Genomic DNA, 57,671 nt, shown 5'->3' on the forward strand with positions numbered 1-57,671 from the left:
GATATGGATATAAAGCGAGAGACTGACTTTGGACACTGAATCGTATAAGCTAATGCCAAGTCTGCTCCCCATGAATGGCCGATAACATTCCATTCATTAAAACCATATGCTTTCCTAATGATTTCAATTTCTTCAATGGCATTTTTCATATGATAGTTTTCTCTTCCAATTGAAGAACGTCCGCACCCTCTTGGCTCGAATGTAATGGCCTCACAAAAATCACTGACCATCTCCATTAAAGGATCCAAATAATGACAGCAGCCTGGCCCTCCGTTAATAAACAAAACTGGCTGACCCTCTCCGATCCGTTTCGTCCAAATTTCCGTACCACCGACATTGACCATTCTCTCGCTCAAAACGATCACCTCTGTGTCATATTTGTTCACTTTTATATTTTTCTGGAAGTAATTCCATTACAGCACATTTCACGACTTCACTACGATACGGAAGAATCACCTTCGCATTCTGACTATAATCACTTATTAATTCACGACACATTCCACATGGAGCTACAACCCAGCAATGTTCTTCTTTTTCATGAGGATGCGGGTGTGCTACTGCAACGATCGTATGAAAATCATGTTCTCCTTCAGAGATCGCTTTACCAATTGCCATCGCTTCAGCACAGACAGTCATGCGACCGACATTGGCTTCAACATGTACCGCAGCATAAATGCTGCCTGAATTCGTTCGTACAGCAGCACCAATGTGATGCTTTCCATACTTATAATTTTTCTTAATTACTGTTTCTGCTGCAGTAACTAGTTCTTGATCTGAATGATTAAGTTCAACAACATTTAACATGGCTTCCTCCTACGAATAACTTATAGAATCTACCTTTCAAAACAACTCGACCTACTATACTATTTCTATCCTATTTAGGGGAAATTTCCTAAATAATCGGGTTGAACGAGTTCCTCGGTTACGACTCCTTCACTATTAACTGAAACATAGTATGCTTTCGCATTCGGACGCGAGCTTACAACCTTTCGAATTCGTTGATCAACATAATGTAGAGCAACGCCGTCATCAGCTGCAACACCTGCTCCAATCTTCTTCATTTGGATAAGTTTATGATATGACGGTCTTCGCTCTTTTTCGCTATCATAATGCGGACAATTGCTTCCTTTTATATAACCGAGACAATGAATAGGTTTGAGATGATCACCAAAAGAATCCGTCAATCCTTGTTCAAACCAGCATATCGACCCTGCACTTAAGCCTGCTAAGATCGTCCCTTGTTCCCAAGCTTTATTTAATATGTTGTCTAACTGCCAGTCCTTCCATAAGGCTAGTAAATTTTTCGTATTTCCTCCTCCAACATAAATAATATCTTTTTCGAGAACAAAATCCTCTATGTCTCGTGTCGATGGTTTAAATAATGATAGATGTGAAGGTTCACATTCAAAGTGCTTAAATGAGGAATAAAACCTTGAAATATAGTTTTCTGAATCTCCACTTGCAGTTGGAAGAAAACATACTTTTGGATTCTCTTTTGGTGATTGTTGCAGCATATAATTATCTAGTAATAAATTATTTGGTTCCATCGAAAAACCGCCGCCACCTAATGCAATGATTTGCCGCAATTTCCATTCCTTCTTTCAAGAGATTGTGAAAATATCGTACTCTTTTTCATTCGCCATACTTTTACAAAATCCTGTAAATATGTGTGTTACCTGAATCCGTGATAACCGTGTTGATATGCCATACATCTACTCGCTTTCCGCGGGCAAGGGCTTCAGCTTCCTCGGGCAAATCGTCCTGCGGGATCTTCTGCTCCTGCGGTTACTCGTCGCACAAGAGAAAGCTCTTGCTTTTCCCGCAGGAGTCTCGTAGATTCCTGTCATATCCAACGATACTCTTCTGTATTACTGTTTTTAAGCTTACTAAATAAGCCTCACAATAAAATGCTTTTTGTAAGCTGCAAAAATGAGATGATCACAAAGAAGGGTTAGGTTGAAAAAGCTGAATATATTCGCTTAAATGTTAGAAACCACGGACTATGATTACCAAATTTCAAATATAGTCTGCGAGCGTGTGATACCATCTTCGATGTTAGAGTTATTAAATTCACTTCATTCCTAAACAAGTTCCAATGTACTGTTCAGAGGCTTGCTTCTATTAAATATTATTTACACTGTTTCAGCTTCCGGAGTAAAGCTTCATTTTACCTACTCTTCTCATCGTCGCGTTTTGTTTGTAGGATCATATCATCTTTATACAAAAGTGAAACCATTAATTGTTTTTCAAAGAATCAAGCTTCCTATTCATCTCTTTTATTTCATTTAACATTTCTTGTTGCAGCCTTAATTGTTCTATTCTTAATTTAGCCGCCTCCTCAACTATTTGTTCATTTTTTTCTAAATTCGATGAAGATTTTCTAATTGCAAAGATAACGACAACGATAAAAACAATCATTAATATTCCGTAATAAATAATGTCCACTTCGATCACCTCATGTAACTTTTATTTTAATGAGCGTTCCAATCAGTAATAAAAATACCTGTCCATATGATCTCATCACTACTATTTGCAGCTTCAATAACTATTTCTTCCTGAATTGGGACTTCGCTTAATGTTTTATACCAAATTCGTTCATCTTTACCGATGTTCATAATTTCCCCTTCGTACTCTTGGGAATCAATCAATAGCATCATTACTTCAATCTCATCATCAGTGATAGCACCACCGATAATAAAACCATTATCACTCGTTCTAGGCGGCGCGATGTTCACCTCATTCCTTAATGTTGACTCACTTAGTGGAAGTATTAAAACAGGTCCATTTCCTTCAGGTTTAATCATAAGCAAAGTAATCGAGTCCGTTTCATAGAGCAGGAGTAGATCATCATCGTGATGACCTTTAAATTGAACATCTTCAGATTCTTGGTTGAAAAATACATCAAAAATGAGTTCGTTTTGAAAGATTTCTATATACGTTTCAGTTCTAGAATGTTCATTAGAATGCTTCACTTCCATGACTTCTCGGTCTTTTTCGATTTCTAATCTCGACAACTCTATTTGTAATTCAAGATTCTCTTTTTCAAGCTGTTCAATCTTTTCTTTATATTCTATATCATTATCTTCCTTCACTTCTTGATTTTCAGGTTCTCTAAAAAAGAAAAATACAGCTCCTATAACAACAACAATTGCGATAAAACTTAAGTATTCTTTTTTCATTTTCACTCCCCCCTCCTTGATTACCAACTCCTCCATAGCAAATCTAGAAACCGTAGTTCCTTTCTATTATATTTCACCTCGTAACCTGCTTTGAGATCTCATCGATCATCGAGTTTGCAAATTCAGTCAACTCATTATTATTAAAACTGATTGAATCAATTTTTTGTCCTTTGTATACATATAAAAAATGGTTTACAAGCTTCCTATATTGTCCAGGAAGATTAGCAACAGCCCATTCTCCCGCTTCAGCCTTTGACGAGACAGCTCCTTCTTTTAAATAATACAAAACCCTGCATAAATTCAAGGTGAAATATACAGGATTGTCTCCAATCTTGGCCGGCGCATCTTTTATATCATTTACGATTGAATCAATATAATATTTTTGCTCAATCGGTTTAAATATTTTCTTTATTTCTTCTCCATACAAAGTCATGCCACGTTCATATGTAACAACGATATGGCCTGCTAAATCAGGGTCATCAAAACCATCTCCACCGCAAACATAATTTTTGTCAGTCAAATATTGAGAATGAAAGTAATGAAGTTCAAACGGGGTCGGGTGGACAAAATGGTGTAAATAGTCCTCCAAAATGATACTCATCTCTAACTGATTTTTCCTGCCCCGAGTTACATTTAGGAATTCGTTCACAATACATTTCTTCTTTTCATATGGTATTTTATTTTTTATGATAACTAGAAGGTCGACATCACTTTTATCAGGATTAAAACAGCCCATCGCTAATGATCCATGTAAATACACACCGACTAAGTTTTCGTCTAACCTTTCTCTAAAAACATGAACAATTTTATTTAAATAGGCTTGTATGTCCAAATACGATCAACTCACTTATAACAATACATTTAGATTACATATTGCAATACAAAAGTCCGTTAGCATGAACACGAATTTATTTCTGTCACATAAATAAGACCTTTAATTCTTTTTCACAACATATGTAATCGCATTTGTTTTTAACAAAATAGTGGTTCCATTTCTTGTGATCTGAAATTTCAGTGGTTTTACTAGAGACGTCAGCACTTTCCACTCTTGATCTTGATATACTTGATTTAACTTCTCCATCATGGTAGGTGTCGAAAAATTCAATTCCATCATCGGTTCCATATGTTCATTTGTCTCAACATTGATTTCCTCGACCTCTGAGTTCACAATAATGCAATTTATGCCATGAGATTTAGTCCCATGAGACATTTGCTGAAGAACTTCGTCTAGTTGATGTTCTGATGCTAAATGTTCAAGCGAGGATACGGCTACAATAAAATCGTATTCTTGATTGCTAATCTCAAATGTTGCAATATCGCTCTTCTCAGCTTGAATAACCTGTTCGACACCAAACTGTTCGCTATATTTTTTTAAGTTCGTAATTGCAGAATCTAAAAAATCGACACAAACAACATGACTTGACGAGTTTCTTAACGCTTGCGCGATCGGAATACTGTTTCTTCCAACACCACAGCCTAAATCAAGAACTTTGACTTCTTTTTTTCCGGTAAAACGAGGCAGCAAATCGACCACGGTTTTTACTGGTTTATGAAGCCAAGTTCCTTTTTTAAACAATTCATGCTCTGTATAGCACACATCGTGATAAGTCTTTTCTTCAAGACGAATGCGTTCCAATCGATCCATCACTTTACCCCACTTCATATTTACTTGAGCAGCTTTACTGAAATTGCTAATGTTCCCCACATCTGTTCTTGTTCTTTCGAATAAATGTCATACGTGCGCATGACCATTTCATCGATCGTTCGCTCTTCAGCAGCGAATTTTCCAGCAGGTATTGCTTCATACATCTCTCTAAACGTTCCATATCGGTCTAAAGCTATAATCTCCACATTTAAAGATTCATCTCCTTCAGGAAGCTTACTAAATTGAATCTGATCACCAACCTCTACATTTCTTCTCTTTTCATCATTTAATCGCACTTCAACTGTTTTTTTGCCAGACTTCATTGCTTGAAAAGGTTCGTCAAATAGGCGCATTTTATGAATCACGTGAACTTCTCCTCTATTCATGTAATTTATTAATATCCGCGTAAAAACGGACAGTTTACCATATCCGGATTATATCATATTTACCTATATTTTCTAATGATTCAGAATTCTATTCGACAATAAAGAGCTTCAATTTTATAGTAATTTTTACACAATTCGGTTATTTGGACACTTACTCAAACAAAGTCACCAACCTCCATTTGCAAAGGCACTGAACAAGAAAAGCGCAAGCGACCTCGAGCGAGTCGGCGCTGGAGCTAGACAATTATCCAAGAGAAAAATTATATCCTTTCTTATTTTTCAACAAAAACCACCTCTCCTGTCACAACATGTGACAAGATGAGGTGGCTTCTCTAACTAAAAATCCTTATTTATCCTTTTTCCGGTTATTCCTGTCTTTATTTAATACGTCCTCTAATAAATCTAACAATTCATCTCTAGAGACCTTGTTGTTATCTTCATCTACTTGATCAGGAGATTGTTCTTCGTATTCATACTCAATGTGATCTTCTTGATCGTCATATTCAATGACATCAGATTTTTCACTGTAATCTTGCTCAGATATCTCGTGGTACGTGTCGTAACGATCCGTTCCTTCATCAAGATATTGCTCTTCATCGTTCTCAGGTAGAGCTCTTCGGTTTGCATCTTCTTCCTTTGAATACTTTTCATCAATTAAATACGCTGGAATGAGCTCTCCATCCGGTGTGACATATTTACGATTTAAGTTTCTCGTTTCACGATCGAAGAAACTGTAGATAACCGGTATAAAGACTAGTGTTAAGAAAGTTGAACTAATGAGCCCGCCGATTACTGTAATCGCCATCGGTTGTTGAATTTCTGAACCTTCTCCCATTCCTAGTGCTAATGGAACTAACCCTAAAATTGTTGTTAATGAAGTCATTAAGATTGGTCGCGCACGGTGCTTAACACCTTCGACAATAGCGTCATAACTGCGCATGCCTGATTCTTTCAATTTGTTAATGTAATCAACTAATACGATCGCATTATTAACAACAATACCGGCTAAGACAATTAATCCAATAAACGCCATCACACTTAATGGTGTTAACGTGAATGTTAATCCTAACGCAACCCCAATAACGACTAATGGAACACTGAACATAATCACAAATGGATATTTAAATGACTCAAATTGTGCAGCTAGTACTAAATATATAAAGACGAGTGCAAGCAATAGTGCTAGCGTTAAATCACTCATCGCATCTTCCATTAATTCTTGATCTCCAGTATAGGTGACTGATGTTTCACTTGGGAGATCTAAATCATCAATTGTCGTTTGCACGAGCTGAGACATTTCCCCTAAGTTATACTCATTACCATATTGGAGTGTAAATTGGACAGCAGATTCTTGGTTAATACGATTGATCGTTACAGGACCTTCTCCTTCAACGACTTCTACAACTTCATTAAGTTCAACGTATTCCCCATTTTGATTGCGGAGCAACAATTCCTCCACATCATCTATATGATTTGTAAACTCTTCATCATAACGGACATGAACTTCATAAATGTCATTTTGTTCCGTTACAATTTGTGTTGCTAGTGCTCCGTTCATTTTTTCATTAACCATTTGGGCAATTTGTGCAGGAGCAAAACCATTTTCCCTTGCTGCTTCATCGTCAACAATAAACTGTATTTCTGTTACTGTCTCCGTTAAATCGTTTGTCACTTCATTGAATTCACTCATGTCTTCAAATTCATCTGTAATGTCAAAAACAACTTCCTCAAGTCTTGTCGGATCGGTGTCAGTTACGTTAAAAGTAATCGTATTTGGTGCACCGCCCATCATCGCTTGTTGCTGGACCGTTACTTCTGCATCTGGAGCTGCACGTTCGACATCACGGCGAATGGAATCACCAAAATCAAGTGTTGAAATGTTTCGCTCATTTAACGGAACCATCGTAATAAAAATTGAGGCTTCATGAGAACCAGATCCGCCAAAAATTGCACCTTCAGCACCACTTGAACCGACCGTACTCATATAATATAAAATGTCGCTTTCGTCATCGAGGACTTCTTCAATACTTTCCACTTCAGCTAGAGTATCCTCAAGTGGTGTTCCGCGTTCTGTTTCAACATCAATTTGGAAGAAGCCTTCATCCGTATCTGGGATAAACTCAACCCCCACTTGTGAAACGCCGACTGCACCTCCAACTAATAACAAGAAAGTGATGAATAATACACCAAAACGGTGCTTCAATGACCATTTAATTGTACTATTTACAACTTGAATAAATTTACTTTGCTGACGCTTTTCTTCAATATTTTCTTTCGGTGTTTTTAGAATACGGCTTGCAATCATCGGAACGACAGTTAATGCAACGGCTAGTGATGCTAATAAACTAAAAGATACACTTAGCGCAAATTCCATAAAGATATCGCCGACAATACCGGAAATAAACACGACTGGTAAGAAAACAGAAATCGTCGTTAACGTAGATGCGGTAATCGCTCCGCCAACTTCTTTCGTTCCATCAAAGGCTGCTTGCTTCGGTTCCTTTCTCATCGAAAGATGTCTATATATGTTCTCAATCACGACAATCGAGTTATCGACTAACATCCCGATACCTAATGCTAAACCACCCAGTGTCATGATATTTAATGAAAGATTCGTAAAGTAAATTAGCACAAAGGTAACAATGACGGAAAAAGGAATTGCAATACCGATAATTAGTGGTGTTTTCACGTTTCTTAAAAACCCGAATAATACAAGGATCGCAAAAATCCCACCGACAACTAAGGCTACAGATACACTCGAAATCGCCTCTTCAACATATTCACCTTGGTCAAAAAGCATTGCAATATCTAAGTCACTATATTTATCGTCATCTAATAGCTCATTAAAACGGTCATTAAACACCGTTGACACTTGAGCTAAGTTCGCATCTGATTGCTGCTGCACACTCATCATGATAGCATCTTCTTGATTTGTCCGCGTAATCGCTTCTGTGTTTTCTGCCAACAGTTCAACAGATGCTACATCGGAAACCGTAATTTCATCTCCAGTTTCCGGATCGACAGTTAAAACGATACTATCAATATCTTCAATACTATTTAATTCAAATAAAACACGTGTCGTATATTCTAAATCGCCACTCTCTACCATACCACCTGGTGAAGTCACATTATGAGCTTGAATCGTCGAAACAACGTCTGTTTGATCAAGTCCATGCTCTTCCAATTCTTCTTGGTCTAACTGAACGACAATCTCGTCAACTGTTTCACCAGTAATATCAATGGACGCTACACCTTCAAGTTTTGAAAGTTCCATTGATAAATCTTCTGCTAATTCACTCAAATTATCGTCATCAGTAGATGAAAGTGACATTTGAATTATTGGCATTTGGGAAGGGTCGAACTTTAAAAAAGATGGTGATCCAGCACCATCTGGTAATTGTGCTTGGTTCATACTGCTAATAATATCATTCTCTACATCATCGATCGATGTATCCCAAGAGAACTCCAGAATAGTCATAGAAGCACCTTCCATCGAAATCGAGCTAATATTATTTAACCCTTCGATCGTTGATAAGCTGCTCTCCATTGGCTGGGATACATTGTCAAGCACCTCTTCCGGACCGGCATTTTGATAACTCGTCACGACCGCCCCAATTGGCGGGTCAATATCCGGCATAAGCTTCAACGGGATATTCGTTAACGAGATCACCCCTAATAGTAAGAATAAAACCATCGTTACAATTGTAAACACTGGTCTTTTTATTGAAAAATTAGTAACTTTCATTATTTCTTATCCTCCTGATTTTCTGCAATAATTCGAAGAAATTTTTCAAAACTATGTTTAAAAATGAGCAAATCTTCTTTTTCCATTTTTGATAAGAACGTATGGAAAATCGTTGATTTAATTTTATTCATTTCACTTAGTAACTCTCTACCTTTTGGCCCAAGTTCAATTAATGTACTTCGACGGTTATTCTTATCTACCGTTCGATACAGGATGTCCATACTTTCGAGCTTCGCTACGATTTGACTGACTGCACTAGTAGATATATTTAAATATTGAGAGATATCCTTCACATGATTTAGACCTTTTTGGTCAACTAAAAATAATACCATTTGCTGATTTGTAGATAGACTAATAAATTTCTTTTTAAATTCATTAGTAAACTCATTTCCAAATTCATGCCGTAAAAACAAATTAATATCTAATATGACATCTTCTAGCTCCTTTATTATGACTTCCTTTTCCATAAACACCCCGCCTTGCTGTTAAGATCATTAATAATTTAATTTCTTAACTAACTTAACATGTGAATATGAACACAAGATGAACAAAGAGGTAGACTTCTAAAATGATTAGAAGTCTACAATCGATTCTGTTTATTTATAAGGAGATTGCTATAAAAATCAATTTTAATTATTCTTTCTTTTCATGATCAATTGGTAAAGTGAATGTGACTGTCGTACCTTTATTTAATTCACTATGAACAGATATAGACGTTTCATGGAGGTCGATAATTTGTTTTACAATTGAAAGTCCAATACCTGTACCGCCTTTATTGGACCGAGCTTTTTCTTTTTTATAAAACCTTTCCCATATGTGATTCAAATCTTCTTCACACATGCCTACACCATAATCACGTATGTGAACGGTTACCTCTTCCACCCCTTTATCGATCTTGACGTCAACTTTACTTTTCTTATTGGAAAACTGAACGGCATTTTGAAGGAGGTTCACTAATACTTGATCAATACGATTCGGATCGGCTACGACAAACACATCTTCTTCCGCCATTAGTTCGATTTCTATTTGCTGCTGTGTAATCGTAGGCTCCATCCTGGCAATCGTTAGGCGTAATTGCTCTGTTAAATTATACGAAACAGGATTTATTTTCGTTTGACCTGCTTCTAACCTAGCCATATCTAATAAATCATTAACGAGTTTCATCAAGCGTTCTGTTTCGTTTTTCATTATCGAGAAATATTTATATTGCTGATCACTAGGTATCGTTCCGTCCATTAATGCACCTAAAAACCCTTTAATTGAGGTTAATGGTGAACGTAAATCATGGGAAACATTTGCAACAAAGTCTTTTCTCATTTGATCAATACTTCCAAGCTCTTTTGCCATATAATTAAAGGTCTCTCCTAGCTGACCAATTTCATCCTTCGTTTTAATTTTTACTCGGTGCGAGAAGTTTCCTTTTGCAAATTGTAAGGCACTATCATTCATTTCTCTAAGTGGAGAAGTCATTTTTCTAGAAGTTAAAAATATGATCAATCCAGCGATCACGATCCCAATCAAAAGGGTCATCGTAAGAATCGATTGAACTTGCTTTGATTCCCTGTCAAATTCATGAAAGATCATCACCATTGTATGAGCTTCTGATAAAACTTCTATTGGAGAAGAAATTAAGTAGACAAAGTTATTATTATCGTGAACACGTTCAGCTGTATAATCATTGTTTAAAACGAGTTCATCCATATCCATTTCCATATCAAACTGTTCGTACAGGTTCTTGTTGTAACGAATCTTTCCATTCGAATCAAATAAAAAAATCATCCGATCTTCCTGATTCATACTTAACTCGAGAGACGATTCGATTACATCCTCATCCCACACTTCCAAGTCTGCTAATTCAAAAAAGGAAACCATCTGCTCTTTCTGATGATCAAATGTATTATGATACCGGTTAATAATTTCATTTTGAACAAATGTATTTACAGCTAATCCGATAAAAATAAATGATAAAAACAAAATAATTAAGTAGGTGAAGAATAACTTTACAAACATACCCCTTCGTTTAAACACCAAGATTCACCTCAAATTTGTATCCAACACCTCGAATCGTTTTTAATGACCAATAGGGAAGCTCATCTCCAAGCTTTTCCCTAATTCTTTTAATGTGCACATCGATTGTCCGAACATCTCCCTCATAATCAAATCCCCATATTTTCTCCAGAAGCTGTTGGCGTGTAAATACTTGGTTAGGCTGTGACGCTAAAAAATAGAGGAGTTCTAACTCTTTAGGTGGTAAATTAATATCTTTAGACTTTCGGAATACTTTAAACTCTTTCATGTTTATTAATAATTGCGGGAAATCGATATTCTCATGTGAATTCAGGTGTGGGTTTGTCCTTCTTAAAATCGCCTTCATTCTCGCGATTATTTCTTTCGGATCAAAAGGCTTTACGACATAGTCATCCGCTCCGAGCTCTAAACCTTTTACTTTATCATAGCTTTCTCCTTTGCCCGTCAGCATTAAAAGGGGAATATCTCGGTCATCCCGTATTTCTTGACACACTTCCCACCCGTCAACTTTTGGCAGCATAATATCAAGAATGACAAAATCAGGATTTTCCTCATAATATTTAGCTAGTCCTTCTTCGCCATCAAAAGATTGGATGACGTTGTAGCCTTCTTTTTCAAGGTACAATTGTAGTAAGTCACAAATATTTGGGTCATCCTCTACTATGAGCACTTTCATTCCATCACTCACTCTTCTCCCCCCTTTTTAGTTGACTCGTTCTTTTACAAGTTTCTGCTTTTACCCCTAACTTTTGCAATTTATTCACAATTTGTTCGATCGAATTTTTTTTATTCAATAACTCTAAAGCCATTTATACCATCCCCTTCTAAACAACTGAACATTCAGCTGTCTCATATTGGGTTAATCAACAATGACAAAATAACACACAAAAATGAACATAAGATGAACATACTTTAAAGGCTCTATAATTTGTTGTTATATTAATAACCCTTTCAATTTTTCAATATGTTGAGCAATTTGTGGAGCATCTTCTAAATTCGATAACATCCCTTGCAAAACAGGTTTTCTCGTTTTTTCTCGTAATAATTCCTCTTCAAGAACATCGAGTGAAACAATGTATTCGTCATTATCACTAAGGTTGTTTAGCTCTTCTCTCACAATATATAGAACTTCGTTCAATTCTGCTTGCTTGTCCGTAATAGACTCACCTAATAAATGATGAATCTGCCCTACTTTCTTTTCAGACAATATTGGCTTTTCCTCGCTTCTTTGAAGACCTTCCACAATATCGTCCATTCTGTTCATAATATACGTTGATAACTGATCGATTTCTAATTTCTTTTCATCAATGAGAAACAGTCGTATATACGAATAAAACATGCCTTCCATCATAATCGATAAATCCCATAAGTAATCAGTAATTTTATCACCGTACAAGGAAAGAAGACCTTCACGATAATAAGTTCTCATCTTATTCCGCTTTTGCAGAATCACTTTTTTCACAGATTCACCTAATGGAATCGTTTGCTCGTGCATTATGAGAAATTCTTTATACTCTACTACTCCTTCAAAAAAACAAGTTAACTGTTGAATAAATTTTGTTCTCGGATCTAAATCTTGCTTTTCAACTGATTCGACCCTCTTTTGAAGGTTGTTGAAACAATAGGAAAGCGTTTCAAAAAGCAATGTATTCTTTGACTTAAAATAAGAATAAAAGGATCCTTTTGATATTCCACATTCACTGACAATGTCATTGATAGATGTCGCATCATAACCTTTCGTTGAAAACAACTTTATCGCTGCTTCCATAATCAATTTATCTTTCGTTAACATCTTTTCCGCTCCTTTTTCCGCACGTTATGCTAAATTACATAGTTGTGAACTGATTAGTAAACCTAACTACTTTTCATGATTAAATATATCAATATTTGACTGACCGGTCAAAACAATTATGTTAAATAGGAAAAAAGCCAATTAACACTATATATCTGCATTAATAATGTTGACCTGACAATGATCAATCGGTTAATATAACATTGAACGAACGGTCAGTCGAAACGATATGAAAATTTTGAACGATATAAAAAGGAGATTGAAACGTATGTTTTTTCATCCGATGGATTTTTTAATCATTATTGCATTTGTGCTTGCGATGTGGGCTCAATCGAAAGTGAAAACGAACTTTGAGAGATGGTCTAACGTAAGAGCATCCTCTGGGATGAACGGGGCTGCGGTTGCACGGAACATCCTAAATCAAGAAGGACTTCATAACGTTCGCATTGAGCTTTCAAAAAATGGTGCGTTATCTGATCATTACGACCCAAGCTCTAAAACAGTTAGACTGTCAGAACCTGTTTATCACGGCAACTCCATTGCAGCATTGTCCGTTGCCGCTCACGAGGTTGGTCATGCGATCCAACATCATACAAAATATCCGATGCTCGTATTGCGTCACCGTTTATTTCCTCTCGCAAACCTTGGTTCACAGCTAGCACCTATGCTCTTAATAGGCGGTTTTCTTTTAAACATCATGAACTTAGTTGGACTAGGAATTGCATTTTTTGCTGGTGCTGTGTTATTTCAAGTTGTCACACTCCCAGTCGAGTTCAATGCATCAAGCAGAGCGAAGGACAAATTAATCGAGATGGGATTAATATCGAGTAATGAAGAAAAAGGAGTTGGCAACGTATTAAATGCTGCAGCACTTACTTATGTAGCCAGTACATTAATCGCTCTTTTACAATTAATTAAGTTCATTATGATTTTCAGAGGAAGACGTTAGTATCGCTAACTAAAAATAACGATTATTGAAAGGGAGATTTACATGGTACACCCTACTACATCGATTGATTTAAAAAAATTGAAGGCATTGAAAACCGAACTAACTCGGTTTATGATGTCCTATAAATTTGCATTAGATGAAATGACAACAAAAATTGATATTTTAAAACAAGAATTCCACTATGTTCACGACTACAATCCAATTGAACATGTGAAATCGCGAGTAAAATCACCAGAAAGCATTGTTAAAAAGGTTCATAGGAAAGGCTATGAACTTTCGTTGCCATCTATAAAAGAGAATATTCGTGACATCGCTGCTGTTCGAATTACTTGTTCATTTATTTCAGATATTTATGAATTAAGCGAGATGATTCAACAACAAAAAGATATTAATGTGATTGAATGTAAAGATTATATTGAAAATCCAAAACCGAATGGTTACCAAAGTCTGCACTTAATTTTACAAATCCCAATTTTTATGTCAGATAGAGAAGATCTCGTCTATGTAGAAGTACAAATCAGGACGATCGCCATGGACTTTTGGGCGAGCTTAGAACATAAAATTCATTATAAATATCAAGGGGCTATTCCTGATCGATTAAGTAATGAATTAAAAGAAGCAGCTACATCTGCAGCAGCTCTCGATAAAAAGATGGAGAACATCCACAGAGAAATAAATGATCTAAAGGAAGCAATCGAACCAGAGGACGAACTAAAGCAATTGAATATTAACAATGAACGCTTCCAGCTCCCATATGATTTTCTTACAACATACTTAAATTCGGGAGAATAATAATAAAAAGAGGACAAAAATTATTTAGCGTCTGATCGCATATAATATACAAGCGCTAGTCTGGAGATAAATATCGAAGACGTTATGACAATATATTCATGGTACAGGGATCAAAAATGACACTTTGCAGGTCTTTTTTCTTACCTTTTAGAACAGGCTCTATTTATGAGAGGATCTTTGTTATAATGGGTTACGTAGTAGTTTAGAAAGCTCATAGGGGGTTGGCTCATCTCCTTGAAAGGAGGTGATGCCTATGATGACGGTTTCGGAATCGCTGACATTAATGATCTCATTTGGGATTTTGATTGTTGCTATTCTGTCTTTTCATCAAAAAAGATAAGCCCCCGAATATGAGTTAACGGCTAAACGGGGTGTCTTATCTCATTCCTAACGCCAATCCCCTTTGAAGGGAACTGAACTATTACAGACCGTTAGTGTTGGAGCACTAGCGGTCATTTTCATTTTATGACTTCTTGTTTTTATTATACCCTCATTATGGCGATGTAATCAACTCTAAAGGTTATTAACTTCTTGAAAAAATGAATAGCACGATTTTGACAAAAATGAACGTATTAAACTCTATAGGTTTTCACTTAATAATCAAATAAACAGGTTCGTTTATCGCCTTCAGATGAACCGCCTCATTTATAGCTGTTTCAATAATAACCATTCCACTGCTTTCTCCAAATTATCTGCAATGAAATTAGGCTCTGCCTCATTCCACAAGCTGTCATACTCATGATTATAATATTTCCGCAATGCCTCTTTTCCCGCTCCCGTTTTAACTAAGATTGCGATGCAACCAGCTCGATGTGCTGCAACCATATCCGTCCAACGATCACCAATAACAACACAGTTGCTTAAGTTAATACCTTTTTCTCTTGCTGCTTGCTCTAGCATTCCAATATTGGGCTTGCGGCAATGACAGTCGTCACCTTGCCGATGTGGGCATAAATAGACATGATCAAACCCAAATGAATACAATTCATTTTCAAACTGCTCTTTTTTAGCTTTTCCGTTTGCGATCCCTGGCTGATTCGTAAAAGAAATAATATTAATGTTCTCGCGCTTCAATTTTTGAATTGAACGTAAGGAATAAGAATAAAGCGAAAAATCTCCAGGGTATTCGATTTTGTCGTTCCCTCCTATTGTTCCATCTCTGTCGATAAAAACTGCTTCAATCATCTATTTCCTCCATTTATTTTATAACCGAATAGATAAACGTCGGTCTCCCGTAAATTAACGTTTCTTTTTCAAAGGCCATGCCAATTCGTTTTGCGACCCGAATTGATGGCTTGTTTTCTATGTATATCATCGAGATTAGCCGTGACTGGTTCAATTCATTCTGTCCATACTCCTTTGACGCGTTAGCCGCCTCCGTTGCATAACCTTTCCCCCAATATTTTCGAGCAAATAAATAACCGATCTCCATTTCATTTTGTCCGTCAACCGTTTGTGGGACGATTCCACACTGACCGACAAACGTACCGTCATCCTTTAACTCACATATCCAAAGACCAACACCAGACTTCTCATAGTTGTCTAGATTCCAGTGAATCCATTTTCTTGCCTCATCGTTCGTTTTTGTTGAACGATAGTACTGCATGGCAACGGGATCCGAAAAAATTTCCATTAAATGTTCCTCATCACCAAGTGTCATTTTTCTTAAAGTCAACCTCTCCGTTTCAATCACCTTCATGGTATACTCTCCTTTCGAAATGGTTTCGTCTCCAATTTATATTCCGATATACTCCTCGTATATTCGATCACGGTTATACATACTATTTAATTTTAACATAATATACCACCTACTGAAGCAATCATATCTATGAATCACACTTAAGCGAACCTTTTTTTAAAAACTTTTGATAATTAATGGAAAATTAAGAACATTTATTCTCATATATGTTAGGTTCTGTCGATATAATAGTATAAAACAACTTTCGGAGTGGAGAGAGACAATGAAATCCAATCCAAAACGTTTACTCAAAAATCTGTCAAACGAGCTTAATGAGCTATTAAACGTTCTCTATGAAGAATCGAAACGGTATGAAAAGGTTTCCGAAAAGCTCATTATGAAAAATGCGATGATTTTGATGATCCGGAAGCTGAAAGGTCTTCTCAGATTTCGAGGAATTTTAGGAATATTTATCGTCTTGATTCCAAGTTGGATTTTGTCAGAAACAACAAATGCATTCCAAAGAATACTCCACTTGCCATTCAGTTCAAAACTTTTATTATCATTCATCCTCATCATCCTATTAGTAAGTATCTTAAGAATGATCACATTAAACGCGATGAGTACAATTGACAGCGATTTATTCCATTTAGGCGTGTATGAAAAACGAAGAAAAAAAGAATATCGGTCACTCATTTCATTAGCAAAGGAAAAAGATTATATTTATACAATTCGAGAAGAAGTGGAGAAAAGGTTAGAAAGCGATACCGACAACGAACAACACGTAAAGCAGCAAATTGCTGAATATGAGGAGGAGCTTCAACGATGTGAGGAGGTCATAAAAGAAAAAGATGAAGCGATTCAAGAATTGTTACAAGTATTAAAAGATACGGAAAGCTCCGCCGATTTGTTTAAAGAAAAGTATGAAATGTTAATGGAATTCCTTTACGAACTAAAATCAAAATTAAATTTATTAGTGAACGATCAATTCACATTAGATAATATTAATTTCGGATCAAATTATTCATTATATCGTGTAGAAAAAACAGGATTAACATTTATCGATGCATATGGCATAAATAAAGCTGAAATGGACAAATTCATTCCTTTCAATCAATCAGATAATAAATATATTCAATCATTAAATAAAACACAACATGACCCACTAATTATGAAAGACTTTATTTCTTGGAAACGAACGTTACAGGATGGCAGTGATTGGATCTTATCGTTACACTTAAATGTATCCAACAGAGAAAAATTTAATTTATCGGAGGAAGCTGGAAAAATAAATGTAACGATAACTCAAGAACTTTTATGGATTTGTTGTGAGCTGTTAAATAAGTACACTCGAAAAAAGAAAAAAGGTAAAACGTTTCGTAACTGAAAGAAAATGAGGTGTGCCATCGCCACCTCATTTTCTTTCGTTTTATCTACTTATCATATTGTAGAATATTATTTGCTTAATGCTTTTTTCGCCTTTTCTCTTGCTCGATCATTTTCTTTTTTTTGATCGCTCAACATTTTCTCCATCATTTTCGACGAATCTGACTTGTTCACAAGAAAATCCTCCTCTTTACTATCTTATTTCATACATGCTCTCCAAGTTCCATATTTGTTATACGCATAATGGACGAGCATTATTCATTTGTTTGAAAAAAATTCAGAAGCCCGCATTTGTATTTTTTGCTGAACGCACTTTTTTTAAAGTAATAGCAAGCGTCAGAACATATAAACAACCTGCTAAAGCTGCCATAAGTGCCAATATGAAGAAAATATTACTATATTTCACAATCATTTCATTTGTTAAAAAAGGGTTTAGACTAAATCCAGAAACACCGATGTCTAGTAATTTACCAAGAACTGTTGTTGCCACAGCACCAGCAATAAAATTGAACATCGTAAAGAAACCCATTCCAATCCCTGTTTGTTTTGCAGGTAGTGTCTTGGAGATCGTATTTGACATCCCTACTCTAATAAATGTGGCACCAACATTTCCGAACATTAAAATTAGCATGATAAGAACTGGAGGGATGCCGGTAAAAGCAAACAGAAAGCTGTAACAGAGGAAAATCAGTACTACAGCTAACATAACCAAGTATAAATCACCTTTTTCATCTGCCAACCTCCCACCTCTTTTGCCGAGCACAGCTGCAGCAATTGCTGGTGGAAACATCAATGCACCGATCATAAATGGTGACAGATTGTTAACATCAGCGAATAGTAAGGGCGGCATAAACGAAATCGCAAAAATTAGGAATGCTACTAAAAATGTTACACCTAAACCTATTGTATATCGTTTGTTTTGAAAAAGTTCAGGCTTTACAAATGGATTCTCTGCAAAGAAAATCCATTTTAAAAACATAATTGCGGAAAAAGCTCCAGCAGAAAGGAGAACGAAATTTTCCTGAGTGAGCGCTAAAAGAGATAAAACTACTGTTGACGTAAGCAATATCCCCCCCTATTAAATCAACCTTTCCTCTCTCCCCTCGTTCATCATCTAGATATTTTCGAAAGAGCGGAACAGTAATTAAAGTCAAAAATGGTATACAAAAGAGATATCGCCAGTTCACAACTTCTGAGACAAATCCGGATAGAACAGGTCCAAGCGCTGTGCCAATTGCCATTCCAACTGCCATTGTTCCGAGCGCTCTTCCTCTTTTTTCTTCCGGGAAGTAACGAACCGGTATAATCATTGCAATTGTCGGAATGACTGCTGCACCGGCAGCCTGTAAAACTCGTGCTGCAATAACCATTCCGTAATTTACTGACGTAACACCAATAAGAGAACCAAAGGCAAATACAAGTAACCCAAACGTCAATAAATCCTTCAAGCGGTACTGATCCGCAAGCTTTCCGTAAAAAACCGTGCCAGTCGCGTATACGATCATATAACTCGACATCATCCAGCTTACTTGAGAGGACGTCAATACAAACTCATTCCGAATAACAGGTAGGACAACGTTAAATAAAAAAACATTCATAACTGAAAAAATCAAAGTGAAAACTAAAATGTTTAATAATATTTCTTCTTTTCGGTGACCTTTTACTTTCATTTTTTTTCAGAGCCCCTTTCGATAATCTTATTTAATAAAATTACCAATGAACGCAAGTGCTTACTTACATATTTTTTAAAAAAGAACTAGGGAGTTAATGCCCTAGTAAATAAGTGAACACTTTCGTTTATATAATCATCCATTAACACACCAGGAAAAGATGATCCCTTCGAATTCAATTGACTAATAAAAGCACCGTAATTCATCCACATAAATGATAGCGCCTGAAGTTCGGGGTTGGAACAGACAATTTTCCCTCGGTCAGTCATCTCAGTAAAATAATGTGTCAGTAATGACTTTAATTGTAACGGATGTGAATTAGCTTTCACTTTAAATTCCGAAAGCACAGCATTTTCCTTCAAAGTGATCTGGATCATCTTTCGGTTTCGAGACATAATCGCATGGTACTTCCTGCTAATAAGCAACAAATCCGTTTCTAACTCCCAAACTAATTTTTCCTGAAACAGCTTTGTCATTTCTTCACCGTAATGATAGCGGTGAAAAGCAGACTCGAAAAGGTTTAGTTTACTTCCGAATTGACGAAACAGTGTAACTTCATTCACGTTTGCCTCAGCTGCTATTTCTTTTGTGGAAACACCGTTGTATCCTCTCTCAGCTATAAGATCAATCGCTGCCATCATTAGTTTCTCCCTGTTATCCACGCTCTTCTGATTGTTAGACATCATCTATTCCTCCAATGAATGTAAGTAATTACTTGCACACATTATATTCTGCTACATACTATCATGTCAAATGTTTTCAAACGTTTGTAAAAAGTCAGGCTTTATGTCTACAAATTATCCGCACATAGAGACTATTCCAAGTTCCTTGACGGTGGGAAAAGCAGAAAAAGGACCGCCAAGAGAAAATTCCAATTTCCTTGACGGTAGGAAAACCAGTTCTATTCGTGTTTTTAAAGAATTTAACCAAGAAGTCTCCTACTTCAAGCGCAGCTAACTAGTGAATCGTTCACACTAGGTCAATTCTTTTTACTTGAATATCTTCAAGGTCTAGCCACGTTTTGGCAACGAGTTCAAAGGTCGTTCCTGGACCTGTCGTATAAAACGAATGATTAGGCTCTTTCTCACTCTGTGCAAGAAGCTTTTCATGGTATAACAGTGCACTAACTTCTCGTGCTGATTCATCGCCAGAACTAATTACTTCTACATCTTTTCCGGCTATTTCATGAATAACAGGAGCAAGAAGCGGATAATGAGTACAGCCGAGAATAAGACTGTCAATCGTCGTTTGCAAAATAGGCTGTAACGTTTCTTCTACAGCTTGACGAGCTTCTTTTCCATTTAAAATGCCTTTCTCTACTAACGGAACGAATTTTGGGCATGCTAAGCTCTCTACTTTCACTCGTGGATTAATGTTCGTCAGTTCCCGCTCATATGCACCACTATGAATCGTCCCTTCAGTCCCAATTACACCGACATGATCATTTTTTGTAGATTTGATTGCAGCGATCGCTCCTGGATGAATAACCCCGATCACCGGAATCGTTAATCGATCTCGCGCTTCTTCCAAGACAACAGCTGTTGCTGTATTACAAGCAATGACAAGCATCTTAATTTCATGAAAAAGAAGATAGTCAATCATTTCCCACGTGTACTGCCTTACTTCGTTAACAGGTCTTGGACCGTAAGGACAACGAGCAGTATCACCAATATAGATGATTTCTTCTTTTGGTAGCTGACGGATTAATTCAGAAACAACGGTCAAGCCGCCGACCCCTGAATCAATCACTCCTATTGGTTTATCCAAGGTAAAGTCCTTCTCTCTTTTCTTCATTTCATTTATGCACTATGGCATATTCTTGTTCGTTTACACTTCATATTTCGTTTTTACAGACATATAAATGTCGGTCATTTCACAATATGACCGACAGATTCATTCATTGCATTCAATTAAAAGGATTTCCACGTTTTTGCGTCGCGTTTCATCTCATCTTTTAAGAAACTTAAGCTTTTCTCTAAAAAGTCAATATCATCTTTAGAAAAATTCTCCAACACACCTTGTAAGTATCCTTGTCTACGATTTATCACTTCACGAATAATCGTAGCACCTTTTTCTAATAAATGAATACGTACGACACGGCGGTCATTTGAATCTTTTACACGCTCAACTAGATCATTTTTTTCCATACGGTCAACAAGGTCTGTCGTCGTACTGCAAGCTAAATACATTTTGTTAGATAGTTCTCCGATTGTCATATCACCATATTCATGGAGCCACTGCAATGCGACAAACTGTGGAGGGGTAATCGGAAATTCATTCAGAATTTCTCTCCCTTTTTGTTTGACAATGTCGGCAATCATGCGAAGAGATTTTTCAATATGTGCGACTTGCTGTCGGTCTATCGTAATGTCTTTTTGCTGCTCAGGCATTGTCTTCCCTCCTTTCGAGTATCGAAACATCAGTTTATAGATGTTGTAGAAAAACCTTGTTTTGGCATATAGCGAAAACGATGGTCTTTTCTTCGTCTATACTTTGTGAGCTCTCACTGTATTGGATTCCTAAAATACGTGTGAACTGATTATGACCACAATACGTGTATTCTTCGGCAAAATTCTCCACATTTTTAAACTCACAATATTACTTTTATTTTCCTAGTTTTTTTATCGAATTTCAAGTCTTTCTGTAATATTTGTTTTATTTGGGCAAAAACTCATTTCCACTTTGAGTTAAAAAAGTGTCTGAAGAGCAACATTTCGCTTCTCCAGACACTCATATTTATTTTATGAACATTTCTTCAACATATTGCTTGACTTCTTCTGCCGTATTCATAGTTAACGCTTTTTCCGCTGCAGCTTTTGTTTCTTCTTTCGTTAATTTTGAAATTTGACTGCGCGCAGGTAAAACAGAAGTTGCACTCATGGAGAACTCGTCTAAACCGAGACCGAGTAACAATGGAATCGCGATTTCATCGCCTGCCATTTCTCCGCACATCCCTGTCCATTTTCCTTCTGCGTGTGAAGCATCAATAACCATTTTTACTAGATTTAAGATCGCTGGATTGTACGGTTGATACAAGTAAGACACTTGTTCATTCATACGATCTGCTGCCATTGTATATTGAATCAAATCGTTCGTACCGATGCTGAAAAAGTCAACTTCTTTTGCAAATTGTTTTGCCATAACTGCGGTTGATGGTATTTCAACCATGATTCCTACTTCGATGTCATCACTTACTTTAACCTCTTGAGCAACAAGCTTTTCTTTTTCTTCTTCAAGAATTGCTTTTGCTTGTCGGAATTCATCGAGAGTCGCAATCATCGGGAACATAATTTTTAAATTCCCATATGAACTCGCTCTTAGTAAAGCACGAAGCTGTGTACGGAACATGTCATCCTTCTCTAAGCAAAGGCGAATCGCTCGGAACCCTAAAAATGGATTCATCTCTTCCGGTAAATCTAAGTAAGGCAGTTCTTTATCTCCACCAATATCGAGCGTTCTTATGACGACAGGCTTTCCGTCCATTTCTTCTATTACTTTTTTATAAGCTTCGTACTGCTCATCTTCTGTCGGGAAGTCATCACGTCCCATATAAAGAAATTCAGTTCGATATAGACCGACGCCTTCAGCACCATTATTTTTCATACCATCAAGGTCATTTGGTGTACCAATATTAGCAACGAGCTCGACATGTTCGCCATCTTTCGTTTTCGTAGGTTCATGAACAAGCTTTGCCCATTCCTTCTTTTGCTCTTCATATTGATTTTGTTTCTCACGGTAAGCTGCTAATTCATCTTCAGATGGATCGATCAATACAGCCCCTTCAAGGCCATCTACAATGACGATCACATCTTTAATGATATCATCCGTTACTGTTTTCGTCCCAACTACTGCTGGAATTTCCATTGAACGTGCCATAATTGCTGAGTGAGACGTACGTCCCCCGATGTTTGTCACGAACCCTTTCACAAACTGCTTGTTTAATTGTGCAGTGTCTGATGGTGTTAAGTCGTCTGCGATGATTACAACCTCTTCATCAATCTCTGTTAAAGTTGGAATCGGTTTCCCAAGCACGTGAGCTAATACACGAGTCGAAACGTCGCGAATATCTGCCGCGCGTTCTTTCATGTAATCATTGTCCATTGATTCGAACATCGTTACAAATTGATCAGCTACTTCTTTCAATGCAAAAGATGCATTGATGTTCTCATCCTTTACTTTGTTACGAATCGTATCAACAAATTCCGGATCACTTAGAACGAGTAAATGTGCTGAGAAAATTTCTGCATGCTCGTCTCCCAAATCTCGCTTTGTTTTTTCTTTGATTTTCTCCAGCTCGCTTTTTGACGTTTCAAGCGCGTCATCAAAAGCTTGAATTTCTTGATCGGTATTTACATTCGACTGTTTTTCTACCGTTAAGTCTGGCATCTCCAAAGAGAATGCTTTTCCGATCGCAATTCCTGCTGAAGCTGCAATCCCAGTTAACGTTTGTGACATTACTCAGATAAACCTTCTTTCATGACTTCTTCAATTCCTTGCAATGCATCATTTTCATCTGGACCTTCAGCTTTTACTGTTACGTCCGCACCTTTACCAACACCTAAAGACATAACCCCCATGATTGACTTTAAGTTTACTGATTTTCCGTTATACTCAAGTGTGATTTCTGATTCATATTGTCCCGCCTTGTTTACTAGCTGTGTAGCTGGTCGTGCGTGGATTCCTGTTTCTGCTGTGATTGTAAATGTTTTTTCTGCCATGTGTAAACACTCCTTCATATAATATCTTTTTTTCATTTGCGAGTGATCGTTTTTTAAACACTAAACCTATTACGTATTATTACCCACTTTTTATGTTTTTCACGCGAATAGACTTGTTTTATATAAACAAAAAAGACATGAGTAAAAGTTGTATATGAACGTAAATATCATTTCCAAAAAACATTCATACACACCCTTCTACTCATGCCTGATCTCGTCAGTAACACGTAAAAATGAGTGCTAATCTTCTATTAATCGATGTAAATAAATCGTGATGTTCATCGTTTCAATTTGTGAAATCGACTGATGTGTTGCTTTTTCGATCATTCGCATTATGTTTCGAGCAACATTATAGCACACATCTGTCTCTTCCTTCAACAATTGAATCAATTTTTTTTCATATTTTAAGTCACTGGATAAACTGCGGTCGATCACTTCTTTTAAATAATGAATGAGCCGCTGGAAATGAACACTCTCTTTATTAAAGGACTGACCTAATTTTTCTTCGGCATATAAAATGGCACGCGAAATTAATTCAGATTTTTTATTAAAAGGCGAATATGGCTGTTCACCAATAGCACTTTGTACGTGAAGCGTAATAAAGCCTACTTCGGCTTCTGGCAGCAAAACGCCTGTTTTCTTGTGTATAAACTCGACAACTTCTTTAGCGATGTTGTACGTGTCGAAATAAAGCCACTTTGTTTCAGTAAGGAATGGATTTTGAATTTCAGTTCCATCATTCGTTCGCTGTATCGCTAAAATAAGGTGCTGTGTTAGCGCATAATGGATTCGTTCGTGAAGTTCCACGCCAGTCCATTCGTGAATCTTCTCAATCGCTTCATGAATAATTAAAATGATATCTCCGCCTTCATTTGAAAGGAGCCTTTTGTATTTTTCCTGCTCTTCTTCATCAGCAAGAACGAAGATTTTGTCATAACCTGTTTCTTGAAGCTCATCACCAAACTTTTTGCCAAAACCGATCCCTTTTCCAATTAAAATGACTTCAGAATTGTTGGCATCCCTTGCAATGACGACATTATTGTTTAACGCTTTATGAACTGTATAGGGTGCATTCATAGGTCAGTTCCCTTCCTCAAGTAATCACTCATATTCATCATAGCGATTCGACAATATTCTCGTCAAGGAAGTAGCCTAAATATACTGGACAAAAACCGGCTTCAGTTAAGAAGCCGGCCAACATCAGATTTTCAGTTCACCTAATCGAACCAATTCGATTACAGCCTGTGAGCGCCCCTTTACCCCAAGCTTTTGCATCGTATTGGAAATATGATTACGAACAGTCTTTTCACTGATGAAAAGTTGTGCTGCAATTTCTTTTGTTGTCTTGTCCTGCACAAGTAACTCAAACACTTCCCGTTCTCGCTTCGTTAAAAGCGGCTTTGGTCGGAACTCGTGTTCTTTCAATAGTTTCACCCTTTCTTGCATGGGCCTGGAACGTCCGAAGATGCATGTAGTCAGCTAGTATTTAGTCATCATTATCTTATGTAGTATAACGAAACTGCGTGACATTTCCGGACTAGACATTCGATGTTTTTTTCTATCTTATCCCCTTCATATTCAACGTCTGTTTTGTGTTAAAATAAAAATAACTGAATTTATAAATAACAATTTGGAGGGGAAAATTATGATGGATAACGGAGGCAATCAACATTGACAAGTCGAAAGAAGAGATCCTGACTTTGAAAATGTAAAGTTGCGGCAAGACAAGCAGAATATGAAGAAATCATTAAGACATTCTGCTTTCATCTCCTTATTATGTATAATTGTCATTATCACTTTTTTATGGATGTTTATTTTAAGATAAGACATCGGAGATAATGATTAATCCTATATTAACACTTTCCATCGTATGCATTTAAATAGCGGTGCTAAAAAAAGAATGATCAATACCCATATCAAATTTTTGTTTCGAAAACTTCATTTTTTCCTCTGAATCTAATATTCTCAATCTTTCCTATGCACACTACTACCTTTTTTCTACGATCAGCAATAAAAATGTTGCAACTGGACCTAAAACTAACGATAATAAAAACCAGTTTAACCCTGTTCTGTTTTTTCCTTGAGCGATCCCTGCATTAATGAGTGCTAGCGTTCCCCAACCGACAAAATATGGTCCTTCCATCATTGATCACCTCTGAAATTAAAATTAGAACGTACCAACACAAATATTAACATATATTTCCTCAAAACAGTTCGAAAATTTAAAACAAAAAAAGCATAGGAATCTCCCATGCCCTTAGATTACAACTTCATTTTGCATTTTCTAAAAATTGTTTTTCTCTCGTACTCCATGGAGATGGCTTACCAGTGTCCCTTGCAACTTGAACCATTTTTCCCCTGCCAGTCATACACGCTTCCCCTTTTTCATTCACGACTAAATAATGAAGGTCGACAGATGAATTCCCGATGTGAGCAATTTTTACGCAAACGTCAAGCTTCTCATCAAAAAATACTTGTTTTAAGTAATCACAATGCAGATCTGCCGTAACCGGTATCGTTGTCCCACCATTAGAAAACCATTCCTGAGAAAGGCCTGTGTCTTTAAAAAAATTGATTCGTGCATGCTCAAAATAAACAAATGAAACGGTATTGTTCATATGACCAAATGCATCTGTTTCTGAGAAACGAACGGTAATCGGATAACGGTAACGAAATTCCTCTTGCCATGATTTAAAGTCTTCAATGTAAGCAGGTAAAGCCAATTTAATCACCTCTCTATTAATATTAGCAATCATAATGAATGAATAATCATTCAATTAATAATTGAGCGAAAAGGGACTTTCCCGTCCCTTTTCAAATAATTGCTTTATACGTTTTGGTCACTACCAAAGAAATTTTTAAACGATTGAAGTGTTGTATCGCGGTTTAACGCTGCAATTGAAGTTGTTAAAGGAATCCCCTTTGGACAAGCTTGAACACAGTTCTGAGAGTTTCCACAGTTACTTAATCCGCCTTCTCCATCCATTAATGTTTCAAGACGCTCAGCTTTATGCATCGCACCTGTTGGATGTTGGTTAAATAGACGAACTTGTGACAAAGCTGCTGGCCCAATGAATTCAGATTTACTGTTTACATTTGGACAGGCTTCTAAACAAACACCGCAAGTCATACATTTTGAAAGCTCATATGCCCATTGACGTTTCGCTTCAGGCATACGAGGACCTGGTCCAAGATCGTACGTTCCATCAATTGGCACCCACGCTTTTACTCGTTTTAATGAATCAAACATTCTGCTCCGATCAACGACTAAGTCACGTACAACTGGGAAAGTTCCCATAGGTTCTAAACGAATTGGCTGCTCGAGTTGATCAACGAGTGCCGTACAGGACTGACGAGGTTTTCCGTTAATGACCATAGAACAGGCACCACAAACTTCTTCAAGGCAGCTCGCTTCCCAAGAAACGGCCGTCGTTTTTTCACCTTTTGCATTGACAGGATTACGGCGAATTTCCATTAAAGCCGAGATAACATTCATATTTTCTCGGTATGGAATTTTAAATTCCTCTGTATAAGAATCACTTTCCATATCTTTTTGGCGTTTAATAATTAAGCGAATGCTTTTTTCACTCATTTCTTTTCACCCGCCTTTTTCTTAGAAGTGTAGTCACGCTTACGCGGCTCAATTAGAGACACGTCAACATCCTCATATTCAAACTCAGGCGCATTTGTCTCTGCATTGTATTTTGCTTTTGTTGTTTTCAACCACTCTTCATCATTACGATCTGGGAACTCTGGTTTGTAATGAGCACCACGGCTTTCATTACGGTTGTAAGCTCCTTGCGTAATAACACGTGCAAGATTAAGCATTCCGCCAAGCTGACGGATAAATGCTGCACTTTGGTTACTCCATTTAGATGTGTCATCAATACTAATATTATTAAAGCGCTCCTGGAGCTCTTGCAGCTTTTCATCTGTTTGTAAAAGACGGTTATTTTCACGGACAACCGTGACGTTATCCGTCATCCAACTACCAAGTTCTTGATGAAGCTGGAAGGCATTTTCATTACCATCCATCTTTAAGATATCATCAAACTGCTGCTGATCTTTTTGCACTTGCTCTTCATAAACGGATGAAGAAATATCTTCTGTCGTTTTTTCAAGTGCTTGAATGTATTCAATCGCTTTTGGCCCCGCGACCATACCGCCGTAAATAGAAGATAATAATGAGTTCGCACCGAGTCTGTTCGCACCGTGAATCGAGTAATCAGCTTCACCGGCTGCAAATAGACCAGGGATGTTTGTCATTTGGTTGTAATCTACCCAAATACCACCCATCGAGTAGTGAACAGCTGGAAAAATTTTCATCGGAACTTTACGCGGATCATCTCCCATAAACTTCTCGTAAATTTCCATAATTCCACCTAGCTTGACATCAAGCTCTTTCGGATCTTTATGAGATAGATCAAGGTAAACCATGTTTTCACCGTTAATTCCACGTTTTAAATCGACACAGACGTGGAAAATTTCTCGTGTTGCAATATCACGTGGTACGAGGTTTCCATACGCAGGATATTTTTCCTCTAAGAAGTACCAAGGCTTTCCATTTTCATCGTAGGTCCATACTCGTCCGCCTTCACCACGAGCTGATTCACTCATGAGTCGCAGTTTATCGTCTCCAGGAATCGCTGTTGGATGAATCTGAATAAACTCTCCATTCGCATAATACGCACCTTGCTCATATACAGATGCAGCCGCATACCCAGTATTGATCATTGAATTCGTTGACTTACCGAAAATGATTCCAGGTCCGCCTGTTGCCATAATGACAGCATCCGCTTTAAAAGAATGGATTTCTGAAGTACTTAATTCTTGTGCGGTAATTCCACGACAAGTTCCTTCATCATCAAGTACAGCTTTTAAGAATTCCCATCCTTCATATTTCTTTACTAATCCGCTCACTTCATGACGACGGACTTGCTCATCTAATGCATAAAGTAATTGCTGTCCTGTTGTGGCACCAGCAAATGCGGTTCGGTGATGCTGTGTGCCACCGAATCGTCTAAGTGCTAACAGCCCTTCAGGTGTACGGTTGAACATAACACCCATTCGATCCATTAAATGAATAATTCCAGGTGCTGCATCACACATCGCTTTAACTGGAGGTTGGTTTGCTAAGAAGTCCCCTCCATAAACAGAGTCATCAAAGTGCTCCCAAGTGGAGTCACCTTCACCCATTGTATTTAACGCCCCATTAATTCCACCCTGTGCACAGACGGAGTGAGATCGTTTAACTGGAACAACTGAAAATAAATCTACTTGAACGCCTGCTTCGGCTGCTTTAATCGTCGCCATTAGGCCAGCAAGGCCACCACCGACAACGATAACTTTACCCTTACTCATTCAAAACACTCCTTCTCTTGGACTACACAAATGCTAAGATTGAAAGAATTCCTAACCCTGTCATTGCAACGAATATACCCATTGTTACGTATGTAGCAATGTGTTGGGATTTTGGTGAAACGGTAATCCCCCATGTAACAGCAAAAGACCACAGTCCATTAGCAAAGTGGAATGTTGCTGATGTAATCCCAATAATATAAGCAGTTAATGCTATTGGATTACTAACGATATCAGCCACCATCTGGTAATTCACTTCTTGTCCCAACATGGAAGCAATACGTGTATCCCAAACGTGCCAAGATATGAAGATTATTGTTATGACCCCTGTTACTCGTTGTAAGCGGAACATCCAGTTACGGAAATAGCTGTATGTATTCGTATTATGTTTCGCTTGAAAGGCAATGTACAAGCCATAAATTGCATGGAAAATAATAGGTAGGAAAATAAAGAATATTTCCAAAAAATAACGGAACGGTAGATTTTCCATAAAATGTACAGCTGAGTTATACGTTTCCTCACCGCGCATTGCAAATGAATTGACAAATAAGTGAAGGACTAGGTACCCACCGATGGGAATAACGCCAAGTAAAGAATGTAATCTGCGGTACATAAATTCACGATTCGTGGACATGAAACTCTCCCCCTGTGTTCATTATTTTGCGATTGCATGTTGAAATGATCATGTCTCCTTCAACAAAACCTCCTTGATTTTCATGTAGCTTTTTCATCATGCTGTTGGATTAAAAAAAAGATATTATTTTGCACAAATTTTGTACAAAATGTGACATTTTCATTTTACTCCCACTCAGCACGACCGTCAAGAAAGCGGATTCAATCATTATTTTAGAAAACTAAGTTTATTTCCTGTAACAATGAAAACTTAGTACTTCTCTTATACTTTTGCTTTGTTAAAGGTTATCCATTATTGATAAAGTTGATGATAAAAACGAGAAATACCTGTGTATGAGCGTATTCTCAATTATCATCAATGTAACTTTAACTTAGCTTATTTTTTAAATAATACTATTAAAAAGTTCTCAAAGTATAATAAAAGTTCAAATTTTCCAACTAACAATCTTTAGCGTTTTCATTTTTGAAAAATTAGAAATATCTTAATAAAAAATGATATAGACACGTTTCTTAACGTAACAATGTCTATATCATATCAAATTACTATGAATATTTGTTTAATTTTCAAAATGTCTTAATTTTCTTACAATATCTTTTTGTGCAATGATTAACCTATAATAATTCGTTCTGTCGGATGCTTGTATGGCGTCTTCTTCTCCTTTGCACGAATCGAGAACAAAAAGGCAACGAGACCGACTCGACCGATCAGCATTAAAGCCATTAATGTAATCTGACTAGGCAGTGATAATTCGGGGGTAATTCCCATCGAGAGGCCGCACGTTCCAAATGCTGAACTCACCTCAAAAATAATCGCCATTAAAGCAAATTCGGTACTATCTTCAAATGCACTGAGCATTATGACAGCTGCAAACAAACCGACTGCAAAAACGGATAAGACGATAAATGCTTTTTGTCGATCTTCCGGGTGGATTTCACGGCCAAATGCTTTTACATCACTGCGACCCATTGCAAAGCTGCGAATCGTTAAAAACATCACGGCCAATGTCGTTGTCCGGATCCCTCCACCCACACTTGATGGACTGGCACCGATAATCATAAGCCCAGATAGAAGTAATAAGCTTGCTAACGTTAAGTCGGACACATCCATGACTGTTAATCCACTACTTCTAGCAGTAGCTGAGTTAAAAAGTGAGAAAAACAATTGCTGATGCCATGCTAGACCGTCATAATATTCATTTCGCTCTAATAACCATAAACCAGCAACACCTATCACAAAAACGATAAAATAAGTACTTACTGCAATTTTAGTAAATAAACTAAAACGGAACTCACGATTTTTTGCTGTGAAATATTCTTTTATTTCCATTATGACCGGAAAGCCGATCGCACCGGCAAAAATTAGTAGAATACTGACAAGCTGTACGAAATAATCATCAGCAAACGGTATTAATGAGGCACCAGTAACGTCAAATCCTGCATTCGTAAAGGCAGATAATGCCCCGAATGCACCTTGGTAATATGCTTCACCTATCGTGTCAAAATAATTTATGTAATACGTTCCTAAAATAAGTGTTCCGATTAATTCGATCGCTAACGCAACGACAAGGATTCCTTTCATAAGCTTTACAAGCCCTTGAAAGGCAATTTGGTTATGGTCAACCATAATTAACATTCGTTGAGACAACACAATTTTTTTGCCAAAGATCAACCAGACGAATGTCCCAATTGTCATAACCCCGATTCCTCCGAGCTGAATTGCCATTGCTAAAAAGAATATTCCGATGCCGCTGTATGTTTCAGACACATTTACAACAGTCAACCCGGTAACGCTGACAGCACTGACTGATGTGAAGAGTGCTTCACTGTATGATACCGTTACACCTGGCTGAGATGAGAAAGGTAAGTACAGAAATATACTGAACACAAACATCGCTACTATATATGATATAACGATAATTCTAAAAGGACTTAAAAACTTTGACATTCCCAAGTTCATCGTGCACGACCCCCAAACTAAATACGGGCTTTAGTATACCATTATTGCTATAACGTTACCATGACTATTTCCCAAGTTTTTCATGATTTTTTTACTTTCTCATCGTCTGTATTGTGGTAATATGAAAAAAGAATTGTTTGTGAAGGAAGGATTCATACATGAAAAAACAACACCTCTTAGAGAGACAGTCAGAAGAAACACCTGAAAGTACAACTTTTAGCTACGAACTTTTACGGCATGTACTTCTTCCGGAACTTTTAGGGGAAGACGAAGAAATGATTTTATATTGGGGCGGTAAATCGATTGCCAGAAAGCTTGCTTCTGAAGAACTTGACAACTTAGAAAACTTTTTTGAGCGTGCAGATTGGGGAACCTTATCTTTAGTAAAAGAAAAAAAATCAACTCGTGTTTATGAGCTTGTAGCTCCATTAATGGAAAAAGGCAGGCCAATTTCATTAGAGTGCGGATTTCTTGCACAAGCAATCGAAAGACAGCAAGGGTATGTCACAGAAGCTTCCTATGAAATGAAAAAGAAAAACCCTTATACTTGTCGTATCACCGTAAAATGGGACATTGCTGACCCCGTGCAATCATCTTGAAAGGTTATCTCAAAAAATTTGAAAATGCATATGAGCTCGTCAAAAAATCTTTTCCTTTTAATGAATTAGGCTGGAACAAAACCTAGTTAAGAAGGAATGGCACTCACCGTCGTTGAGTGCCATTTCTTCTTTTTTTTCAGGTATTTATTTTATATTGGGGTTGATTGTTTCAAAAAACACTCGCTTGCACTCCAGAGCACAAGTGCGACATCTACTTGTGCTGCACTTCGTTTGCATTCGTAGTGTCTTCTTTGCCGCGGGCAAGGCTTCAGCTAGCCGGGGTAAAACGTCCCGTCGGATCTTCTGCTCCTGCGGTTACTCGTCGCACAAGAGAAAGCTCTTGCTTTTCCCGCAGGCGTCTCGTGATTTTGACAATCATCCTCGGAACCATTTTTCAGTTATTATACTCCCTCTCATTTTTCGTTCCTGAATCAAACGTAGTAAAAAATGTCTATCTTCTGGAAAAGATAATATTAAATTTTCTAGATCCAGCTCCGCAACCCAAGAAATATCATAAATTAGATGATCAGGATCTTGAATTTTCTGTTCTCCTCCGACAAGTTTTATAAGAAAATAATGAACCTCATAATAAATCGCAAACTCTTTATATGTACCTGTTTTCACCTTTAATTTCTTCATGATGTCAGCTTCGTAACCCGTTTCTTCATAAACCTCTCATATACATCATTGAGAAAATGTTTCCCCACTTTCTTTCCCTCCGGAAGGAACTGACCACGTTTTTTCCTCATCCTGCTTTCCTAGTAAAACCATTAATATTTCATGACGACCATTTATACAAACACCTGCAGAACCACACCATTTTTTGATACTTAACACCCCATTCCGACCTATATCGAATTGATTACACAATACTTGTCTGCTTCGAGTGGCTCCTTAATTTTTGTTATTAAAGCAGCAGAATAAAATGAAGCATCATTGATAATCGGTTGATTTTTTGATGTGATAAAAGTTCTTGATGCTTCTCCTAATAATCCATTTACCTTTATTTCATATCCTGTTTCCTCTAACAATTCTCTGTGCAGGCACTCTTTATGACTTTCATCACTTTTAATGCCGCCACCCGGCAGGAAATAGTGTTCCTGCTCGTTTTGAACAGTCAAAAAACGATCCCGTTCTCGATTTAATATAACCGCATACACTGCTTTTCGTGTTTCATATGTAAAACCAGCCACTTTTTCACCAAACACGTTCTTTTTCTTACCGATTCCACTTTCTTTCTAGAAAAACTACTCTCGGTGATCAATTCTCATAGCCCGGTCAACTTCAAATGCTTCAACACCGGTGAGGGAGATTAGTTTATCGATCATCTCTTTTTTACCGCCAATAAGGCAATAGTCTGCATCCGTGTCAGTATGAACACACCAACTGCGATCTTCTACCCACCAAAAAGTAGGCGCATCGTTCTTTTGAATAAGCTTAAATCCTTCTGAAAGTGAGCCGTAATACAATGCCTCCATTGCACGCAAGCTCAATATATCATAGAAAAAATAACACTCTCCCGACGTCCAGTCATTCAGCACGCCTATCATTTTTCTTGCAATATCAACATCTAGCTCACCCATACATGTAACAATATAGCGCGGCCAGCTATTAAAATGACGGTCAAAGATGCCTGCACAGATTTTTTCTGAATAGACTAATTGATACTTTTTAGCCATCTCCTTATATGTGACCTTTTTTAAGTATACTGGATCAATTGATTCGTCTTGTCCACATTCACTCCATAATAAACGCTCATCTTTTATACTTCTATCAACATAGATTGGCTGCATCACTTTTGCATAACTTTCATAATGGTCAGGCATCACATCAGAAACTCTCGTTTCATAAAGTCTGCTAAAATTTGGAATTTTGTAGAGCCATTCTGTTTTTTCAAGAGACGTTAAACGAATCAATCTTATTCCCCCTCTATGAGACTCCTTTTACATCAAGCCTCTTTATTCCTCTAGCATCTTTCATTAAAATTGTTAAAAATTCCAATTAAAAACAATATTAACATATATGTCTAGTTACTTCTGTAAAAAAAATGAGGCTGGGACAAAACCCAGCTAAATAGAAGGGCCCTCACCATCGGTGAGAGCCTTTTCTTGTATGCAGCATTATGGTTGATTGTTCAAAAGTACACTCGCTTGCACTCCAGAGCACAAGTGCGACATCTACTTGTGCTGCACTTCGTTTGCATTCGTAGTGTCTTCTTTGCCGCGGCAAGGCTTCAGCTAGCCGGGGTAAAACGCCCCGGCGGATCTTCTGCTCCTGCGGTTACTCGTCGCACAAGAGAAAGCTCTTGCTTTTCCCGCAGGCGTCTCGTGATTTTTGAACAATCAACGAATATGTACACAAAAAGGATACCTTCTGATAAAGTTAAATTACCACAACATAACAGAATCGGAGGTATCCTTATGTTTAAAGATTATAACATGAATCAAGTCGTTCTGCCGATGGACCTGTCCTATAAACTTCAGGAAAATGACGTTGCTTTTGCCGTCAACGATCTCGTGGAAGCCATACCTGATGAAGCATTCAGTGCCTTCCTGCGTTCAACCGGCTGTCCAGCCTACCACCCAAGAATGATGATGAAGCTGATCCTTTGCGCTTACACACAATCTACTTTCTCAGGAAGAAAAATCGAAGGGCTTTTAAAAGACAGCGTTCGCATGATGTGGCTGGCTCAGGGGTATGAACCAAGTTACCGTACGATCAATCGCTTTCGGGTCCATCCTGAATCTCAGGAATTATTGCGACATTGCTTCGTTCAATTCAGGTGTCAGCTGGTAGAAGAAAAGCTGATTGACGATGAGGCAATCTTCATTGATGGCACGAAGGTCAAGGCGAATGCAAATAAGTTTACTTTTGTCTGGCGAAAATCCGTTGAAAGATACAGCGCCGGCTTAGTAGAAAAGTCCAATCAACTTTATGAGGAGCTACTGAACCAGGATATCATTCCTGCCATCGAACGGGACAATCTTGAGGAATTATCTTCTGAAGAGCTCGAAGAGGTCGTTCAGAAACTGGACGACACCGTTAAAGATTATGATAAACGAATTGAAGAAGCGGAAGACACGAAGGAGCGCAAACAGCTTCGAGCAGAACGAAAAGCACCAAAACAGTATCGCAAGCAATTTAAGGATTTTGTTATACGTAAACAAAAGTACAAGCAGGACCTTGCGATCCTGGGAGAGCGAAACAGTTATTCGAAGACAGATCATGATGCCACGTTTATGCGGATGAAAGATGACTATATGAAAAATGGTCAACTGAAAACAGGGTATAATCTGCAAATTGCTACTGAAGGACAGTACACGCTTGCTTATGACATCTTTCCAAATCCTACTGATACGCTGACGTTTATTCCTTTTCTTAATAAAATTGAGAAATGGTTCTTCTCGTTGCCCTCTTACATAGTGGCCGATGCCGGATATGGAAGCGAACAGAATTACGATGACGTTTTAAACATTCGCCAGCGGACGCCCCTAATCACCTATGGGATGTACCGTAAAGAAAAGAAAAAAGCATACAAAAACAATGCTTTTAACGTAGCCAACTGGTACTTTGACCAAGAGAGTGACACTTTTACGTGCCCGAATGATAAGAAATTGAACTTTAAGTACTGGTCGAAAAGGACAGATAAAGCAGGATTTGAGCGAACGTTTAAGGTTTATGAATGTGAAGATTGTTTTGAATGTCCCCTACGTCCCCAATGTACGAAAGCTAAAGAGGGAAATAATCGGAAGGTTCATTACAATGAAAAGTGGGAGAGCCAAAAAGCCTTTACTCGGGAAGTGCTTTCGGAAGCGGAAACAGGCGAAATCTACGGAAAGCGTAAGATTGATGTAGAGCCTGTCTTCGGATTTCTGAAGGCTAATTTGCATTTCACCCGAATGTCGGTGAGGGGCAAAGAACAGGTTAAAAACGAAATAGGATTTGCCCTGATGGCGGTGAACTTGAGAAAATACACCGCCCGACAGTCTCATCAACCTATTTTAGGTCAACAAAACGGTGCCAACTATCGAAAAGCGATAATTGACACCGTTTTTACTTAATTTGAGACTGTTTTGTCCCAGCCTCATTAGCTGATTCATTATGAAATTGTCACTTTTGATGCTTCACGTGTATCAAGTTCAAACGCTGTATGAAGTACCTCAATTGCATTTACCATATTCTCTTCCGGTACGACAACGGATACTTTAATTTCTGAAGTACTAACCATTTTAATTTCAATCTCATTGTCTGAAAGGACTTGGAACATATTAGCTGCTACGCCAGGGTTAGAAATCATGCCTGAACCGACAATCGATACTTTTGCTAACGAATCTTCATGACGAATTGCCTTGTATTCAAGACGTTCACGATTATTTTCCAGTACTTGCAATGCTTCTGATAGCTTTTCAGTATTTAATGAAAATGAGACGTTCATTTCATTTTCACCTGTCATTTGCTGAATAATGATGTCCACATCAATTCCTGATTCCGCTAAAGATGAGAAAACGTCAGACATTGTGTGAAAACGATTCGGTAATCGTTCAATCGTGATTTTCGTAACGGCACCTTCAAATGCCAGCCCTCTTACAACTAAATTTTGCTCCATTGATGCTTCCTCCTCAACAATTGTTCCTTCTTTATCTACTGTACTTGAACGAACGATTAACGGTAGCTGAAAGTTTTTTGCAAATTCTACTGCCCTCGGATGCAAAACACCTGCTCCAAGGTTAGCTAATTCCAACATTTCATCATATGAAATACTTTGAAGCTGACGTGCCTTTTTTGCAACTCTAGGGTCACAAGTATAAACACCGGTTACATCTGTAAAAATTGAGCAAGACTCTGCATTTAAAGCTGCAGCGATCGCAACTGCTGTTGTATCAGAACCTCCACGACCGAGTGTTGTTATATCACCGTTTTCTGACATCCCTTGAAAGCCTGCAACGATGACTACTTTTCCATCACCTAAGTATGATTCAAGACGCTCCGTATCAATATTCGTTATTCTTGCATTTTGATGTACAGGCTCTGTTTTGATTCCTGCTTGCCAGCCTGTTAATGAAACCGCATCAATACCCATTTCTTTAAGGGCCATCACCATTAATGAAATCGTCACTTGCTCTCCTGTGCTTAGCAGCATATCCATTTCACGTTTATCAGGAGAATCGCTTATATCATTTGCGAGTTGGACGAGTGTGTCTGTCGATTTCCCCATCGCTGATACAACTGTTACGACGCGATTTCCAGCATCATACTCACGCTTCACTTTTTCTGCTGCACGCTTAATTTTTGTTACATCTCCTACCGATGTTCCACCAAACTTTTGTACAATTGTTGCCAATGTCAGTTCCTCCTCTTTTCTCTAAAACATAGTCTTTGAGAAAAGACCATCCGCACATTTGCCTTTTTGCTTTAATTCTAAAGCACATAGAAGACAAATAAAAACGGCAGTAGGAAGGTCCCTACCGCCGAATACGACTTTTATTCTTTCATCAACATAGAAAAGCCGCTCCGTGAGATAGTCCTCCATACAGATCACATCTGTATGACAGCCCTGTATTTATTCAATACAGGTCCAAAAGGGTACGGTTGAGCAGCATCCTTTTTCGGCGAAAATCCCTTTCCACTATCGTCTTCGAATCTCAACATTCTCACATAGTGTACTAATTATCTTCGCACCTCTACCATCACTCCATGAGCTGAAGTATGGAATTCATTTTTCAAACTTGTTTAGTAGTTTAGCAGATATAACCTTTGATGGCAATGATCATTTTTCTGGAAGTTTTGGCAATATTCTTGCTCTCGTCTCTATAAGAGCATTCTACACAGTTATGATTCATTTTCCTCTTCTTGAATCTTTTTTAAGAGCGCTTCGGCAGCCGGTTTCGGGATGCCGGTGGAGCGTATTTCTTCCAACGATGCCTCTTTCAACCGTTTGAGTGATCCGAATTGTTTCAGGAGGCCCCGTTTTCTTTTTTCCCCGATACCATCAATGTCATCAAGAATAGAAGTGAACATTGTTTTTTTGCGGACATTGCGATGAAATGTGATCGCAAAGCGATGTACTTCGTCTTGGATGCGCTGAAGCAAGTAAAATGCTTGGCTCGTTTTTTTTAAGATGACGACTTCTGGCGGGTCTCCAATCATAAGCTGTGATGTCCGGTGTTTCTCATCTTTAACGAGTCCGCACACTGGGATTGCTAGACCTAATTCATCTTCTAATACACTTTGTGCTGCAGAAATTTGTCCTTTGCCTCCGTCAATAACGACTAAATCTGGGAGAGCGAGCTCTTCTTTCAACAGGCGAGTGTAACGGCGGCGAACAACTTCTCGCATTGATTCATAATCATCAGGACCTTCAACGCTTTTTACTTTATACTTCCGGTAATTTTTCTTATCTGGTTTTCCGTCAATAAACGATACCATCGCAGATACAGGATCTACACCTTGAATGTTCGAATTATCGAAGGCTTCAATTCGATGTGGTGTGTCTATCTTCATCGCTTTCCCTAGTTCTTCGACAGCTATGACTGTTTTTTGCTCATCTCGTTCTATGAGGTCGAACTTCTCTTTTAGAGCAATACGGGCATTTTTATTCGCTAATTCGACGAGTTCCTTCTTTTGACCTCGAATAGGCTTGATTGTTTTCACATTTAAAAACTCGGAAACCATCTTTTCGTCGATTTCTTTAGGAACAAATATTTCTTTTGGCTTTTTATGCTGCTCATCTAAATAAAACTGGCCGATAAATGTATAAAAGTCTTCTTCAGGCTCTTGATACATCGGAAACAGTGTAACGTCACGTTCGATCAGCTTTCCTTGGCGAACGAAAAATACTTGAACACACATCCACCCTTTATCATAGGAAATCCCAAAGACGTCTCGATCCACCCGGTCCTTTACTGACATTTTTTGCTTTTCCATCACTGCTTCAATATGCTGAACTTGATCTCTTAATTCTTTTGCTCGTTCAAAATTGAGCTCTTCTGACGCTTGCAACATTTTGTTTGTCAGCTCTTGTTTAATTTCCTTATGTCCTCCGCTGAGAAAGCGTGTAATTTCTTGGACGAGCTCTCGATTTTGTTCTTGGCTCACATCAAATTCACAAGGGGCAAGGCACTGACCGATGTGATAATATAAACAGACACGATCTGGAAGGGTTCGGCACTTCCGCAATGGATAAAGCCGATCGAGTAGCTTTTTCGTTTCATTTGCTGCTCCTGCGTTTGGATAAGGACCGAAATATTTCCCCCCGTCTTTTTTTACCTTTCTCGTCGTAATAAGGCGAGGGTGCTCTTCTTTCGTAATTTTTAAATACGGATAACTTTTGTCATCCTTTAGCATGACATTGTATCTCGGTTCGTGTTTCTTTATTAAGTTTTGTTCGAGTAAGAGAGCTTCAATATCTGAAGATGTCACGATATATTCGAAGTCACGAATTTCACTGACGAGCCGTTGTGTTTTTTTATCATGTGATCCTGAAAAATATGAGCGGACACGATTGCGAAGGCGCTTCGCTTTCCCAACATAAATGATCGTATCGTGTTTATTTTTCATTAAATAGCAGCCTGGCTGAGCAGGTACTAAAGAAATTTTCTCCTTAAGATCCGACATGTGATGTCGCTCCTTTATTGATTGGCTTTGTTAAAAGAGTTTTTTTGCTTTCAATTCGCATCACTCTTTTCATATATATTACATCTATATTCATTTTTAAACTATAGCATATGTCGATCCTCTGTAAACAAAACTTGGCTTGTCGAAGAGGCTTAATGGCGACAGCCTAAGCAGTTATTCGATTGTCCAAAGGTTTATATAAGTCCGGGAAAAATAACTTTCGTATCAGTGTTAACTAATTTCCCCATTACTCACATATTAACATCCTTACGCTCCGCGACTATAACTTTGTGCCTTGACCTACTTGTCCTCTTTTTGAACACGCACCTATCGTATAAAAAAGGCTAACTCATATACGGAGTCAGCCTTCTTTAATGTAACAATTATTCATACTGCCCTAGTCATAGCGTTCATTAAGCGTGTTTGTTAAGTAATTCAGCAAGTGCTTCTTTCGGCTGAAAACCAACAACTTGTTCTACAACTTCTCCATTTTTTAAAACAAGTAGTGTTGGGATACTCATCACACCAAATTTACTAGCTGTTTCTTGATTTTCGTCAACATCTAATTTTACGATTTTTACTTTGTCACCCATTTCGCCATCCAGCTCTTCAAGAACTGGTGCGATCATTTTACAAGGTCCACACCATGGTGCCCAAAAGTCTGCAAGGACAAGGCCTTGACCTGTTTCAGTTGCGAAGTTTTGATCTGTTGCATTTACAATTGCCATTATAAAATTCCTCCTTGTGATTCACACATCATATTTCTAGTTTATCATTATTTGTTACTTTGCAGTGCAGGATCAGCTCAAATGATAAAAGATGAACATGAACCTTACTAACCCTATAATAACTAACATACCTCGTTCACGCAAAAATGTTGCCTGTTTAGAATAAGATTTTATTATAAAAGCTCTTTCAAGAAAGCATCTATTGTTCTTTCGAAAGTTTAGAATGGCTGCGAATGATGATCTCCTTTAGTCATCACCAACTTTTAATAAAGCTATTCCGACTTCGGTTTCCCTTATCGTTTTCGAGTGACTGAGAAAGCGGAAAGAGGACCATAACAGGCCCTCTTAACAAGCTTTATACTAAAACTTTTTTGAATTCCTCTGTTAATTTTGGAATGACATCAAACAAGTCACCGACAATTCCGTAATCAGCAATATTAAAGATTTCTGCTTCAGGATCTTTATTAATGGCTACAATGACTTTTGAGTTTGACATACCGGCAACGTGCTGGATTGCACCGCTGATCCCGACTGCAATATAAAGATCAGGAGTAACAACTTTACCCGTTTGCCCAATTTGCAACGCATAGTCACAATATTCAGCATCACAAGCACCTCTTGATGCACCAACTGCTGCACCTAAAACCTCTGCTAGCTCATCTAGAATTTTAAAGTTTTCCGACCCTTTCATTCCACGTCCACCTGCCACAATGACAGATGCTTCTGACAAATCCACGCCAGATGTTGTATTTTTCACGACATCTTTAATAATTGTTTGTAAATCAGTAATATCAACATTCACACTTTGGACTTCCCCACTAAGGGATTCATCTTTCTCCAATGCGGCAACGTTGTTTGGACGGATCGTTGCAAAGATCATTCCATCTTTAATGACTTTCTTTTCAAAGGCTTTCCCTGAATAAATCGGACGTGTGAAGATGACTTCATCACCTGCTACTTCTAAAGAAACCGCATCAGATACGAGCCCAGAGTTTAACCTTGCCGCTAGTTTTGGTGCTACATCACGACCGATAGCTGTATGCCCAAGAATGATCCCATCTGGATTTTCTTGTTCAATAACAGCTTGAAGTGCTTGTGAAAATCCTTCTGGTGTATAATGTTCTAATTTATCACTTTCAACAGTTAAAACACGATCTGCTCCATAATGAAACATCGTATTTGCTAAACCGCTTACATTTCCACCTAATAAAGTGCCGACCACTTCTCCGCCAGCAGAAATTTCTTTTGCTGCTGCAATCGATTCAAAGGTGACATTACGAAATTCTCCATCTCGAATTTCCCCAATTACTAACATTTTCTTAGCCATATGGTTCAACCCCTCCTGTTATATCACTTTCGCCTCATTTTTTAGTAAAGTAACTAATTCTTGTACTTGATCATCCAGCTCTCCTTCAAGAACTTTACCAGCTTGTTTTTCAGGTGGTAGGAAGCGCTCAACAGTCGTTGTCTTCGCTTCTACATCTTCTTCATCAAGGTCTAAATCATCAATATCAAGTGTTTCTAAAGGCTTTTTCTTCGCTTTCATAATTCCTGGTAATGAAGGATAACGAGGCTCGTTTAACCCTTGCTGTGCTGTTACGAGAACAGGAAGGCTGACCTCTAGTATTTCTTGATCTCCTTCTACGTCCTTTTCAATTGTTGCTTTTCCATCAGCAACATCAATGTTAACAATTGATGTAACGTGGTTGATACCTAATTTTTCTGCAAGACGTGGTCCAATTTGACCGGATGCATTATCAACAGCAACATTTCCACCTAAAATAATGTCGACTTCTTTATCAGCAAAATATGCGGCTAAAATGGCTTGAGTTGAATATTGATCAGCTGCTTCAACATCTTCATCGTCAATTAATACAGCTTTATCTGCGCCCATTGCCAATCCTGTGCGAAGTTGCTTTTCTGCCTCTTCATCACCGACAGTTACAATCGTTACTTCACCTCCATGCTCATCACGAAGCTGAATTGCTTCTTCAATGGCATACTCATCATAAGGGTTAATGATGAATTCAGCACCATCTTCAACGATTTGGCCATTTTCAATTTGAATTTTTTCTTCAGTGTCAAATGTTCTTTTCATAATGACATAGATATTCATGTAAGTCCCTCCCATAAATAAAGTGATCGTTCTAAACTTTCAAATGTGCTCGATTGTTATCTCTCTTAAAAATATTCCGATTTTTTATACTAAAAAAATAACCGTTTATTTCCCTTTAAAATTTGGCTTTCGTTTTTCAATAAACGCTTGGATTCCTTCTTTTGCATCAATTGTTGCAGAAACATCGCCAAACCTCTGTGCCTCAAGTTCAGATGCTTCATCAAACGTTTTGTCTTCATATGCTTGTAACAATTCCATTGCATATTTAACAGATATTGCACCTTTTTGTGACACTTTTTTCGCTAATTTCGTTGCCTCATCTAAAAGTGTTTCCTGTGGATAAGCATCGTTAGCTAATCCCCATTTAACTGCTTCCTCACCTGTAATCGGATCAGATGTCAGCAACATTTCAGTCGCTTTTGCACGACCAACGAGCTTCGGCAAGCGTTGTGTTCCGGCAAAGCCTGGAATTAGGCCTAATTGCAATTCTGGTAACCCTAATTTTGCGTCTTCAGCTACAAGTCGGATATGGCAAGCCATTGCAAGCTCAAGTCCGCCACCAAGTGCAGCTCCATGAATAGAAGCGATAACTGGTTTTGAAAACCCTTCTATTCTTTTGAACACTTTTTGACCTTTACTAGCCATTTCGCTGAATGTATCACTGCCATTAACCATTGTAAATTCTTTAATGTCAGCTCCAGCTGCGAAGAATCGTCCTTCCCCATGGATAACTACGGCCTTAACGTTTTCGTCTCCTTCAATATCGCTTAACGCGAGGTTGAGGTCATCGAACATTGCCTGAGACAATGTATTAGCTGGTGGATGATTTAATGTGACAAATGCAACCTGTTCTTCCTTACGTAATTGTACATACGTATAATCGGTCAAATGACTCACTCCTCTCATCATCGTTATCTATCATTTTCCTATGCAACATAGGTCGTTCCCCATTATTTTTTCAGCCCATTTAGTAACGTATTATTTAATGGTTCTGCAAGGGCGGAAAGACTGTAACGGTGATCTTTCATAACCCAATTTGTAACGACTTCATCGATTGCCCCAAAAATAATTTGTCTAGCTATTCTTCGATCTAGGTCTTGTGGGAATAGTCCAGCTTCGATTCCTTCCACTAAGACTGAATCGATTAAACCGAGGTAGCCTTTTAACACTTCATTTATTCGATTTCGTAAAGCTATATTTGATTGCCTTAATTCTAGTTGTGTGACGATGGCTAATTCATAATTGGCCTCTAGCTGAGTTAAATGCATTTCGATAAGAATCGCCATTTTACGTTCAATTGAAGTTTCTTCATCGAGACGTTCTCTGCTTTTTTCTACGAAGTTCCCCATTTTTTCTTCAAACAATGAAATGAGAATATCTTCTTTATTTTTAAAATATAAATAAATTGTCCCGTCAGCGACACCAGCTTCTTTTGCAATTTTTGACACTTGCGAGTGGTGGTAGCCGTTTTCTGCGATTACTTTAACTGCTGCATCAATAATTTGTTCATACTTTTGACCTCGTTTTTTAGCCATACAATCACTTCCTCAATCTTCTTCAATAAAATGAATGATTGTTCATTCATATCTCTTATTTTAGTCGAAGAGTATAGCTCTGTCAAATGAAGATTCAAAAAAGATCATGCAATCACCTTTGAAGTCCCATCTTTATAAAACACGAGTCTAGTATGCTGTGTTGTTTATGAAACAGTATATATGAGTGGGGGGCTGTGCGATTTCCAAATATCCTTTCAATAGATTTTCTTCAAAACTCATCCATCCCCTCATAGTGCATCTCCGACTGTTCACCTAGTACTCATATTATGTTAAACGATCCGTTCTACTCTTTTAGTAATGCTGTTTTATTAAAGATTATTGCTTTTGGATCATATGAGATGATTGTTTGAATCGGTTACTGGTGGACGCTTTCACTTCTTCGAATTTTCAATAAAACAAAATTCTATGCGAAAAGATTCTTTGGTAAAAAACATTCTAGCTCGCGGCTAGAATGTTCAGCTCGTTTTTTGTTGCTGCTTTTCTTTTTCTTCCTCGACTAAAGCGCGTCGCAGCACTTTCCCGACCATTGTTTTAGGCAATTGATCACGAAGCTCATATAATCGCGGAACTTTATATGCCGATAAATGTTTACGGCAATATTCGTTCAGCTCATTTTCAGTTAGTTTTTCTCCTTCTTTTAAGACGACAAATGCTTTGACTGTTTCACCACGATACGGGTCAGGTACTCCGATTGCAACCGCTTCTTGAACCGCTTCATGCTCATAAAGAACCTCTTCAATTTCACGAGGGTATATGTTGAATCCCCCTGCAATAATCATATCTTTTTTACGATCAACAATGTAAAAGAAGCCTTCTTCATCCATATAACCCATATCACCAGTCAATAACCATTCTTTTTGAAAAAACGTTGCTTCCGTTTCTTCTGGGCGATTCCAATAACCTTTCATTACTTGAGGACCGCGAATGATCAATTCACCGATTTCCCCCACTTCTGCTTGTTCGCCCGTTTCAGCAGATAAAATGGCGACATCTGTATCTGGCCATGGCAAACCTATACTGCCTGTTGGGCGTTTTCCCCACATTAAATTAAAATGAGTAACTGGTGAAGCTTCAGTTAAACCGAATCCTTCAGACAGTTTTCCGCCTGTTAAATTTTCAAAGCGCTGCTGAACTTCAACTGGAAGTGGTGCTGAACCACTAATACATACATCAATTGAAGAAAGGTCGTAACGTTGGACATTCGGATCATTAATTAAACCGATGTACATTGTCGGTGCTCCTGGAAAAATCGTCACTTTTTGTTTTTCGATTGCCTTTAGTGTTTGTTTCGTATCAAAACGAGGTAAAATGACCATTTTGGAACGATCCATAATCGAAAAGTTCATGCCTACCGTCATCCCATATACGTGGAAAAACGGAAGTGCACATAAAATGACTTCGTTTCCGTGATCAATTTTGTGCATCCACTTGATACATTGTGTCGTATTCGCAACAAGATTATGATGCGTCAGCATGACCCCTTTAGCTACGCCTGTCGTACCGCCTGTATACTGAAGAAGTGCTAAATCTTCTTTCGGATTTATATCAAGCTGAATTTCTTTTGCATCCCCTGCCTTCAATAATTCAACAAATGAGTGTACGCTTTCATTGTAATTCACATCCACCTTTAAGCCCGAGTTCTTCTTTTGAATAAATGGATAAATAACGTTTTTCGGAAAAGGCAAATAATCTTTAATGTGTGTAACAATAACATGATTCAGCTTTGTTTTACTTAGAACATTCATGACACGAGGATAAACAAGGTCAAGACAGATGATCACTTTTGCTCCGGAATCGACCATTTGATGCTCTAATTCTCTCTCAACGTATAGCGGGTTCGTCTGAACAACGATAGCCCCTGCCATAAGTGCGCCATAATAGCTAATGACAGATTGAGGAGTGTTTGCAAGCATAATTGCAACACGATCTCCTTTATCAATTCCAAGCTCTCGAAGGCTGTTTGCAAATCGAAGCGAAGATTCATATACTTCTTTGAAGCTCATTTCTTTCCCCATGAAATGAAGCAAACCTTTATTCGGTTCTTCGTTTGCCCCTTCTCTTAAGTATTCTTGGAGCGTCTTTTCATCGTAATCAATATGTTTCGGAATCTCTTCTGGATAATGAGTTAACCATTGTCTCTTCAGTTGCGCTTTCATGAAACGTCCTCCTTTGGTCTCCCCTTTCCGTTGAGACATTCAAACCCCTCTATCAATTATTGTAATGAAAACGCCTTCAAAATGAAATGCTTTTGTGACAATTTTTTTAATTTTTTATTTTCATAGAATAATTAGGTAATAGTAAGAGAACAAGAAAAAAAGTATTTTACTTCATTATTCTTTTTATAAAAAATGGTTAATCCTTATGGAGAAAAGGTTTGAAGGTGTTTTTTTGTGAAAAATTCACCCAATATGTGAAATGCTTCATTTTATATTTAAATAACAAGAGGTTTAATGTATCCTAAACAATACTTGGCTTATCGTTGGTTCTTAGCACAATAAAAAATGGTACTCGCGCATTTTATTTTATACGAGAGTACCAGCTTTATAGCTATCGTTTAATCATCTTTTACTGCTGATTCCTTTATCTTCTTTTTTTCCTCTTCAACAAGAACACGCCTTAATATTTTTCCTACCATCGTTTTCGGAAGTTCTTCTCGAAATTCATAAAGCTTAGGTACCTTGTATGCTGCTAAATGTTTTCGGCTGTATTCATCAAGGGCATTTTCATCAACTGTACGACCTTCTTTTGGCACGATAAACGCCTTAACCGTCTCCCCACGGTAAGGGTCTGGTACACCGATTACACAAACTTCTTGTATATCTTCATGTTCATACAAAACTTCCTCAATTTCACGAGGGTATATATTGAATCCCCCTGCGATAATCATATCTTTTTTACGATCCACGATATAAAAGTAACCGTCTTCATCCATATAACCCATGTCTCCTGATAAAAACCAGTCATCTTTGAAGGTAGCAGCTGAATCCTCAGGGCGGTTCCAATAACCTTTCATCACTTGTGGTCCTTTAATCATGATTTCACCAATTTCATTTGGTTTTGCTTCTTCACCCGTTTCTGCAGATAAAACAGCGACGTCTGTATCTGGCCATGGTACTCCAATACTTCCAGACTTTCGATTATCCCAAATGAAATTCGACAGTGCGACTGGAGACGTTTCTGTTAACCCATAACCTTCTACTAAACGGCCATTTGTCACCTTTTCGAACTGATTCTGAACTTCAACAGGAAGTGGAGCAGATCCGCTAATACACGCTTTGATTGATGACAAATCATGATTTTTTATTTCTGGATGGTTTAACAGTCCGATATACATTGTTGGAGCACCTGGGTAGAGTGTTGCTTTATGCTTTTCAATCGCCTTTAAAATATCTTTTGGCTCAAACTTCGGCATGATGATCATTTTAAAGCCCATCCGAATCCCTAAATTCATAACAGTCGTCATCCCATACACATGGAAAAACGGTAAAGCAGCAAGGATTACTTCTTCCCCAGCTTTTAAATCATACATCCACACTTCACATTGCTGAGTATTGACAACTAAGTTGTAGTGAGTCAGCATAACTCCTTTTGCTGGTCCAGTCGTCCCCCCAGTATATTGAAGTAAAGCGATATCTGTTTTCGGATCGATCTCGAGTTTAATTTCTTTCGCTTCTCCTTTATTTATGAAGTGAGTAAAAGAATGAAGCTTATCATGATAATCTAGATCTACTTTGATGCCTGTATTTTTCTTTTGTATAAAAGGATAGATCAAGTTCTTCGGGAAAGGTAAATAATCTTTTATTCCAGTAACGATAATGTGTTCCAATGATGTTTTTTCTTTTACATTTGCAACCCTTGGGTAAACGAGATCTAAACAAATCATCACTTTAGCACCTGAATCATTCAACTGATGCTCAATTTCACGTTCAACATAAAGTGGATTTGTTTGAACAACGACCGCACCTGCAAATAAAGCACCATAATATGAGATGACTGCTTGTGGAGAATTTGCTAACATAATGGCAACGCGGTCCCCTTGCTCCACACCTATCGAGCGTAATTGGTTTGCTAATTTTAAAGCTGATTCATAAACCTCATTGTACGTCATTTCTTTACCCATGAAATCAAATGCAGTTTTATTTGGATACGATTCTGCAGCTTTTTTTAAGTAGCTTTGTAATGTGGCTACCTCGTACTCAACTGTTTTTGGAATTTCCTTTGGGTAATGTTGAAACCATGGCTTTTCCGTTAATGTTTCCATACCTTTCTCCTCCCTTAAAAAAATGATCTCTCCTTTGTAAAAGATTTGCTCGATGAAAAGTAAACCCAACTAGTCGTAAAATCGTTATTTCGTATCTCATACATATTGAGTTCTCTTTTCATCGATAGGCATTCTCCCCTCTAGTACTATTGTAATGAAAACGGATTCAAAATAAAACACATTTGTTTAAATTTTTAGAATTTTTGTTGTTAATGTTCTCTACACAATTAATTACTAAAATTTAGCAGCACATATAGGGAACGTATTAACAAATCATGACTTATGTTAAAAGGGTTTTCAGCAAGCAAATTATGCTTTCTAGAAACTCTTATTCTTTCGTGCAAGTTTTAATGGGGGAATTCTTAGTTGCAATTATACGTTTTTCAAGGGTTTATGGTTCTATAATGAATGTTGTGATCACCCTTATTAGGTCAATGTTTTGCTTTGATCATAAACAAAATAGTGTTATCGAATGAAATCTTTGATTTCCTCACTAACAGGCGGACCCTTTCACTCCAAAGCACAAGTGCGACATCTACTCATGCTGCACTTCATTTGCATTCGTAGTGTCGAGCTTGATCGAAGTAGCTCAACCGTTCGTCCGTGGCAAAGAAGACACCGCGAATACGAACAGAGTGAAGTAAGAGCGGATCGCACTTGTTCCCTGAGGTGAAAGCAAGCAAATGCTTTTGCGACGAGTAACCGCTGGAGCAAATGTTTTCTGCGACGAGTAACCGCAGGAGCACTGTTTTTCTGCGACGAGTAACCGCAGGAGCAACGAGCGACTCTTCGCTGATTTCTCTACGAGCTGCTTCGACGCATTCTCTTCTTCGATTAATCTTGCAGAGGAAGAAGCACATAGTCTGCGACGAATAATCGCAGGAGCAAATGTTTTCTGCGACGAGTAACCGCAGGAGCAACGAGCGACTCTTCGCTGATTTCTCTAATAGGACCGCCAAGAGAAGATTCCGAGTCCCTTGGTGGTAAGAAAAGCAGTCAAGCTGCTTCGACACATTCACAACCTCGAATATACTAGAAGAGAAAGAAGCACGGTATACCTTCCTACTTTTCGTTACTTTTAAAGAGATCTCACGAATACAACCCTTAAAGGTTTATTTTTCACACAGGCAGAGCCGGTGGTTTAAAAGACTATAATCAATCACCAAACAAGGTTAAAAAGATAAAAACAGCACCGGATTTGAACGGTTACGCACTAAGATCCTGTGGTAGCATTTAATCAGAAGTAGGATAGAAATCTACCCCCCTTTACATGAAGCATCTGCAAGAGTGTTGTCCAGCTCAAAGAGCGAGCCAGGAAAGAACTGAGTCGCCACTAAACAAGGCTAACACTCCTTGCATCTCCAAATAAAGGGTACGTCAATGAAGATTATAAAAACCGTTACTCAAGGTGCAAACGAATAGTGAATGGAAAATGTTGCACCACAACATTTGACAGAGAGCCATATTTTAGAGCCCGAATGAACTGCTCTTTAGTTGCTGTGAAATAGTAAAAAGACAACCAGTCATGACGACTAGCTGCCTCTATGTGTAGCTTTATACTCTTTCATTTAAGATACAGATGAACATATAATTGATGAACTATTCATCACCATGCTTTTTTTTAAGTAAAGAATAGTAAAAAGATCATTCCAGCAATAATAAACCCACCACAAAGAACAATTAATACTTTCCATAATGTTTCCATAACACGATCTCACCTTCATTTATTCTATATAATCCTAATTACGTGATAAAAATAAAGTTTCCCCTTAATATCTAGCGAATGCTTGCACCAATAATATAAGACAATGCTGCAGATAGGATAAATGAAATGAAGCCGACGGAGCGATTATCTTTTTGAAGTTCCTCATCGACTTTAAATCCTGGTGTTAAAAACTCAAAAATAAAATAAACAAATAGTAGGAGGGTGAAGCCAAACGCTCCCCAGCCTAGCATTTCCAATATCGAATCATTTGCCATAATGGAATGACGGAAAACGTTTGCTACTCCAAATATCTTTCCACCTGTTGCTAAAGATACAGCTATATTTCCATTTTTGATTTCATCCCAAGTTTTATATTTCGTCACGATCTCAAATACAGCTAAAGCTATGATTAACCCGACGACTACAATACTGTACATCCCTGCTGTATAGACATAATCATGTTGAAAAAAGTTTTCCATCGGTTCTCCCCCTCATCGAGAACAGGTGATTATTTTAGCGATACGACTGTTACACCTGATCCTCCTTCACCAGCTCCACCTAGGCGTGTCCCTTTTACGTTTCGATGTTTTTTTAATAATTCTTGTACACCTTTACGAAGAGCCCCGGTCCCTTGCCCATGAATAATTGAGACTTGATGGTAACCGGCAAGGACAGCATCATCTAGATATTTTTCGACTTCTCTCATTGCATCTTCAAAGCGTTCTCCTCGTAAATCTAGTTCCGATTTCACATGGGACCCTTTTCCACGAATTGTTGATAACGGGTTTTTTTCAACTTCTTTCGGACGGTCAATATAAAGAAGGTCTTCTTTTTTTACTTTCATTTTCATCATTCCAAGCTGAACGAAGTACTCGTTATCATTGACTTTTTCAACGATATGACCTTTTTGGTCAAAACTTACCACTTTCACTTCATCACCTGGTACAAGCTTATTTACTTTTGGCTGCTTTAAAGGTTTCTTTGTTTGCTTTTTCTTATTCACTAATTCTGGCTCAGCCCGTTCTAATCGTTTCTTCGCATCAATTAGCTCATGTTCTTTAATGGCCGGATTATTTTTTTGCATTTCACGAAGTTCATGGATGACTTGTTCAGCTTCCGCTTTTGCTTTCTCCACTGATTCGGCAGCTTTTTCTTCAGCTTCTTTCAATACTTTCTCTTTTTCTGTTTGTAGTTTATCAAACTCGTTAGTCAATTCACGGTGAAGCCGCTCTGCTTCTTTTCGAAGTATCTCTGTTTCCTCCATTTGCTGTTCAGCGTCTTTTCGGCTGTCTTCAAGTGAAGCAATCATATTTTCAATTTTGTTCGTATCTGCGCCAATATGGCTTTTTGCATCATCTATAATTGTATCACTTAACCCGAGCCTGCGACTGATTGCAAAAGCATTACTTCGCCCTGGCACACCGATAAGCAGTCGATATGTTGGTTTTAATGTTTCAACATTAAATTCAACACTCGCATTCATCACGCCTTCTCGATTGTACGCATATCCTTTCAATTCACTATAATGTGTCGTTGCGATTACTTTTGCGCCAGCATTGTATACGTAATCAAGAATTGATATGGCAAGTGCCGCACCTTCAGTAGGATCCGTACCAGCACCAAGTTCATCAAACAGGACGAGAGACTGGTGGTCAATCCGCTCTAAAATATCAACAATGTTCGTCATATGTGACGAAAAAGTACTTAAGCTTTGTTCGATTGACTGTTCATCACCAATATCCGCAAAAATTTGCTGGAACACGGAAGCTATTGAACCTTCTTCACAAGGAATTTGTAACCCTGATTGAGCCATTAACGTTAATAATCCGACCGTTTTTAATGTAACCGTCTTGCCTCCTGTGTTCGGTCCGGTAATCACAAGCGAGGAAAAATCAGTCCCTAATTCGATATCAATAGGGACGATTTCATCAGCTGAAATCAGCGGATGTCTGGCTTTCGTCATTTTTATTTTGCCTTGTTCATTTAAATTCGGCTGTGTCGCTTTAATTGCCGCACTGTAGTGTGCTTTTGCAAAGATAAAGTCTACTTCGGTCATAATATGAATGACAGTTAATAATTCATTTGCAGATTCATTCACTTGTCCGGATAAAGATATTAAAATCCGGTTTATTTCTTGCTTTTCTTTAACCCGAGCTTCACGGAGCTGATTGTTAATTTGCACGACTGATTCTGGTTCGACAAATAAAGTCGCTCCAGATGCTGACTGATCATGAACCATCCCGCCGAAGTGGCTGCGATACTCTTGTTTTACTGGAATGACATAACGATCATTTCGAATCGTGATAATGGCATCAGAGAGCATTTTTCGACCGCTTGATGATCGCGTTATATTTTCTAATTTTGAGCGCACATTCGATTCATGTGAGCGGATTTGCTGACGTATACTGCGCAGGGCAGAGCTCGCAGAATCTAACACTTCTCCGCTTTCATCAATTGACTGTTTGATTTCTCTTTCTAAATCTGTTAAAGGAACCATCTGATTCACTAAGTTAGGCAAGATCGTTAACTCAATCTCGTCTTCAAGCATACTTTCGACAAAACTTTTAAAACGGCGACTTCCGTAAATCGTGGACGAAATGTCCAGTAACTCTAGTTCATTGAGCATACCGCCGATTTGAGCACGTTTAACGCTAGCTCGAATATCACGAAGTCCACCTAATGGAACTTGTCCTTTCAGCCTGAGCACATTTGCACCTTCATATGTGCTTTGCTGTGCATGTTCTATTTCTTCCATGTTAAATGATGGCATTAAGTTCTTTACACGTTGTTTTCCTAATGAGGAACTAGCATGCTGGATTAATTGCTCTTTCATTTTGTTATATTCTAATATGCGACAAACCCTTTCTAACACAAGGGGTCACCTCCGTCTGTTACCGACCTTTTTGAATGAATGCCTTTAGTTCTTCAGCTGTCCACGTATTCACGACATTTTCATTTTTCAACCATCCACGTCGAGCCGCTTTCACACCGATTGGCATATGGTCAAGCATCTCTATTCGGTGTGCATCCGTGTTTACGGCAAATTTCACACCTTTGTCCTGTGCTTTTTTCAACCAATCTGCCGATAAATCCAGCCTATTTGGATTCGCATTCAATTCTAAGATCGTATTAGTTTCAACCGCAACTTCAAAAAGTTCATCCATGTTCACTGGATATCCACTCCGTCTTCCTATCAACCTTCCAGTTGGGTGCGCGATCATTGCTACGTGAGGATTGTATAGCGCTGTTTTTAATCGTTTCATAATCGTTTTTTCATCTTGATTAAATGCAGAATGAATCGAGCCGATGACAAAATCTACATGTTCAAGAATTTCATCATCATAATCTAAAGATCCATCTGGTAATATATCCATCTCAATCCCTGTAAACACCGTAAAGCCATCGTATTTCTCATTTTGTTTACGAACTTCCTCATGCTGACGTTTCAAACGTTCTACAGTTAACCCATTTGCAACTCGTAAAAATTGCGAGTGATCTGTTACTGCCATAAAAGAATACCCTTTTGAACGGCATGCTTCGATCATCTCTGCAATTGAATGTGCCCCATCACTCCACGTCGTATGCATATGAAGATCTCCTTTGATGTCATTCAATTCAACAAGTGACATCTCTTTCTCGAACTGTTCGATTTCTTCATAACCTTCACGAACTTCTGGAGGAATAAACGATAGTCCGAAATGCTTGAAAAAGTCTTTCTCTGAGTCAAATGTTTTCACTTCACCAGTTTCTTCATTCTCGACTCCATACTCGCTGATTTTTTCTCCGTTCTCCTTCGCACGTTGACGCATAAGGACATTATGATCTTTTGATCCTGTAAAATGATGAAGGGTTGTAGCAAATGCTTTGTCTTCAACCATACGGAAATCAATTGGAACAATTAAGTCATCAAGCTGCAGTTCAATACTGACCTTTGTCTCACCATGTCCGATAATTTCTATAATGTTTTCCATCGAAACTAATTGATCTCCTACATGCACAGGATCATCCGTGGATAATATGAAGTCAAGATCTTTAACCATTTCACGGCATCTGCGAAAGCTGCCAGCAATTTCATATCTCTGTATTCCGGTCATTCGATCAAGACGTGACTTAATTTCCTCAACGCCAGGAATCATTTGTGCAATTGGTAATCGTTCTGGACGTTTCCCTAATTCATCGATGGCTGCTAATATCTTTTCTTCTGTTTTCTCCCCAAAGCCTGGAAGCCTTTGTACTTTGTTTTTTTCACAGGCTGTTCTCAATGTCGCCACATCAACTACTCCAAGTTCCTGATAAAGCTTGCCAATCTTTTTTCCACCTAGTCCGGGAAGCTTTAATAATGGAAGTAATCCTTCAGGAAGTTCTTCCTCAAGTTCTGTCAGCGTCGAGCTTTTCCCTTCTAGAACAAGCTCTTCAATAATTGCGGCCGTTCCTTTGCCTATACCTTGTAGCTTGGAAGGGTCTTCAATTTCACCAATCGTACGTTCGTCTCGTTCAAGAGCTTGCGCTGCTTTTCTGTAAGCAGAAACTTTAAACGCATTTTCTCCTTTTATTTCAAGATAAACAGCGATTTTTTCTAATGTTTGAATAATATCTTTTTTATTTAATGCTGTCATAACGGCTCACCTCGTTTTCATCGATCCTTGTCCATATATCTATTCTCATCATAACGATAATCGTAAGATTAAAGCAACTTTGATGATGTCAGTAGTCGCAAAGAAAGCTCCTCGCATGAACGAGAAGCTAACCTTAAGTCGTTTCAGACCAAAGTTCTTTTATTTCATTTGATAAGATTGGTGTGTAATCAAAAATCATTTGCGCAAAACTAGAACCTTGCAACACTTGTTGAACAGCCTCTAACTGAATAAGAGCGGCTAAATGCAAAAGTACTACAATAATAAGCAGACCTTCAATAAAACCTAATGCTCCCCCAAGCCAGCGATTAATCATGTTTAATATCGGTAAATGTGCGAGAAAATCAAATAGCGATCCAAAAATATGCATGACGACCTTCGTAATAATGAAAAGAGCAGCAAAAGCAATTCCATTGTAGTAAACGGACTCCAAATGAAAAGCTTCAACAAGGAGGCTCATTCCTGAATCTGATGAAAGCTGCGGAAACGGGATCCATAATCGTATGTAGTGTGCAACATCTTGATAGTATAAGTAGGCAACGATAAAGGCAACTACGAATCCTAGTAAATGGATAAGTTGTAAAATAAATCCACGTCGAAATCCAACAAAAAAGCTAATAATTAAAGCAATAAACAACAAAAAACTAAGCATCTTTATAAATCCCCATCTTTCTTTTCATCTTCCTCTATCCTTTTAAGCAGATCTAAATATTCATTTCCTATATTGACAGCTGTTAAAACAGCTAATTTATTTGAATCTAAATATGGATTCTTTCCTTTTAGTTCTTTCATTTTTCGATCGACGAGTCTGGCAACTTTTTTCACATGCTCTGGATCTTCTGACCCAACAATTTTATACTGCTGCCCAAAAATCGTCACACTCGTTCGACGCTTTTCGTGTTCTTCTCCCACTACTAAGCCTCCATTCGTCATAGAAATCCTATTATTTATCATAACATGCCAGATCGTGTATGAAAATATAAACTATTGATTACAGAAAATAGATGACTTAGAATACGAGTTTGTCTATACTAGTTAATACGCATCTTTCCCGAAAATGTCTATGATAACGATAGTATTCGAACCAAAATATTTAGAGAGGCTTGATTCTAATGAGTTACGAAGTTGTGCAAGTTGATAAGTCAATATTAGAAAAAATGAAACTTACATATTCCGATTCGCTAAAAGCAAAACCCCCTCAAGGAGCGGTTTTTGCCGCTAAAACGAAAGGTTGTTCGATCACAGGCTATCGGTCAGGAAAAGTCCTTTTCCAAGGTAAAGACGCTACAACTGAGGCGAAAAGGTGGGGGAATGAAAGTAAAGCGGCTCCGACAAAGAAAAAATCCACTACAAAAAGTGTAAATAATCATAAATATCAGCCCCCGGAAGATGTTGCCAACCTTGTTCTTTTAGGAAGTGACGAAACAGGTACCGGCGATTATTTCGGTCCGATGACTGTCGTTTGTACCCATTTATCACCTGAGCAAATGAAGACGATCGAACATTGGGGGATTCGTGATTCCAAAACAATTACGGATACTACAATTCGAGACATCGCGCCAAAACTAGTAAAAGAATGTACGTACAGCCTTCTCGTTTTAAAAAATAAAAAATATAATGACCTTCAGCAAAAAGGGATGAACCAAGGTCAAATGAAAGCCTTACTTCATCATCAAGCTATTGTGAATGTCATGAAAAAATGTGCAGACGAACAGTTAAACGTTGAAGGAATTCTCATTGATCAGTTTGTACAGCCTGACCGTTATTTTGAATATTTACGTTCAAAAGGAAAGCAATGGCGTTCAGAGAAGCCGTTATACTTTGCAACGAAGGCAGAAAACCTTCATCCTGCAGTAGCTGCTGCATCAGTCCTTGCTCGTTATTCATTTTTAAAAGAAATGGATGCATTAGAACAGCAAGTCGGGCTTCCTCTGCCAAAAGGAGCAGGCAGCAAAGTCGACCAAGCAGCAAAAGAAATCGTCCGCTTAAAAGGAAAAGATACATTATATTCTTGTACGAAGTGGCACTTCGGTAACACTCAAAAAGTAATAGGCTAACGATATTACGCTTAGATTTTGACTGAGGTCAGAACTAAGCGTTTTTTGTCGTTAATTTTGTGGAATCTAATTCCGCTATTGAGGTAGGTAATCTGAACGCCATCTTCTTTTGTTATTTTGTGAATTTTTATTCGAATCGCTTATGACAGGTGTATTCATTTCAGAGCACAAGTGCAACATCTAACTCTTGCCGCACTTCGTTTGCATCGCAATTTCTCTATGCTTTGATGCAACTTTTCTATCCTTTGACGCAACTTCCCTATCCTTTGACGCAACTTCCCTATCCTTTGACGCAACTTCCCTATCCTTTGACGCAACTTCCCTATCCTTTGACGCAACTTCCCTATCCTTTGACGCAACTTCCCTATCCTTTGACGCAACTTCCCTATCCTTTGACGCAACTTCCCTATCCTTTGACGCAACTTCCCTATCCTTTGACGCAACTTTTCTATCCTTTGACGCAACTTCCCTATCCTTTGACGCAA

Annotated in this window: 58 protein-coding genes and 1 riboswitch (2 of these 59 cut by a window edge); of the genes, 7 read left to right on the forward strand and 51 right to left on the reverse strand. The window is 38.0% G+C overall.

Annotated elements, in window-relative coordinates; all coding sequences use genetic code 11:
- The 14 genes from CD001_RS21130 to CD001_RS21190 all read right to left on the reverse strand — a co-directional run.
- Positions 1 to 356 carry the 5' end (the start) of an alpha/beta fold hydrolase gene (locus tag CD001_RS21130; RefSeq protein ID WP_257009889.1) on the reverse strand. It extends 370 nt beyond the left edge of the window, so the window shows 356 of its 726 coding nt (coding positions 1-356); the start codon lies at positions 354 to 356; the stop codon falls past the left edge of the window.
- A gap of 16 nt (positions 357 to 372) precedes the next feature.
- Complete coding sequence (locus CD001_RS21135) at positions 373 to 804, reverse strand: cytidine deaminase (protein WP_096189606.1); 432 nt, start codon at positions 802 to 804, stop codon at positions 373 to 375.
- A gap of 74 nt (positions 805 to 878) precedes the next feature.
- Positions 879 to 1,586 carry a Type 1 glutamine amidotransferase-like domain-containing protein gene (locus CD001_RS21140; protein ID WP_096189607.1) on the reverse strand — a complete coding sequence of 236 codons (708 nt, stop codon included), beginning with the start codon at positions 1,584 to 1,586 and terminating at the stop codon, positions 879 to 881.
- 649 nt (positions 1,587 to 2,235) lie between these two features.
- Positions 2,236 to 2,445 carry a hypothetical protein gene (locus CD001_RS21145; RefSeq protein WP_096189608.1) on the reverse strand — a complete coding sequence of 70 codons (210 nt, stop codon included), beginning with the start codon at positions 2,443 to 2,445 and terminating at the stop codon, positions 2,236 to 2,238.
- A 26-nt stretch (positions 2,446 to 2,471) separates the two neighbouring features.
- Positions 2,472 to 3,179: a hypothetical protein gene (locus CD001_RS21150; RefSeq protein WP_096189609.1), complete on the reverse strand. Its 708-nt coding sequence runs from the start codon at positions 3,177 to 3,179 to the stop codon at positions 2,472 to 2,474.
- A 73-nt stretch (positions 3,180 to 3,252) separates the two neighbouring features.
- Positions 3,253 to 4,011: an aminoglycoside adenylyltransferase domain-containing protein gene (locus CD001_RS21155; protein WP_096189610.1), complete on the reverse strand. Its 759-nt coding sequence runs from the start codon at positions 4,009 to 4,011 to the stop codon at positions 3,253 to 3,255.
- 102 nt (positions 4,012 to 4,113) lie between these two features.
- Positions 4,114 to 4,824 carry a class I SAM-dependent methyltransferase gene (locus CD001_RS21160; RefSeq protein ID WP_096189611.1) on the reverse strand — a complete coding sequence of 237 codons (711 nt, stop codon included), beginning with the start codon at positions 4,822 to 4,824 and terminating at the stop codon, positions 4,114 to 4,116.
- 20 nt (positions 4,825 to 4,844) lie between these two features.
- Complete coding sequence (locus CD001_RS21165) at positions 4,845 to 5,189, reverse strand: ASCH domain-containing protein (RefSeq protein WP_096189612.1); 345 nt, start codon at positions 5,187 to 5,189, stop codon at positions 4,845 to 4,847.
- 367 nt (positions 5,190 to 5,556) lie between these two features.
- Entirely contained in the window at positions 5,557 to 8,955 is a 3,399-nt protein-coding gene (locus tag CD001_RS21170; RefSeq protein ID WP_096189613.1) for an efflux RND transporter permease subunit, read from the reverse strand.
- Positions 8,955 to 9,422, reverse strand: a complete 468-nt coding sequence (locus tag CD001_RS21175; protein ID WP_096189614.1) for a MarR family winged helix-turn-helix transcriptional regulator — start codon at positions 9,420 to 9,422, stop codon at positions 8,955 to 8,957. Before CD001_RS21175 ends, CD001_RS21170 begins: the two co-directional genes overlap by 1 nt.
- A 166-nt stretch (positions 9,423 to 9,588) precedes the next feature.
- A complete protein-coding gene (locus CD001_RS21180; RefSeq protein WP_218839263.1) occupies positions 9,589 to 10,965 on the reverse strand; it encodes a sensor histidine kinase in 1,377 nt (458 codons plus the stop codon).
- A 10-nt stretch (positions 10,966 to 10,975) separates the two neighbouring features.
- Positions 10,976 to 11,671, reverse strand: a complete 696-nt coding sequence (locus tag CD001_RS21185) for a response regulator transcription factor (protein ID WP_179298849.1) — start codon at positions 11,669 to 11,671, stop codon at positions 10,976 to 10,978.
- Positions 11,664 to 11,792, reverse strand: a complete 129-nt coding sequence (locus CD001_RS27050; RefSeq protein WP_257009890.1) for a hypothetical protein — start codon at positions 11,790 to 11,792, stop codon at positions 11,664 to 11,666. The genes CD001_RS21185 and CD001_RS27050 overlap by 8 nt, the downstream gene beginning before the upstream one ends.
- 125 nt (positions 11,793 to 11,917) lie before the next feature.
- Positions 11,918 to 12,775: a TetR/AcrR family transcriptional regulator gene (locus CD001_RS21190; protein ID WP_096189616.1), complete on the reverse strand. Its 858-nt coding sequence runs from the start codon at positions 12,773 to 12,775 to the stop codon at positions 11,918 to 11,920.
- 268 nt (positions 12,776 to 13,043) lie between these two features.
- Here CD001_RS21190 and CD001_RS21195 point away from each other — a divergent pair, with 268 nt between their 5' ends.
- The 3 genes from CD001_RS21195 (at position 13,044) to CD001_RS27405 (ending at position 14,856) form a co-directional block, all read left to right on the forward strand.
- The gene (locus CD001_RS21195; protein WP_096189617.1) at positions 13,044 to 13,724 is read left to right on the forward strand and encodes a zinc metallopeptidase; all 681 of its coding nucleotides are present in this window, start codon (positions 13,044 to 13,046) and stop codon (positions 13,722 to 13,724) included.
- 42 nt (positions 13,725 to 13,766) lie between these two features.
- Positions 13,767 to 14,516 carry a GTP pyrophosphokinase gene (locus tag CD001_RS21200; protein ID WP_096189618.1) on the forward strand — a complete coding sequence of 250 codons (750 nt, stop codon included), beginning with the start codon at positions 13,767 to 13,769 and terminating at the stop codon, positions 14,514 to 14,516.
- A 256-nt stretch (positions 14,517 to 14,772) separates the two neighbouring features.
- A complete protein-coding gene (locus tag CD001_RS27405; RefSeq protein WP_407081151.1) occupies positions 14,773 to 14,856 on the forward strand; it encodes a putative holin-like toxin in 84 nt (27 codons plus the stop codon).
- A gap of 305 nt (positions 14,857 to 15,161) precedes the next feature.
- Here the strand turns inward: CD001_RS27405 and CD001_RS21205 are convergent, their stop codons facing one another.
- Both CD001_RS21205 and CD001_RS21210 read right to left on the reverse strand, forming a co-directional pair.
- Positions 15,162 to 15,701: an HAD-IIIA family hydrolase gene (locus tag CD001_RS21205; protein WP_096189619.1), complete on the reverse strand. Its 540-nt coding sequence runs from the start codon at positions 15,699 to 15,701 to the stop codon at positions 15,162 to 15,164.
- A 13-nt stretch (positions 15,702 to 15,714) separates the two neighbouring features.
- Complete coding sequence (locus CD001_RS21210) at positions 15,715 to 16,215, reverse strand: GNAT family N-acetyltransferase (RefSeq protein ID WP_096189620.1); 501 nt, start codon at positions 16,213 to 16,215, stop codon at positions 15,715 to 15,717.
- Positions 16,216 to 16,477: 262 nt separating this feature from the next.
- Between CD001_RS21210 and CD001_RS21215 the strand changes: the two genes are divergently transcribed.
- A complete protein-coding gene (locus tag CD001_RS21215; protein WP_096189621.1) occupies positions 16,478 to 17,581 on the forward strand; it encodes a hypothetical protein in 1,104 nt (367 codons plus the stop codon).
- Positions 17,582 to 17,857: 276 nt separating this feature from the next.
- Here the strand turns inward: CD001_RS21215 and CD001_RS21220 are convergent, their stop codons facing one another.
- From CD001_RS21220 to CD001_RS21285, 15 genes are all read right to left on the reverse strand, one after another.
- On the reverse strand, positions 17,858 to 18,559 hold the full coding sequence (locus tag CD001_RS21220; protein ID WP_096189622.1) for an MFS transporter: 702 nt from the start codon (positions 18,557 to 18,559) through the stop codon (positions 17,858 to 17,860).
- Positions 18,510 to 19,250, reverse strand: coding sequence for an MFS transporter (locus tag CD001_RS27055; protein WP_096189623.1), 741 nt, complete (start codon positions 19,248 to 19,250; stop codon positions 18,510 to 18,512). Before CD001_RS27055 ends, CD001_RS21220 begins: the two co-directional genes overlap by 50 nt.
- An 86-nt stretch (positions 19,251 to 19,336) precedes the next feature.
- A complete protein-coding gene (locus CD001_RS21230) occupies positions 19,337 to 19,936 on the reverse strand; it encodes a TetR/AcrR family transcriptional regulator (protein WP_407081122.1) in 600 nt (199 codons plus the stop codon).
- Between the two features lie 283 nt (positions 19,937 to 20,219).
- Entirely contained in the window at positions 20,220 to 21,017 is a 798-nt protein-coding gene (gene racE, locus CD001_RS21235; RefSeq protein ID WP_096189625.1) for a glutamate racemase, read from the reverse strand.
- Between the two features lie 143 nt (positions 21,018 to 21,160).
- Positions 21,161 to 21,640: a MarR family winged helix-turn-helix transcriptional regulator gene (locus tag CD001_RS21240; protein ID WP_096189626.1), complete on the reverse strand. Its 480-nt coding sequence runs from the start codon at positions 21,638 to 21,640 to the stop codon at positions 21,161 to 21,163.
- 346 nt (positions 21,641 to 21,986) lie between these two features.
- Positions 21,987 to 23,705: a phosphoenolpyruvate--protein phosphotransferase gene (gene ptsP / locus CD001_RS21245; RefSeq protein WP_096189627.1), complete on the reverse strand. Its 1,719-nt coding sequence runs from the start codon at positions 23,703 to 23,705 to the stop codon at positions 21,987 to 21,989.
- Positions 23,705 to 23,968: a phosphocarrier protein HPr gene (locus tag CD001_RS21250; protein ID WP_096189628.1), complete on the reverse strand. Its 264-nt coding sequence runs from the start codon at positions 23,966 to 23,968 to the stop codon at positions 23,705 to 23,707. The genes ptsP and CD001_RS21250 overlap by 1 nt, the downstream gene beginning before the upstream one ends.
- Positions 23,969 to 24,208: 240 nt before the next feature.
- A complete protein-coding gene (locus tag CD001_RS21255) occupies positions 24,209 to 25,045 on the reverse strand; it encodes a PRD domain-containing protein (protein ID WP_096189629.1) in 837 nt (278 codons plus the stop codon).
- A 123-nt stretch (positions 25,046 to 25,168) separates the two neighbouring features.
- Complete coding sequence (locus CD001_RS21260; RefSeq protein ID WP_088076137.1) at positions 25,169 to 25,393, reverse strand: helix-turn-helix domain-containing protein; 225 nt, start codon at positions 25,391 to 25,393, stop codon at positions 25,169 to 25,171.
- A 562-nt stretch (positions 25,394 to 25,955) separates the two neighbouring features.
- Positions 25,956 to 26,114: a hypothetical protein gene (locus CD001_RS26570; RefSeq protein ID WP_218839280.1), complete on the reverse strand. Its 159-nt coding sequence runs from the start codon at positions 26,112 to 26,114 to the stop codon at positions 25,956 to 25,958.
- A 124-nt stretch (positions 26,115 to 26,238) separates the two neighbouring features.
- Positions 26,239 to 26,691 carry an acyl-CoA thioesterase gene (locus tag CD001_RS21265; protein WP_096189630.1) on the reverse strand — a complete coding sequence of 151 codons (453 nt, stop codon included), beginning with the start codon at positions 26,689 to 26,691 and terminating at the stop codon, positions 26,239 to 26,241.
- A gap of 104 nt (positions 26,692 to 26,795) precedes the next feature.
- The gene (sdhB, locus tag CD001_RS21270) at positions 26,796 to 27,560 is read right to left on the reverse strand and encodes a succinate dehydrogenase iron-sulfur subunit (RefSeq protein WP_096189631.1); all 765 of its coding nucleotides are present in this window, start codon (positions 27,558 to 27,560) and stop codon (positions 26,796 to 26,798) included.
- Positions 27,557 to 29,329, reverse strand: coding sequence for a succinate dehydrogenase flavoprotein subunit (sdhA, locus tag CD001_RS21275; RefSeq protein ID WP_096189632.1), 1,773 nt, complete (start codon positions 29,327 to 29,329; stop codon positions 27,557 to 27,559). Before sdhA ends, sdhB begins: the two co-directional genes overlap by 4 nt.
- Before the next feature lie 22 nt (positions 29,330 to 29,351).
- Entirely contained in the window at positions 29,352 to 29,960 is a 609-nt protein-coding gene (locus tag CD001_RS21280; RefSeq protein WP_096189633.1) for a succinate dehydrogenase cytochrome b558 subunit, read from the reverse strand.
- A 606-nt stretch (positions 29,961 to 30,566) separates the two neighbouring features.
- Positions 30,567 to 31,916 (reverse strand): TrkH family potassium uptake protein, encoded by a 1,350-nt coding sequence (locus CD001_RS21285; protein WP_096189634.1) that lies wholly within the window; start codon positions 31,914 to 31,916, stop codon positions 30,567 to 30,569.
- Positions 31,917 to 32,074: 158 nt separating this feature from the next.
- On the opposite strand from CD001_RS21285, the gene CD001_RS21290 reads away from it, so the two are divergent.
- A complete protein-coding gene (locus CD001_RS21290; RefSeq protein ID WP_096189635.1) occupies positions 32,075 to 32,515 on the forward strand; it encodes a YslB family protein in 441 nt (146 codons plus the stop codon).
- Between the two features lie 375 nt (positions 32,516 to 32,890).
- Here the strand turns inward: CD001_RS21290 and CD001_RS27410 are convergent, their stop codons facing one another.
- From CD001_RS27410 to CD001_RS21310, 4 genes are read right to left on the reverse strand one after another with little or no spacing between them, the layout of a single operon-like run.
- Positions 32,891 to 33,154: an NUDIX hydrolase gene (locus CD001_RS27410; RefSeq protein ID WP_096189636.1), complete on the reverse strand. Its 264-nt coding sequence runs from the start codon at positions 33,152 to 33,154 to the stop codon at positions 32,891 to 32,893.
- A 45-nt stretch (positions 33,155 to 33,199) separates the two neighbouring features.
- Positions 33,200 to 33,352, reverse strand: coding sequence for an NUDIX hydrolase (locus CD001_RS27415; protein ID WP_407081123.1), 153 nt, complete (start codon positions 33,350 to 33,352; stop codon positions 33,200 to 33,202).
- 11 nt (positions 33,353 to 33,363) lie between these two features.
- Positions 33,364 to 33,708 (reverse strand): NUDIX domain-containing protein, encoded by a 345-nt coding sequence (locus CD001_RS21305; protein WP_179298854.1) that lies wholly within the window; start codon positions 33,706 to 33,708, stop codon positions 33,364 to 33,366.
- Between the two features lie 54 nt (positions 33,709 to 33,762).
- Entirely contained in the window at positions 33,763 to 34,431 is a 669-nt protein-coding gene (locus CD001_RS21310; RefSeq protein WP_096189638.1) for a hypothetical protein, read from the reverse strand.
- 504 nt (positions 34,432 to 34,935) lie between these two features.
- On the opposite strand from CD001_RS21310, the gene CD001_RS21315 reads away from it, so the two are divergent.
- Entirely contained in the window at positions 34,936 to 36,576 is a 1,641-nt protein-coding gene (locus CD001_RS21315) for an IS1182 family transposase (RefSeq protein WP_096189639.1), read from the forward strand.
- A 38-nt stretch (positions 36,577 to 36,614) separates the two neighbouring features.
- Here CD001_RS21315 and CD001_RS21320 read toward each other — a convergent pair whose 3' ends face one another.
- The 15 genes from CD001_RS21320 to zapA form a co-directional block, all read right to left on the reverse strand.
- Complete coding sequence (locus tag CD001_RS21320) at positions 36,615 to 37,856, reverse strand: aspartate kinase (protein WP_096189640.1); 1,242 nt, start codon at positions 37,854 to 37,856, stop codon at positions 36,615 to 36,617.
- 170 nt (positions 37,857 to 38,026) lie between these two features.
- Positions 38,027 to 38,207: riboswitch (Lysine riboswitch) on the reverse strand.
- Between the two features lie 137 nt (positions 38,208 to 38,344).
- Positions 38,345 to 40,129: an excinuclease ABC subunit UvrC gene (gene uvrC, locus CD001_RS21325; protein ID WP_096189641.1), complete on the reverse strand. Its 1,785-nt coding sequence runs from the start codon at positions 40,127 to 40,129 to the stop codon at positions 38,345 to 38,347.
- A 413-nt stretch (positions 40,130 to 40,542) separates the two neighbouring features.
- Positions 40,543 to 40,857, reverse strand: a complete 315-nt coding sequence (gene trxA / locus CD001_RS21330) for a thioredoxin (protein WP_096189642.1) — start codon at positions 40,855 to 40,857, stop codon at positions 40,543 to 40,545.
- Between the two features lie 355 nt (positions 40,858 to 41,212).
- On the reverse strand, positions 41,213 to 42,184 hold the full coding sequence (locus tag CD001_RS21335) for an electron transfer flavoprotein subunit alpha/FixB family protein (RefSeq protein WP_096189643.1): 972 nt from the start codon (positions 42,182 to 42,184) through the stop codon (positions 41,213 to 41,215).
- 18 nt (positions 42,185 to 42,202) lie between these two features.
- A complete protein-coding gene (locus tag CD001_RS21340; protein ID WP_096189644.1) occupies positions 42,203 to 42,973 on the reverse strand; it encodes an electron transfer flavoprotein subunit beta/FixA family protein in 771 nt (256 codons plus the stop codon).
- 105 nt (positions 42,974 to 43,078) lie between these two features.
- Positions 43,079 to 43,861 carry an enoyl-CoA hydratase gene (locus CD001_RS21345; protein WP_257009891.1) on the reverse strand — a complete coding sequence of 261 codons (783 nt, stop codon included), beginning with the start codon at positions 43,859 to 43,861 and terminating at the stop codon, positions 43,079 to 43,081.
- 62 nt (positions 43,862 to 43,923) lie between these two features.
- Complete coding sequence (locus CD001_RS21350) at positions 43,924 to 44,508, reverse strand: TetR/AcrR family transcriptional regulator (protein ID WP_096189645.1); 585 nt, start codon at positions 44,506 to 44,508, stop codon at positions 43,924 to 43,926.
- 476 nt (positions 44,509 to 44,984) lie between these two features.
- The gene (locus CD001_RS21355; RefSeq protein WP_096189646.1) at positions 44,985 to 46,685 is read right to left on the reverse strand and encodes an AMP-binding protein; all 1,701 of its coding nucleotides are present in this window, start codon (positions 46,683 to 46,685) and stop codon (positions 44,985 to 44,987) included.
- 398 nt (positions 46,686 to 47,083) lie between these two features.
- On the reverse strand, positions 47,084 to 48,790 hold the full coding sequence (locus CD001_RS21360; RefSeq protein WP_096189647.1) for a long-chain-fatty-acid--CoA ligase: 1,707 nt from the start codon (positions 48,788 to 48,790) through the stop codon (positions 47,084 to 47,086).
- 551 nt (positions 48,791 to 49,341) lie between these two features.
- Positions 49,342 to 49,803 (reverse strand): hypothetical protein, encoded by a 462-nt coding sequence (locus CD001_RS26105; RefSeq protein WP_142303624.1) that lies wholly within the window; start codon positions 49,801 to 49,803, stop codon positions 49,342 to 49,344.
- Between the two features lie 763 nt (positions 49,804 to 50,566).
- On the reverse strand, positions 50,567 to 50,974 hold the full coding sequence (locus CD001_RS21365) for a DUF350 domain-containing protein (protein WP_096189648.1): 408 nt from the start codon (positions 50,972 to 50,974) through the stop codon (positions 50,567 to 50,569).
- 29 nt (positions 50,975 to 51,003) lie between these two features.
- Complete coding sequence (locus tag CD001_RS21370) at positions 51,004 to 53,367, reverse strand: endonuclease MutS2 (protein ID WP_096189649.1); 2,364 nt, start codon at positions 53,365 to 53,367, stop codon at positions 51,004 to 51,006.
- A gap of 19 nt (positions 53,368 to 53,386) precedes the next feature.
- Positions 53,387 to 55,111, reverse strand: a complete 1,725-nt coding sequence (polX, locus tag CD001_RS21375; RefSeq protein WP_096189650.1) for a DNA polymerase/3'-5' exonuclease PolX — start codon at positions 55,109 to 55,111, stop codon at positions 53,387 to 53,389.
- Between the two features lie 133 nt (positions 55,112 to 55,244).
- The gene (locus CD001_RS21380; protein WP_096189651.1) at positions 55,245 to 55,781 is read right to left on the reverse strand and encodes a CvpA family protein; all 537 of its coding nucleotides are present in this window, start codon (positions 55,779 to 55,781) and stop codon (positions 55,245 to 55,247) included.
- A gap of 2 nt (positions 55,782 to 55,783) precedes the next feature.
- Positions 55,784 to 56,041 (reverse strand): cell division protein ZapA, encoded by a 258-nt coding sequence (gene zapA / locus CD001_RS21385; protein WP_257009892.1) that lies wholly within the window; start codon positions 56,039 to 56,041, stop codon positions 55,784 to 55,786.
- A 200-nt stretch (positions 56,042 to 56,241) separates the two neighbouring features.
- On the opposite strand from zapA, the gene rnhC reads away from it, so the two are divergent.
- The gene (rnhC, locus tag CD001_RS21390; protein ID WP_096189653.1) at positions 56,242 to 57,186 is read left to right on the forward strand and encodes a ribonuclease HIII; all 945 of its coding nucleotides are present in this window, start codon (positions 56,242 to 56,244) and stop codon (positions 57,184 to 57,186) included.
- 155 nt (positions 57,187 to 57,341) lie between these two features.
- Here rnhC and CD001_RS26110 read toward each other — a convergent pair whose 3' ends face one another.
- A protein-coding gene (locus CD001_RS26110) for a hypothetical protein (protein ID WP_179298855.1) crosses the window boundary here: on the reverse strand, positions 57,342 to 57,671 show its 3' portion. Its footprint extends 21 nt past the window's final position; 330 of the gene's 351 nt are visible here — the last part of the coding sequence; its start codon lies beyond the right edge, outside the window; the stop codon is at positions 57,342 to 57,344.

The organism is Evansella halocellulosilytica, assembly GCF_002335745.1.
In the GTDB taxonomy this organism is placed as follows: Bacteria; Bacillota; Bacilli; order Bacillales; family Salisediminibacteriaceae; genus Bacillus_CA; species Bacillus_CA halocellulosilytica.

Bases quoted from the DNA above. Each gene is read 5' to 3' on its own strand.
- CD001_RS21135 (WP_096189606.1), bottom strand. From the start codon at position 804: ATGTTAAATGTTGTTGAACTTAATCATTCAGATCAAGAACTAGTTACT.
- CD001_RS21150 (WP_096189609.1), bottom strand. From the start codon at position 3,179: ATGAAAAAAGAATACTTAAGTTTTATCGCAATTGTTGTTGTTATAGGA.
- CD001_RS21160 (WP_096189611.1), bottom strand. From the start codon at position 4,824: ATGGATCGATTGGAACGCATTCGTCTTGAAGAAAAGACTTATCACGAT.
- CD001_RS21170 (WP_096189613.1), bottom strand. From the start codon at position 8,955: ATGAAAGTTACTAATTTTTCAATAAAAAGACCAGTGTTTACAATTGTA.
- CD001_RS21175 (WP_096189614.1), bottom strand. From the start codon at position 9,422: ATGGAAAAGGAAGTCATAATAAAGGAGCTAGAAGATGTCATATTAGAT.
- CD001_RS21180 (WP_218839263.1), bottom strand. From the start codon at position 10,965: ATGTTTGTAAAGTTATTCTTCACCTACTTAATTATTTTGTTTTTATCA.
- CD001_RS27050 (WP_257009890.1), bottom strand. From the start codon at position 11,792: ATGGCTTTAGAGTTATTGAATAAAAAAAATTCGATCGAACAAATTGTG.
- CD001_RS21190 (WP_096189616.1), bottom strand. From the start codon at position 12,775: ATGTTAACGAAAGATAAATTGATTATGGAAGCAGCGATAAAGTTGTTT.
- CD001_RS21195 (WP_096189617.1), top strand. From the start codon at position 13,044: ATGTTTTTTCATCCGATGGATTTTTTAATCATTATTGCATTTGTGCTT.
- CD001_RS21200 (WP_096189618.1), top strand. From the start codon at position 13,767: ATGGTACACCCTACTACATCGATTGATTTAAAAAAATTGAAGGCATTG.
- CD001_RS27405 (WP_407081151.1), top strand. From the start codon at position 14,773: ATGACGGTTTCGGAATCGCTGACATTAATGATCTCATTTGGGATTTTG.
- CD001_RS21205 (WP_096189619.1), bottom strand. From the start codon at position 15,701: ATGATTGAAGCAGTTTTTATCGACAGAGATGGAACAATAGGAGGGAAC.
- CD001_RS21210 (WP_096189620.1), bottom strand. From the start codon at position 16,215: ATGAAGGTGATTGAAACGGAGAGGTTGACTTTAAGAAAAATGACACTT.
- CD001_RS21215 (WP_096189621.1), top strand. From the start codon at position 16,478: ATGAAATCCAATCCAAAACGTTTACTCAAAAATCTGTCAAACGAGCTT.
- CD001_RS21220 (WP_096189622.1), bottom strand. From the start codon at position 18,559: ATGTTTTTAAAATGGATTTTCTTTGCAGAGAATCCATTTGTAAAGCCT.
- CD001_RS27055 (WP_096189623.1), bottom strand. From the start codon at position 19,250: ATGAAAGTAAAAGGTCACCGAAAAGAAGAAATATTATTAAACATTTTA.
- CD001_RS21230 (WP_407081122.1), bottom strand. From the start codon at position 19,936: ATGATGTCTAACAATCAGAAGAGCGTGGATAACAGGGAGAAACTAATG.
- CD001_RS21240 (WP_096189626.1), bottom strand. From the start codon at position 21,640: ATGCCTGAGCAGCAAAAAGACATTACGATAGACCGACAGCAAGTCGCA.
- ptsP (WP_096189627.1), bottom strand. From the start codon at position 23,705: ATGTCACAAACGTTAACTGGGATTGCAGCTTCAGCAGGAATTGCGATC.
- CD001_RS21250 (WP_096189628.1), bottom strand. From the start codon at position 23,968: ATGGCAGAAAAAACATTTACAATCACAGCAGAAACAGGAATCCACGCA.
- CD001_RS21255 (WP_096189629.1), bottom strand. From the start codon at position 25,045: ATGAATGCACCCTATACAGTTCATAAAGCGTTAAACAATAATGTCGTC.
- CD001_RS26570 (WP_218839280.1), bottom strand. From the start codon at position 26,114: ATGATGGAAGGACCATATTTTGTCGGTTGGGGAACGCTAGCACTCATT.
- sdhB (WP_096189631.1), bottom strand. From the start codon at position 27,560: ATGAGTGAAAAAAGCATTCGCTTAATTATTAAACGCCAAAAAGATATG.
- sdhA (WP_096189632.1), bottom strand. From the start codon at position 29,329: ATGAGTAAGGGTAAAGTTATCGTTGTCGGTGGTGGCCTTGCTGGCCTA.
- CD001_RS21280 (WP_096189633.1), bottom strand. From the start codon at position 29,960: ATGTCCACGAATCGTGAATTTATGTACCGCAGATTACATTCTTTACTT.
- CD001_RS21285 (WP_096189634.1), bottom strand. From the start codon at position 31,916: ATGAACTTGGGAATGTCAAAGTTTTTAAGTCCTTTTAGAATTATCGTT.
- CD001_RS21290 (WP_096189635.1), top strand. From the start codon at position 32,075: ATGAAAAAACAACACCTCTTAGAGAGACAGTCAGAAGAAACACCTGAA.
- CD001_RS27410 (WP_096189636.1), bottom strand. From the start codon at position 33,154: ATGAAGAAATTAAAGGTGAAAACAGGTACATATAAAGAGTTTGCGATT.
- CD001_RS21315 (WP_096189639.1), top strand. From the start codon at position 34,936: ATGTTTAAAGATTATAACATGAATCAAGTCGTTCTGCCGATGGACCTG.
- uvrC (WP_096189641.1), bottom strand. From the start codon at position 40,129: ATGTCGGATCTTAAGGAGAAAATTTCTTTAGTACCTGCTCAGCCAGGC.
- trxA (WP_096189642.1), bottom strand. From the start codon at position 40,857: ATGGCAATTGTAAATGCAACAGATCAAAACTTCGCAACTGAAACAGGT.
- CD001_RS21335 (WP_096189643.1), bottom strand. From the start codon at position 42,184: ATGGCTAAGAAAATGTTAGTAATTGGGGAAATTCGAGATGGAGAATTT.
- CD001_RS21340 (WP_096189644.1), bottom strand. From the start codon at position 42,973: ATGAATATCTATGTCATTATGAAAAGAACATTTGACACTGAAGAAAAA.
- CD001_RS21350 (WP_096189645.1), bottom strand. From the start codon at position 44,508: ATGGCTAAAAAACGAGGTCAAAAGTATGAACAAATTATTGATGCAGCA.
- CD001_RS21355 (WP_096189646.1), bottom strand. From the start codon at position 46,685: ATGAAAGCGCAACTGAAGAGACAATGGTTAACTCATTATCCAGAAGAG.
- CD001_RS21360 (WP_096189647.1), bottom strand. From the start codon at position 48,790: ATGGAAACATTAACGGAAAAGCCATGGTTTCAACATTACCCAAAGGAA.
- CD001_RS21365 (WP_096189648.1), bottom strand. From the start codon at position 50,974: ATGGAAAACTTTTTTCAACATGATTATGTCTATACAGCAGGGATGTAC.
- polX (WP_096189650.1), bottom strand. From the start codon at position 55,111: ATGACAGCATTAAATAAAAAAGATATTATTCAAACATTAGAAAAAATC.
- CD001_RS21380 (WP_096189651.1), bottom strand. From the start codon at position 55,781: ATGCTTAGTTTTTTGTTGTTTATTGCTTTAATTATTAGCTTTTTTGTT.
- rnhC (WP_096189653.1), top strand. From the start codon at position 56,242: ATGAGTTACGAAGTTGTGCAAGTTGATAAGTCAATATTAGAAAAAATG.